Source organism: Maribacter cobaltidurans (assembly GCF_002269385.1).
GTDB classification, from domain to species: Bacteria; Bacteroidota; Bacteroidia; order Flavobacteriales; family Flavobacteriaceae; genus Maribacter; species Maribacter cobaltidurans.
In genome coordinates this window covers 879,991-937,661 of record NZ_CP022957.1, presented here as the reverse complement: position 1 = coordinate 937,661, position 57,671 = coordinate 879,991, and the positions used below count along the sequence as shown (strand labels likewise).

Genomic DNA, 57,671 nt, shown 5'->3' with positions numbered 1-57,671 from the left:
GAAAACGGGGCTATCCAATTTGAGATAAAGGGAACATTGCAAAAACAGGATTCCGTATTTATCCGTGCTGGCCTAAGTGCAAATGCCTCAATAATTTTAGCTCGTGCAGATAGTGTTCTTGCTGTTAAGGAAGCATTGGTTCAGTTTGATGGCAAGACCAAAAAACCATTTGTGGAAGTGGAGACAGGTAATCAACAATTTGAACGCAAGGATATTGAATTGGGTATAAGTGACGGTATTAACGTAGAAGTCAAATCCGGTATTTCCAAAGGCGATAAAATTAAGGTTTGGAACGCGATTAAAGCAGATGAATTCGCCCAGAATTAAAATAGAAAGGAATTTTCTGTTTTTTCTTGTAACAAAATTAAAGAACATAAGTCTAACCAGTAGACTTGAATATATGTACAGTCTAAAACAATAACCAACATGATCGAAATAAAAAATCTTCATAAGTCCTATAAAATGGGCAAAAACTCCTTACATGTACTTAAGGGTATAAATTTTTCCGTAGAGGAAGGCGAGTTGGTGGCCATTATGGGATCTTCTGGATCTGGGAAGTCCACTTTATTGAATATTCTGGGTATGTTGGATGAGCTTGATGAAGGAAGTTACACCTTGGATGGGGTGCCCATTAAGAACTTGAACGAGACCAAAGCGGCCCAATACCGAAATAAGTTTTTGGGATTTATATTTCAATCCTTCAATTTGATCAATTATAAGAGTGCCGCGGAGAATGTGGCTTTGCCTTTATACTATCAAAAAGTAGGAAGAAAGGAGCGTCAGGAAAAGGCACTAAAATATTTGGAACAGGTGGGGCTTAAACAATGGTCATCTCATTTGCCCAGTGAACTTTCGGGTGGACAGAAACAGAGGGTGGCAATCGCCCGTGCTATGGCCGCTGAACCTAAAGTTTTATTGGCGGATGAGCCTACGGGGGCTTTGGATAGTAAAACTTCCTATGAAGTTATGGATTTGATTCAGAAAATCAATGATCAAGGAAATACCATATTGGTGGTAACACATGAAGAAGATATTGCCCATATGTGCAAACGTATAGTGCATTTAAAGGACGGGGTCATTGTGGAGGATAAAAAAGTAGAACAAGTTAGAGCTGCACAATATGTTTAATAGGGACAACTGGAAAGAAATATTCGAAACCATACAGAAAAACAAGTTAAGGACTTTCCTTTCCGGTTTTACTGTAGCTTTGGGTATTTTAATATTTGTTGTTCTATACGGTTTTGGTAATGGACTCATTAATACGTTCAACGAGTTTTTTGAGGATGACGCTACCAACACCTTCTATATTTTTCCGGGAAGGACTTCCAAACCTTATAAGGGTTATAAATCCAATCGTCAAATAGAATTCGATAATTCAGACATAGCCGATATTGAAGAATCCTTTCCCCTTTTCGTGGAATATATTTCTCCAAGAGTGGATCGCAGTGGGTTGGTCAAGTATAAGAATGAATCCAATAACTATACCACACGTGGTGTTAGCGAATCCTATCAATTTGCGGAAAAGACCATGATCATGAAGGGTAGGTATTTAAACAAGGAGGATGTCAAGGACAAGACGAAGTATGCCGTAATCGGTAGATTGGTGGAAAAGGATCTCTTTAAAAATGAGAACGCCTTGGGCAAGTATATAGATATTACAGGAAGCGCCTTTAAAGTGATAGGTGTATTTCAGGATGATGCCGGGGATGATGAGGAACGTAGGATTTATATACCATATACTACACGGCAATTGATTGAAAAGAATACGGATAAGATTGATCAGATAGCTATAGGCTTTAAGCCCGAGATTGGCTATACAGGTGCCATGACCTTTGAAAGAAAGTTGGGGGATTTTATTCGAGAGAAAAAATTCATTGATCCGAACGATCAACGCGGATTTTTTATTCGAAATGTTGCCGATCAACTAAAGCAAAACCAACAGTTTGCTGGAGTTTTGCAAATAATCGTAGGATTCGTAGCCTTTGGAACCATAATCGCAGGCATCATTGGTATTAGTAATATTATGGTTTTTGTTGTAAAGGAGCGAACCAAGGAGATAGGAATACGCAAAGCTTTGGGAGCAACCCCAAAATCTGTGATAAGTACCATTCTTTTGGAATCTGTTTTCATAACCACTATTTCCGGAATTATAGGAATGGTTTTAGGGGTGGCCATGTTAAGTTCATTAGGAGATACTTTAAAGGATTATTTTATAACTAATCCATTCATCAATATGGGCACTGCGGTGTTCGCGACTGTCGTATTGATATTTTTTGGAGGACTTGCGGGGTATATACCTGCTAGAAGAGCGGCCAGAATTAAACCAATTGTAGCATTAAGGGACGAATGATATGAAATTTATTTTCGATAGAAATACTTGGCAAGAAATATTCGGTTCTATTAGTAAAAATAAGACAAGAACCATTATCACAATTGTGGGTGTGCTCTGGGGCATTTTTATCTATATAGCCTTATCCGGTGCGGCCAAAGGGATGGATAACGGTTTTGAAAAGGTATTCGAAAGTGTATCCATGAACAGCATGTTTGTTTGGGGGCAGAGTACAAGTATGCCTTACGAAGGTTTCAAAACTGGTCGCCCCATGCAACTAAAATTGGGTGATGTCGCAAAGATGGAAAATAGGATACCGGAAATCAATAATATTGCCCCACGGATTACATTGGGGAATTTTGGTTCAGATCCGGTTTTTACAGTGAGAGGCCAAAAATCTGGAAATTACCCGGTAAATGGGGATTATCCTGTCTACACCAAAATAGCTACAAAACAAATTTTTGATGGAGGAAGGTTTATCAATGATGAGGATATTTTACAGGCAAGAAAAGTCTGTGTCATTGGAGAGCGAAATTTACAGGAACTATTTGAAAAGGATGAAGACCCTATAGGCCAATTTATAAGGATTGGAGATGTCTATTTTCAAGTAGTAGGGGTACACAAACTATCGCAAGGCGTTAGTTTTGATAATGACAATGCCATCTTTATTCCCTTTACCACATTCCAAAAATTATACAATACAGGGGATAATGTGGACTATTTCTGTATTGCGGCCTATGATAATGTAGATGTTGTACAGGTAGAAAAGGATGTTAAAGCACTTTTGAGAAATATACACCGTGTTAATCCTGAAGATGAAAGGGCTTTTGGTTCTTTCAATTTGGGAGAAATGTTTACTAGAGTTTCCGGGTTTGCCAAGGGAATGACTTTTCTAAGCCTTGTTGTAGGTATAGCCACAATATTGGCAGGTGTCATCGGCATTGGAAACATTTTGCTAATATCCGTCAAGGAGCGTACCAAGGAATTGGGTGTTAGACGGGCCTTGGGTGCTACGCCTTCCGAAGTTAGAAACCAAATTATATTGGAATCGGTTTTCTTGACCATGGTTGCAGGGGTTATCGGGATTATTTTAGGTGCAGGAGTCTTATCCATTATTAATAACCTCACCAAGGATTTGGATTTTCCATACACTAATCCAACGGTGCCCATACCCTATGTTCTTGGAGCCTTATTGATTATGGTAATCCTTGGAACGTTAATAGGATTGATTCCCGCACAACGCGCAGTAAGTATAAAACCAATAGATGCATTAAGAGAAGAATAACAACCATTTAAATAAACACTTAAAATGAACAAAATCGTAAAATATATCTTAATAGGAGTTTTAGTGCTTGGAGCACTTTGGGCCGCTGTTTTCTTTATAAAATCCAACAGCAAATCTGCTATTACGTATGATACCAGCCAACCTTTTATTTCGAGCATCGAAAAGAAAACGGTGGCAACCGGGAAGGTGGTTCCAGAAGATGAAATTGAGATTAAGCCTCAAATTTCAGGAATTATTGAAAAGATATACCTAGAGGAAGGAGCTAAGGTAAAGGCAGGAGATTTGATTGCCGTGATTAAAGTTGTACCCAACGAGCAATCTTTAAACCAGGCAAGTGGAAGGGTTAGGAATGCTGAATTGGCCCTAAACAATGCTAAAATAGAATACGACAGGAACAAATCCCTTTTTGATAAAGGCGTAATTTCCAGTCAAGACTTCAACAATTTGCAACTTACGTATAACCAGGCTCAACAGGAGTTGGAAAATGCCCGGGCGGACTATCAAATTATCCGTAGGGGGTCTGCCGGTGGGTCTTCAAGTGCCAATACCAATATTAGGGCCACTGTTGATGGTACTATTTTGGAGATTCCTGTGGAGGAGGGTGATCAGGTTATCCAAAGTAACAACTTCAATGATGGTACTACCATTGCCTCAATTGCGGATTTGGGTCAAATGATTTTTGAAGGAAAAGTGGATGAAGGAGAAGTGGGTAAGCTTAAAGTGGGAACACCCTTAAAGATAAGCCTTGGTGCCGTTGAGGATGTGGAGTTGGATGCTAAACTAAAGTTTATTGCACCAAAGGGTATAGAGGAAACGGGAGCTGTACAATTTAAGATAGAAGGTGATGTGGAGGAGAAGGATGATGTTTTCATTCGTGCTGGGTACAGTGCCAATGCTTCCATTGTTTTGGAAAAGAAGGATAGTATTCTTGTAATCCCGGAGGCCGTATTGCAGTTTGACAAAGAAACCGATAAGCCTTACGTTGAAGTTGCCGTGGGTTCTGCGGAGGAGCAAAAATTTGAAAGAAGGGAGATTGAGACCGGTATTTCTGATGGGGTCAATGTGGAAGTGATATCAGGATTGACCAAAGAGGATAAAGTTAAACATTGGAATAAAACGGAGCCTATTAAAAAAGGTGAGGAAGAAAAAGACACTGAATAATCATCATCAATCAAAATAAAAAATCAAAAAATGAAGTATACGATAACCACAATACTACTGTTCTTGGTAGTGGGGACTACATGGGCCCAAAATAAAAAATGGACCTTGGAGGAATGCGTTACCTATGCCGTGGAAAATAACCTTTCGGTTGAGCAGTTTGAACTGGATCTAGAGAATGCCAAGATTGATAAATCCGACGCGCTTGGTAGATTATTACCAAGTCTAAACAGTAATCTCAGTGTTGCAGGAAATACGGGACTTTCTTTTGATCCTACGACCAATCAGCCCGTAACCACAACTATATTAACAGCAAATGGCGGATTGACTTCTTCGTTGACCTTGTTCGATGGTCTCCGTAATATCAATAGACTTAATAGGGCTAAACTGAATGCTATTGCAAATGATTATAGGTTAGAAAATTTGAAGGATGATATACGGTTAAATGTAGCACAGGCCTACTTACAAATATTATCAAACAAGGAAGCTCTTGAGGTTTCAAAAGCACAGTATGCCGTAACTCAGCAGGACTTGGAACGGACCAAGGAGTTAGTTAGTTCAGGAGTGGTTCCCAGGGGAGATCTTTTGGAACTGGAGGCCACCGCTGCAAATCAGGAGCAACAAATAGTAAATAATGAGGGCTTGGTCATAATTTCAAAAATAAATTTAGCGCAACTTCTTCAAATTACCGATTACGAGAATTTTGATATTGCTGATGAATCGTTTGAAATTCCACCTTCGGACATATTGAATAATGGCCCAAAAACAATTTTTGCAAAGGCTCTGGAGTTTAGAAACGATATTAAATTTTCCGAGTCCATGATGGATCTTGCAGAAAAAGATGTTGAACTAGCCAAAGGGGCATATTACCCTACTTTATCTGCATTTTTCAATTATAACACTCGATATTCAGATCAAGGCGGTTTCGATCCCGCAACGGGCAATCTTGTGCCTGCGGAGAGTTTTACTAACCAATTATGGATTAATGATGGTATTTCCTATGGGGCGCAAATGAACATTCCCATATTCAACGGATGGAGTACTAGAAATAACGTAAAACGGTCCGAAATAGGTTTGGAAAAGGCCAAGGTGCAATTGGAGCAGGATAAATTGGCTTTGGAATCTACCGTGAATCAAGCCTACGTAGATGTTACTACTTTTCGTAAATCTTATGAGGCTGCAGAAAAAACATTGGAAGCTCGAACTTTGGCCTATGAATATGCCAAGGAGCGTTTCGATGTGGGTTTAATGAATTCCTTTGACTTTGGCCAAGCCCAGGCTCGGGTGGACGATGCTGCTGCCAACGTAATACGTGCTAAATATGAATACATTTTTAGATTAAAATTTCTCGAATTCTTTTTTGGAATTCCAATAACATTAGATTGATTACAAGAATAAACACAAAAAAACCTGCAATGTATAGTTGCAGGTTTTTTTGTGTTTATGCTCTACCTTTGAAAAATGGGACTTATTCTTAATTTGGAAACAGCAACAACAAATTGCTCAGTGTGCTTGGCCAAGGATGGCAATTTGATTGCTATAAGGGAAAATAATACCCCGAATTACTCACATGCGGAACAACTTCATGTATTTATCCAGGAATGTCTGCACGAAGCGAAGTGTTCGCCAAATGATTTGGATGCCATTGCCGTTAGTAAAGGTCCAGGTTCTTATACTGGTTTAAGAATAGGGGTATCGGCCGCCAAGGGTTTGTGCTTTGCCTTGGATGTTCCATTAATTTCAATCGCCACCTTAGAAAGCATGGCTAGTCAGTTGAATTTAAAGGAAAGGGGTTATATTATACCCGTTTTGGACGCAAGACGTATGGAGGTGTACTCGGCAGTATTTGATTCCCATTTGAATGAGATAAGGGAAACACAGGCCGAAATAATAGAGGAATATTCTTTTCATGAATATTTAAAAAATAATAAGGTACATTTTCTTGGATCGGGTGCAGATAAAATAAGGTCTACCCTTGGCCACGTAAATGCAGATTTTGATATACAATGCGTACCCTCTTCAAGAGAAATGGCAAGACTTTCCCACGGAAAATTTAAAAGCAGGGATTTTGAAGACGTGGCTTATTTTGAGCCTTATTATCTAAAGGATTTTATGGTTACCAAAAAGAAGTAAAATGGCCTTCATTTTAATGAAGGCCATTTTTTGACTTTTAACGTTTTTGAGTTTACTCTCCTTTATGAATAACCCTTTGTGGGAATGGTATTTCAATGCCTTCTGCATCAAATCGGCTTTTAATTTCTTCCATCACAAAAAAGTGAGCTGCCCAAAAATCAGGGTTGTTCGCCCAAAATCGTAAGGTTAGATTCACAGAACTGTCGGCCAATTCCCCAACGTAAACTTCCGGTGCCGGATCTTTAAGTATTGTCTCACGGTCTTTGCATATTGACAAAAGAATCTCCTTGGCTTTTTTAATGTTGGACCCATACCCGATACCAACATCAATTTTATCCCTTCTTGTATCCTCGGCGTTATAATTAATGATATTATTGTTGGATAACTGTCCATTGGGTATAATGGCGATTTGATTTCCAAAGGTTTTCAATTTTGTAGTAAAAATGGAGATTTCTTTAACAGAGCCGTCCACGCCTTGCGCGGATATCCAATCTCCGACCTTAAATGGTTTAAAGAGTAAAATTAAAACACCACCTGCAAAATTTGCCAAGGATCCTTGTAGGGCCAAGCCAATGGCCAATCCTGCGGCACCGATAATGGCCACCAGCGAAGAGGATTGTACGCCCAATTGGGTTATTACAAGTACAAAAAGAAGTATTTTAAGTGCAATGGAAATCAAGCTTTGCAGAAAGGATTCCAAAGATTCATCATAGTCCTTTTTGGCAAAAAATTTGCGTATCATTTTGTTAATGAATCGAATCACATAAATACCTACAAACAGAAGTAGAATGGCCGTTACTAAATTAGGTAGTGCATCCCAGAACCATTTGATGGCATTGTCAACATGTTCTTGATAATTGGTAAATTTTTCCATAAAATTTTTTTATTAATTGATATCTCAACTTACTACAATTACCCTACGCGAATCAAGTTTATTTATTTAAACTAATGTTAACAAAAGGCTTAAACCATTAGACGAGTCAAAGCTTTTTTTGTTTGAGTCAATGGCATCTGGCAAGCACCTTGTTCACAAATGAAAATTTGTGTCTTTCCAGATAGATGTCTGTCCTTTAACAAAGGCATGTCACTATGTTGTTTGCAGCCTGCAAAGACGGCATTAGGTAGAAATTCCTTTTGTAAATCCAGTATTTTTTTCTTGAACCTATCTCCTACAACGGCGACCTCATAAAAGGGTAATTCAGTGTGTAGTATTAGGTCCAACCAATTGGCATGGCTTTGGGTATTTTTGGAAAAATTGGATTGAACATTTTTAAGCATTTTTATATAAATAGTGTCATAATTCTTTTCCGGGAAGAACTTGGAAAGTTTAAAGAGATTCTGGGCCATTATGGAATTGGAAGATGGTGTCACATTGTCTTCTACCTCCAAAGTTCTTCTTATTACAAATTCATCCTTTTTGGAAGTAAAATAAAAAAGTCCGCTTTCCATATCCAGGAAGTTTGCCAAACAATACTCCATTAATTCCTTTGCCGTCTTCAGCCAAACCTCCTCAAAGGATACTTCGTAAAGGCCTATAAAGGCATCTATTATGGAAGCATAATCCTCCAAATAGCCCTTAATATTGTTTTTCCCATTTTTATAGTTACGAAATAAGCCACCGTCCTTTTGTCTTAAGTTTTGAAGTATAAATTTGGCATTTTGTAATGCCAAATCCATATAATTGTCTTTTTGGAGATATTTAAAGGCATCTACCAGCCCTTTGAGCATGAGACCGTTCCAAGAGGTCAATATTTTATCGTCCAGTCTAGGCCTGCTTCTCTTACTTCTTGTTGTCTTTAATATCTTTAAACACTTTGCTATTTTATTTTTGAGCTCTTCCTCTGAGATTTCATATTCTTTAAGAATTTCGCCCTCATGGGTGTCTCTTATGAGGACATAATTGCCATTTTCCCAATGTCCATAGCGATTGATATTGTAATATTTTGAAAAGAGGAGAAAATCTTCACGCAATAGATTTTTGAGTTCATTTTCTTCCCAAATGTAAAAGGCACCCTCTTCCAAATCTCCGTGTTTATTTATGCTATCCGCATCCAGGGATGAGTAAAAACCTTTTTCGGGGGATAGAAGTTCTTCTTTGACAAAAGCGATGCTTTTTTCTACTGTTTCCCTATAAAGTTCATCGCCAGAGGCGGCGTAGGCCTTGGAATACAAGCTAATGAGCTGACCATTGTCATATAGCATCTTTTCAAAGTGGGGTACGTGCCATTTTGTGTCCACCGAATATCTGGAAAACCCACCCCCTACATGGTCAAAAATTCCGCCATAGGCCATTCTTTTTAATGTGGTGTGAACATATTCTAAAATGCTCTTGTCCTTTAAGGATGTGCCATAATGTAGAAGGAAGTTCAAGTTTACGGGCATTGGGAATTTGGGGGCTCTCTTATATCCTCCTAAAAAAGTATCGAAATAATTGGACCATTCAAGAACGTCTTTCCTAAGTATAGCTATGGTATAGTTGTCCTTATCTGTATTATTGGGTATGATGTTGATTTGCTTGATGCCTTTGGCCATATTTTGTGCATAATCCAATACACGTTCCGGTGTGGATTTGTATAATCGAAATAAATTACCAAGGACTTCTATCCAATCCTGCTTTTTTACATAGGTGGCTCCCCAGAATGGTCGACCGTCCGGTAGGGCCACAATATTAAGTGGCCAGCCACCACTGCCGGTCATCATTTGCAGGGCGTCCATATAAATATGGTCAATGTCAGGGCGTTCTTCACGATCTATTTTAATGTTTATAAAGTTGGCGTTCATGACCTCTGCGACCTCTTCATCCTCAAAACATTCGTGTTCCATTACATGGCACCAGTGGCAAGCAGCATATCCTATGCTGATTAACAATAATTTACCCTCATTTTGAGCCTTTTCCAAAGCGCTTTGGCTCCACGCTTCCCAGTTTACCGGATTATGGGCATGCTGTAAAAGATATGGACTTGTTTCTTTGATGAGCTCATTGGTATGTTTTGGAGCCATAGTAATTTGAGTTTAGATAAATAATCAAACTTGCTAGGAATGAAAAAATGAAAAAAGCGCCACTAGGGCGCTCTTTATTTCTATAATTGAAGTAAAATTATTGCACCTCAAAAGTAATCTTTACGTTGACACGATAGTTTACCATTTTTCCATCTTCTACGGTAGCACTTTGTTCGTTAATATAAACAGAACGAATATTTTTTACCGATTTAGAGGCCTGGGCTACTGCATTTTTTGCGGCATCTTCCCAACTTTTGTCAGAATTGGCCAATACTTCTATAACTTTTAATACTGCCATAATTAGTGTTTTTATGATTTGCTTGAAGTTAACAAATCTTTTGCGGAATTTGCGCCAAATCAATTGTTTTTTTAGCCGTTTAAAGCCACTACTTCGTTTACCCTATCTCCCATCATATTCTTCAACATCGTCTCTATACCATTTTTTAAGGTAAAGGTAGATGAAGGACAACCACTACAGGCACCTTGCAGGATGACGTTTACTGTACGGCTTTCGGGCTCATAGGATTTAAATAGGATATTACCACCGTCACTGGCAACCGCAGGTTTTACATATTCCTCTAAAATATCAATGATTTCCAAAGAGGTGTCATCCAAATCTTCTTGAGGTTGGGATTGGTTATTGTCCCCTGTTTCAGTTGTTTTTATTGGTTCGGCATTGGAGGTCACAATATCATTGCCCTCTGCAATAAAATTTCTGATAAGTTCTCTCAGCTCTATCGTAATGTCTTCCCATTCGGCCACTTCATACTTGGAAACCGATACGTAGTTGTCGTCAATAAATACTTGCTTAACAAATGGAAATTGAAATAATTGTGTGGCAAGTGGTGAGTCTTTTGCCTCGTCTATATTTTTAAACTCGTACATGGAACCCACAATCTTTTTGCTTGCCACGAATTTCATGGTGGCTGGATTGGGAGTTACCTCGGCATAAACGGTTACCGCTATGGGTTTGTCCGTATCTTCTTCTATGACTACCGGTTCCCCGGCATTTAAATATTCCACTAATTGCTGGGCCACTTCATCCTTTACATCGTCCCATTCCACGATATCATATCGTTCCATCCCAACAAAGTTTCCTGATATGTATACCGTCTTTATGAAAGGAAGATAAAAAAGTTGTTGTGCTAGAGGTGAGTTTTTGGCTTCGTCTATATTTTTAAATTCGTAGTTCTTCCGCTTTACCAACATATGATTGGATTCAAACTTTAGTATAGCGGGATTATTAGTTTTTACAACAGTTATATTGTACTCTTTCATTGGATTCAATTTTTATCAAAAATACAAAGGAATTCTAAGTTTCTCCATACATAATAATGTACTGTTTGAACCGTTATCCTTTATATTTGGTGTTATTTACACTTTTACCCCAAATTCTTGACATGAGATGTAAGTTGGTTCTATTGCTGTCCTTCCTATTGTTTGGTTTAAAAGCCAGTGCACAAGAGGGTATTCCTGTATATTTTGATTATTTGGCCGATAACTACTATTTGATATTTCCTTCCATGGCGGGTATCAGTGAATGTGGAAAAATTAGGGCAACGGCCAGAAAACAGTGGTTTGATGTGGAAGATGCACCAAACCTACAAACAATAAACGGACATTTTAGATTAGGAGATTCCCCAAGCGGTGTAGGGGCTATTATTTTCAATGATGCCAATGGCTATCATTCCCAAACAGGTTTTAAAGGTACCTATGCACATCATTTACGGATGGGTAGCGAGGATGTTCGAGTTTTGAACCAACTTTCCTTTGGATTAAGTGCAACCGTCCTTCAAAGTAGTTTGGATGAAACAGAGTTTCGTTCCGTTGATTTCGATCCGGCGGTTTCAGGAATTAAGCTAAATGAAACCTATTATAATGTGGATTTTGGAATGTCTTATAGCTATCAGGAGTTTTTTACACATTTTGCCGTTTTGAATGCCTTGTCCTCAAAAAGGAATCTTTACAGGGTAAATAGAAATGATGATCCGGACAATTTGACAATACCTAGAGTAGATAATTTAAGAAGGTATATCATTTCTGCAGGCTATGTTTTTGGTAGAAGCGAATGGCAATTTGAACCTTCCGTACTTTTTCAAATGACGGATTTTACCAAGGAAAAGACCGTAGACATTAATGCGAAACTCTATAAGGACGTGAATTTTGGGCGTATTTGGGGAGGCGTTTCCTATAGAAGAAGTTTTGATGGTGCACAGTTTCAAACGGCAACTAGTTTTGGGGAACAACGCCTTCAATTGATAACACCTATAGTAGGAGCTAATTTCAATAAATTCATGATTTCCTATAATTACTCCTATCAAATGGGTGATATTCGATTTGACAATGGAGGATTTCACCAGATAACCCTAGGCTTCGATTTTTGTAAACCGGAAAAAAGATACGATTGTTACTGTCCCGCAGCTAATTAAAAAGGGCCTCCTACATTTGTAAAAGGCCCTGAAATGATTTAATATTTCATTACTAATCCCACGTGTAATTTTTTTGAGCCGCTTGTTTTTTTATTGCGCTCAGCATTACACTTTCTAGTTCGCCCTGAGTGTTTTCTTTTTGATTTTCGGCAATGTAAATTTCCCGTTTTTTATTTATTTCAGCGATTTCGGCCTGAATACGTTCCCTTTCCTCACGTTTGCCATTAATGTATTTTTCTATTTCTTGGTTTGATTTTCCTTTTAGTTCTTCCGGCAGACTTTCTTTCTCCACTTTTTCCAAACTAAAATCATCATCGGCCGAAGCATCGACCAAATCCCAAGATTTATTATTGTAAAGTCGGGAACTTTTGCTTACAGCCCGTTTTATAGCAACGCCATACCCAATACTCATGGCATTTTCATCCTGTGAAGCTTGTTTTTCTTCATATTCGCTTGCCATAGCGCCATATGAAATATATGTTTTGTTCAGTTTTGAATTCAATTGAATGATGATATCGTCATAGGGGGTATTGATATGGACTACTTCCCTATTATGGTCTATGGCCATATATTCGCCCCCTGTAAGTTGGGCACCTCTTTTCCACTCCGTTTCAATACCTTGTTCATAGTTACCACAAAATATGGTGTTCACAACGACATCGTTTTCCTTGGCATTGGTGACGGCATCTTTATAATTTAATCGACCTTGCGTAAAAGGTTCGTTTCCCGCAATAAAGATTATTCTCAAATTATCCGGGTTTTTGCCCCATTCCAATTGCTTCAAGGAAGTTTGGATAACTTCACCACAGTATTCTTCACCTCCATTGGTAGTCAGTGAAAATAATTTTTTGGAAATTTCGTCCAGGTCACTACTAAAATTCAAGACCTGTTGTATATAGCCTTCCCTATAGGAAAGGTCATCGTTTCCATATTGGTACAATGCGATTTGAAGATCGGGTCTGGTTTCATTTCCACATTTGGCCCTGGTGAATTCATTGACGATGTCCCATAATTGGGATTTCGCCTGATTGATCAATCCGTCCATACTGTTACTGGTATCCAATAACAATGCGATTTTAACCGTCCTCTTGTTCGGTTTTTTGTTAGGTTCAACCCTCTGTACCAATAGGATTTGTTTTTCATTTTTTGGTTCATTTTTACATCCATAGCCTAAATTTATACTCATTGCCATGAATCCTATAGCCAGTGCTTTTTGAATTTTTATCATCGTTTTATTGATTTGATTACGACGTAAACCTAGGATGAAACTTTTTGGAAATAAAGTGGCTTTGAGGGAAGGTGCCTTTTGGGCTAGTTAACGATATCTTTCTTTTAGCAAAGCTGATAAAACGGCCCGAAATTCCCATATTTAGCTGTAAATGGCATTTTTTAGTATGGGGTAAATCAGCTAAGTTTACGGTAGTTTAAAAAGATGAAAAAGAATCATTTTCTATGGAACTTTGGAGGAAAGCCGTTTACTTGAATACTCCTATCTGTTTGTTTTTATCTTGAATGACGTTAATAAAAATTGATGCGTAGTTCGATTTTATATATTATACTACTATTACTTCTGGCAGGCAGCAAGGTATTCGGACAGAATAGTACAAACTCCAAGTTTGTTCTAAAGGGGCTGGTAGAATCCCAAAGTACCCATACGCCAGTTTCAGGTGTTTCCGTTTCTACAAGTTCTGGGCAATTCACATTGACGAATGGTTTAGGCGAATTTAAGATATCCGTATCCATTGGGGAGGATTTAGTTTTGGAACACACTAGTTTCGAAACCGTTAGGCATAAAGTAACCAGCAAGGATGAAATTAAACTTCAAGTCGTAGATGAAACCAAGAATAACAGGCAATTAAGTAATTCCTCTATCAGTAGAAATAAAATGTTTAACTACCAATCTTTGCTGGATTCCGCAGAATACTACAGAAAGGACAATATCGCAAGAAGTATTGATTTCGTGGCTCAGAGCATGGAAGTATTGGGACCTAATGGCAATAAGGACCAGTTGGCAAAATCCCTGACCAAACTGGGTGAAATCTATTTGTATCATAAACAATATGATTTGGCCATAGATAATTTTGAGGATGCCCTGCAAGCCAATAAAACCATTGCCACCTCTTTGCTATTGGCAAGAACCTATGAGATAACGGGTCAATTAAAAAAAGCCGAGGAAGTACTGGTGCCCCTTCAGAAACTACAAAATATGGTGCCTTTTCAACGGGTGGAGCTATATGAAATTCTAGGGGACATTAAAAAAGAAATGAATGAGATTAAACTGGCAGTTGACTATTATAACGAGGGGTTAAAAGTGGCCACAAAGAACCAGATTGCCCCAAAGATGACCGATTTGAACTCAAAAATTGCCGATGCCTATGCCCAGGACAACCAACTAAGGGAGGCCGAGGTGTATTATGGAAACTCCGTAGAGCTTGCCGGAAAATTGGAGCCCAAACGGGTCTTACAGGAACGGGAAAAGGTGGCTGATTTTTACAATAAAAGAAACGAGTATACCGAGGAAATTGCCATCAGGAAAAATAGCTTGAAAGAATTGGACAAGCTGAACATACCAAACGAGGATAAAGCCTCAGGTTTAGGGGATACCATAACCACCCAAAGAATCAATTATAAAATTGCGAACGCCTATATAGCCCAAGATAAGTATGAAGAGGCAATTCCCTATCTACAACGAAGCATAATCCAAGCGGATTCCAATAACGATTTGGTGGTGCAAAAGGATGCGACTAGAAAATTATCTGAAGTCTATGAATATAAAGGGGATTACAATAGGGCCTTGGAAACCTATCAGGATTATGTCTCCCTAGTGGATACCTTGTACATACGGAAAGAACAGGAAATTTCCAGGGCGGCACGTTTTAATAGGGAAATCGCTGCTACACAGAGTAGGATAACCGGTTTGGAACAGGAGCGGGAATTATCACAGAGCAAATACGAGTTGGCACTAACGGAACAAGAATTGGCGGAGGAAAGTTACAAACGCCAACGCTGGATCATATACTCCTTGATTTTTGGATTATTGCTAACGGGATTGGCGGCGTTCTTTTTCTATAGGAGCAACCAGCAACAAAAGTTGGCGAATAATCTACTGGCCTTAAAATCACTAAGGTCACAGATGAATCCCCATTTTATTTTCAATGCGCTAAATTCCGTAAACAATTATATTTCAAAGAGCGATGAGCGAAGTGCCAATAGATATTTGAGTGATTTTTCCAAGTTGATGCGGTCCGTGCTTGAAAATTCGGAGGAAGATTTTATCCCTTTGTCCAAGGAGTTGGAGCTTCTTGAGCTTTATATTAAACTGGAGCACTCACGCTTTCCGGATAAATTCGATTACCGCATGCAGGTCGATGAAAATTTGGATGTCTCCACCTTTCAGATTCCTCCTATGTTATTGCAACCCTATATAGAAAACGCCATATGGCACGGACTCAGATATAAGGAAGAAAAAGGCTTTTTGGAAGTAAGGGTTCGTGCTAAGAATGAAAATGAGTTGGAAATACTGGTTGTTGATGACGGTATAGGCAGAAAGAAATCAGCTGAATTAAAAACGGTGAACCAAAGGAAACAAAAGTCCAAGGGGATGGGAAATATAAAACAGAGGATAGCTATTTTAAATGATATGTATGGTGACAAAGTATCCGTTTCCATTTCTAATTTAAAATCCAATGGGGAGGGCACCCAAGTATTGTTTACCTTAAAAAAAGACAAATGAACTTAAGAGCGATTTTAGTTGAGGACGAAGCCAATAGTAGGGAAATCCTCAGTAACTACATAAATAAGTACTGTCCGGATGTTGAACTTGTCGGTATGGCTTCTTCCATAAAGGAAGGTCTTGGGTTAATAGAAAAAAACGAGCTTGATTTGGTCTTTTTGGATGTGGAAATGCCTTTCGGCAATGCCTTTGATCTTTTGGACCAAATACCAGACAGAAGCTTTGAAACGGTTTTCGTTACGGCTTACGATCATTATGCCAAGGATGCCCTAAATCATCATGCAGCTTACTACCTCACCAAACCTATAAATATTGATGAACTGGTAAAAGCAGTAGAATATGTAAAGGAGGTAAGGACCAAGGAAAACCATTTACAGGAAAAGGTCTTGAACACCAATACCAAAAGTATACAGGGAAAATTGACACTGCCACAACAAGACGGGTTTCAAGTACTCAATGTGGAAGAAATCCTATATTGTCAGGCCGATGATAATTATACTGAAATCTATTTGGAGAACAAAAAGATCTTGGTAAGCAAAACACTTAAATATTTTGAGGACGCTTTGTTGGAATTTTATTTTGCCCGTATTCACAAATCGTATTTGGTCAATGTGAATGAAATAGTCAAATATCGAAAGGGTAAGGGCGGTAGCGTGGTATTGTCCAACGGAAAGGAATTATTGGTTTCGGCATCCAAAAAGAAAGACTTGTTGTCGTATTTTGATTAATATAAAAAAGAGTTTATGATTAAAGAGGTGAATGGAAAACATCCAAAAATAGGTAAGAATTGTTTTTTGGCCGAAAACGCTAGTATTGTGGGTGAGGTCACGATGGGAGACCAGTGCAGTGTTTGGTTCAATGCCGTGATTAGGGGCGATGTTCATTACATCAATATTGGAAACAAGGTAAATATCCAGGATGGTGCGGTTATCCATTGTACCTATCAAAAATCGCCTACCAATATCGGTAATAATGTCTCCATAGGCCATAATGCCATTGTTCACGGGTGTACCATTAAGGACAATGTGCTTATTGGCATGGGAAGTATAGTCATGGACGATTGTGTTGTTGAAAGCAACAGCATTATAGCAGCGGGTGCCGTGGTGACCAAAGGTACACATGTACCTTCGGGGAGTGTTTTTGCCGGTATGCCGGCAAAAAAGATAAAGGATATAAGTCCAGAATTAAGTGCGGGTGAGATTAATAGAATCGCCGAAGCATACATCATGTACTCTGGTTGGTTTAAAGAAAATGATTGACTTGATAAACTAAATAAAAGGTCGTTACGGCGATAATCCTTACTTTTGCCGAACCTAAATTTAAAACGATGAACGCATATATTTTCCCCGGACAAGGGGCACAGTTTGTGGGTATGGGATTGGATTTATACGAGAAATATCCGGTAGCCAAGACAATGTTCGATCAAGCCAATGAGATTCTGGGTTTTTCCATCACGGAGACTATGTTCCATGGAACTGCGGAAGGACTTAAGGAAACTAAAATTACCCAACCCGCCATTTTTTTACATTCCGTCATTTTGAGCAAGGTAATGGGCGATAGTTTTAAGCCCGATATGGTAGCGGGGCATTCCCTTGGGGAGTTTAGTGCCTTGGTAGCCAATGGTACGTTAAATTTTGAGGACGGGCTTCAATTGGTGTCCAAGAGGGCTTTGGCCATGCAAAAGGCATGTGAAATGCAACAAAGTACAATGGCTGCGGTATTAGGCCTGGACGATATCATAGTAGAAAAAATATGTGCCGAAACCCCGGGAATCGTGGTTGCTGCAAATTATAATTGTCCCGGACAATTGGTGATTTCGGGTGAAGTAGAGGCCGTAAATTTGGCCTGTGAAAAATTAAAGGAGGCCGGAGCAAGAAGAGCCCTTGTTTTGCCCGTGGGTGGGGCTTTTCATTCGCCTTTGATGGAACCTGCCAGGGAAGAATTGGCCAGTGCCATAGAAGGTACGAATTTTGCCGCCCCAAGTTGTCCGATTTATCAGAACGTAACGACCACTGCGGTAACCGATGCTGAAGAAATCAAGAAAAACCTCATTTCCCAGTTAACGGCACCCGTAAAGTGGACGCAAAGCGTACAACAGATGATTGCCGATGGTGCAACGGTCTTTACGGAAATTGGTCCTGGAAAAGTACTTCAGGGTTTGGTCAAGAAAATTGATGGTTCGGTTGAAACCCAAAGTCCAGAATTGGAGTAGCCGTATATTTCTTATAAAAGGGTAGTTTATCAAGAAAATGGCTGTTTAATCTGTTAATTAACGGTTTAGGCTCATTTTTTTGGTAATATTGGCTTCTGTTTTTATGATGTGCTGGGCATTTTGGAACGCTGCCCAGTGTTTAAAAGAAACGCTATGAAATTGAATAATAACTTCCGCATATTAAATAGAGTCCAACGTCTTACGTTTCAGAAGTCGGTCTTTCTTTTAGTACTTTTTTTAGCTTTCGGTCTTTTTGGTGGGGATGTATACGGGCAAACCGTTTCCATAACTGCTTCAATAGATACGGCAAATGAAGCGGGGACAATTGATGGGGAGTTTACCATTAGTGTAACTGGAGCCCCAATAGTTATAGGTAGTGTTGACGTTGAAGTTTTTCTTTCTGTCGATCCTGGTAGTACGGCAACTCCCAATGTTGATTATGATGCCTTGCCACCATCAGTAACGGTATCTACATTCTTGGGCTCAGGACAGGCTACGGTGGACTTGAATATTGATGATGATAATTTGGTGGAGGGTGATGAGCTGGTGAGATGGGTCATTCAGCCCGGCGCATATACCATTGACTTAGGTGCAAGTTCAGCGGACATTACCTTATTGGATGATGATATAGGAACCTTTACGGTCATACCGGTCATTCCAGAGGGTTCGGAAGAGGGGAGTGCTATTGCCCGGTTTCGAATTTTACTGAGCAATCCCAATGACACAGGTTTGCCTTTTACCGTGCCCTATACACTTACAGGTACTGCTACGGAAACAGTTGATTATGCCTTCACCGGGAATTTTACATTTCCAAGCGATGGCACAACCATCTCCAGGAACATTACCATCAATCCAGTGGACGATACTTTGGCGGAGGGCACTGAAAATGTTATTCTAACCTTAACTGGTACAGGTAATCCACTTTTTGTAATTGGTACGCCCACCCAAGCTTCGGTGGATATTTTGGACAATGATTATGAAGCCACGATATCTTCCCCAGATGATACAGCTGCAGAAAATACCCCGGCGAACAATACCGCTACTTTTACGGTAGACCTTGGCAGCCCAAATACAACAGGCAGTCCTATAGAGGTTGAATATATTATAGATGGAACGGCAACAAGTGGTACGGATTATACGAATATACCGGGGGTAGTTTCCATAGCAAATGGGCAGCAAACGGCCAACATCGTGATTACGCCCATAGATGATGATATAGTCGAACCTACTGAAACCGTCATCCTTACTTTGGTCGCTGGTACAGGTTATTCGCTTGGGCCAATTCCCACAAGAACTGAAACCATTGATATTCAGGACAACGATAGCGCCGGGGTAGTAGTTTCAGCTATAAGTGGAAATACAACCGAGGCAGGAGGAACCGCAACATTCACTATTTCCCTTACTAGCCAGCCTACTTCGGCAGTAAGCGTTGCTTTGTCAAGTAGTGATACGGGAGAAGGAACGGTGTCCTCTCCCGTGAGTATCCCCCCTGGTAGTTGGAATACGGGGGTCCCTGTTACTGTAACCGGAGTGGATGATGCCGTTGTAGATGGGAATCAAAACTATACCATAGTAACAGGAAATGTGGTTTCTACAGATTCAAATTACAATAGTTTGGGAGGTGGAGCTGTTGCAGATATTGCTGTTATCAACGTAGATAATGATACCGCTTCCCTAACCATTGCCGATGTTGCAATAAATGAGAATATTCCATCAGGAAACCTAGTTTTCACGGTGACGCTTGATTTGGCAGTTACAGGTGGATTTACGGTTCCATATACTTTTACGAATGGGACCGCCACGGGAGGGGGAACGGATTTTACCGCCACGCCTGGTACACTAAGTTTTGCAGGTACTGCCGGTGAGACAGAAGAAATCACAGTGGCCATCAATAACGATCAAATTCTTGAAGATAGTGAAACGTTCACGGTACAATTGGGAACTCCTAATAATCCCGGAGTACAAACGAGCGGAGGAGGTACGGCTACCGGAACCATAAACGATGACGACAATTGTGTGTCGGATACACCTATACTGGATACCAGTTTGGAAACCACGTTTTGTGGTGTGGAAGCGGAGACGGGCCCTACCCCCATTTTTCAGAATACCACGATTACCAGTTTAAATGATTATACCAGTACAACGCCACCAGCCGGCCGGGTAGGTTCCACTAGATTGGTTTGGAGTACTAGCAGCAATCCGTTGAACGAGAATGCCTATTTATTGCCAGCTGAGGTAGACAATCCTACCTTGGAGGGTTCTTACTTTGGTTTCTTCTTGGATGACAACGGTACACCTGAAATTTTTACTGACGATTGTGCCAGTGGAACGATTGAAGTGGAACTTTTCTTGAATATTATTCCTGTGATTGTTGACGTGACGGACGGGGAGGCCTGTGGACCTTCCAATGTGCAACTCTCTGTGGAGGCAACTGGTGGAGCTCTATTTAATTGGTATGATGCCATAGATGCAGATACGCCTTTAGGAGCTGGGGATAACTTTATTACTCCTACTATTTCCGAAACTACAAGCTTTTATGTGGAAGCCGTTTCCAATGGTTGCGCTTCCGAACGGATTGAGGTTATTGCGACCATAGGTAATGAACCTATAACGGGCACGGTTACGAATGGGGGCGCCTGTAGTATCGCTGCCTTTGGTAATTCGATCATTGACTTGGACAGTCGATTGGTTGGAGCAAGCTCGGGAACCTGGTCGACCAATGGAAATACCCTGACCATAAATGCAGATAATGAAGTGGATTTTGAAGGGGTTCCCAATGGCCAATATACATTTACTTACACGACCAATGTGGCAACGGCCCCATGTACCGATATTTCTGTGGATGTTGTAATCACGGTAAGCGAATGTAATGTAGATGACGATAATGACGGTTTGCTTACAGGAGAGGAAGTAGCCTTGGATTTGGATCCCAACGACCCGGATACCGATGGTGATGGAATCTTGGACGGGGAGGAAGTCGGTCCCGATGTTCAAAACCCTTTGGACGAGGATGGGGATGGAATCATAGACGCTTTGGATTCCAATACGGAAGATACAGATGCCGATGGGGTAAACGACCAACAAGATCCGGCGAATGAAAATGCCTGTATCCCAGATAATTCTAGCCCGGACTGTCCAGTTGATCTGGAAATTACTAAAGAGGCGGATCGTGAAAATGTAGCTCCGGGAGATGAAATTACGTTTACCATAACGGTAAGGAACCTAACGGATAAACAAGTGGATGAGGTTATCATAGTTGATGATTTGACCGGTACGGGATTTGACTATGTGTCCCATACAACGTCTTTAGGAGAATATAGCCCACTTGACGAATCATGGACATGGACTATGGTCAATTTACCGGCATTGGAATCAGCCACTTTGGATATTACAGCGGTAGTGCTGGAGGATGGAAGCTACACGAATACAGCGGAATTAATTAGTTCAACGCCCTTAGACGATAATCCTGATAATGATAAGGCAACTCTCCCAATTGAAACGCAAGTATACGAAGGGATAGATTTGGCCATAGAAAAGTCAGTGAATAATGAAACCCCTTTGGTGGGCGAACAGATAACGTTTACCATCACAGTGACCAATCTTACCAATGCATCTGATTTTGCAGAAGCCATCAATAATGTAATAATTAGTGATGTTATAGAGGAAGGTAAAGAGGCTCTTTTTGAATATGAATCGTATATCGCTGATATTGGGCTGTATAATAATGCCACAGGGATTTGGGAAATACCTTCCATACTGGCTGGGGAGGAAAACTCGGTAGAACTTCAAATTACAGGAAGGGTAACCGCTGTGGGTAGTTTTAGCAATACAGCAATATTGAATCGATCTTCGCCAAGGGACAGTAAAGATGCCGCCAACAATCAAAGTACCCAGCGAGTAACCATCAACGAAAGAACCCCTGCGGATCCAGGATTTCTTTTTAACCAATTCTCACCCAATGGTGATGGAACGAACGATGTTTTAAGGTTAAATCTTGAAGACCCTATAACCAATATCGGTATGGGTATAGAATATTCCATATCCATTGTGGACAGGTATGGAAATACCATTTTTGAGGGGTCGGATACGGTACCTAACGGAACCCAATCCGTTGCAGATGTATGGGACGGTACTTTTAAGGGTAAAGAAGTGCCCAAAGGTACATACTTCTATGTGCTTCAATATACTTTGGTTAATGATTTTGGCCCTATGGAAAGCCAGACGGACAAAGGCTGGATCCAATTAATTAGATAGACAATAATGGAATACCTAACGAACAGAGCAAAATTCAATATATTCCTGGGAATAATCGTTTGTACATTTTTTGGTACAACCCATGTTTTTGGTCAAAAGGAGCCTCAATATACCCAGTACATGTACAATATTGGAAGTTTCAACCCTGCCTATGTAGGAACCGTTGAAACGCCTGAAATAGCGGCATTGTACAGGGCGCAATGGATAGATATTCCGGGTGCACCCAGAACAATAAGAATTGGAACCAATATACCTTTTAAGAATGAGACCATGGGATTGGGCTTCAACGTGGTCAATGATCAATTGGGGCCAGTTACCCAAACCTATGCAGATATATCCTATTCCTATCAGGTGAATATTTCGGAGGAGACCAAATTATCCTTTGGTATGGATGCCGGTGGGTCTTTTTTGAACGTGGATTTTTCTAAAGGAACTTTTGAAAACCCGGGCGAGCCTTTAAGTCAAGAGCAGGTAACTAGATTTTATCCAACCATAGGAGCGGGGTTGTTCATGTATTCTGATCAATGGTATTTGGGAGCATCGGCGCCCAATTTTTTAACGGAAGGAATCTATAACGATGATGTTGCCTCCATTGTAGAGGATAAGCTGCAATTCAATTTTATTGGTGGGTATGTTTTTGATCTATCGGATAATTTAAAGTTCAAGCCAGCTTTTCTTATTAACACCTTGAAAGGTGCACCAGTGAATATTAATATTTCCACAAACTTTTTAATAAACGATGTATTCACCTTGGGTGCCTCTTACCGTGTGGAAAATGCATTCAGTGGCTTGGCAGGGTTCCAGATTTCCAATGGTACCTTTATTGGATATTCGTACGATTACAATACTAATCCGTTGGGTGAATTTAATAGCGGGTCCCACGAGGTCATACTTAAGTTTTATCTTGGAAAAGGTTCTGGAGGTTCTAGTGAAAAGAATAATAAAGGTTCTAAAGGTAAACCGAAACAAATTGATTCTCCAAGATTTTTCTAAATTGAAGAATATGAAGGTTAAAGAGTATATTTTCTTATTGTTGATTTTTTTGCCAGGCCTTATGGTTTCACAGGGTAAAAATTCCAAAGGGGATAACTATTTCTATGGATATCAATATGGAAAGGCCATAGCAGAGTATCAAAAAGAAAGACAAAAAGGCCCCTTGAGCAATTCGCAATTATTGAATTTGGCGGATTCTTACTTCAAAGTGGGGAATTATAAAAACGCTTCGGAATTATATCAAGAAGTCAATAAGAACGATACGATCATGACTGTGCATCAATTCAACCAATTGTTGCAGAGCTTGTCCAAAACATCCAGTAAGGATAGGGTGCAAACTTTTCTAAGGTCTAAATCCCCTTTGCTTTCCAATGAATTGATGGATAATGCCGAATTCAATTTTGAAATATTGGGAAAAGGAGCCTTGGACGCCAATAAAGTAACGCTTGTCAATCTTTCTTTAAATACAGCTCAAACCGATTTCTCCCCCGCCTTTTACAAGAATAAACTTTTGTTCAGTAGTAGTAGACCTTTAAAGTCGAAAGGGTTATATGAGCCCTCCGGAGAGTCTTATTTGGATATTTACGAGGTTTCCATAAGCGACAATGGGAAAACAGGAACGGTCAATCTGTTCGACATGATACCCGATTCCAAATTTCATAAATCGACGCCCTACTATTCTGAAGAAAACAATAGGATATTCTATATTTTGTCCAATTCTGAAGAAGGAGAGATGACCTACGATGAGAACGGAAAGAATTCCCTCGCTTTGGGAATGTTATATAATTCCGGTCAATTTAGATTTCTATTGAAGAATTTGAGTACCTCTTTCTATTATCCATTTTATGATGATAGTACGGACAGACTTTACTTTGCGGCAAATTTTGACGACAGTTATGGTGGTACGGATCTTTATTATGTAGCGACCAATAATGGGCAGGTGATGTCTGCGCCCGTTAATTTGGGTCCTCGAATTAATTCACCTGGAAATGAGATTGCTCCTTATATTTTTGATGGCAGTCTATATTTTTCCTCAGATGTTTTTTATGGGCTAGGAGGTATGGACGTTTATAAGTCCAGGATACAGGGCCGTGATATTTATGGAGTTCCCGTAAACCTTGGAGAGGGCATCAATTCTAAGGAGGATGATTTTGGTTTTATTATAAGGAAAGGTAATGACGGCTACACGGGTTATTTGGCCTCCAATAGACCAGGCGGAAAAGGCGGTGACGATATTTATTCGTTTAGGATGGAAAGTATCCCAGGTCTTAAGACTTTTGCCCTACGGGGAAATGTGGTGGATGCCTCCACAAATCTTAGTATTCCTAAGGCACAAATTCGTATTCTGGATAAACAGGGAAATCTGTTGAAGGAACTTTATAGCGATGAAAATGGTGACTTTAGTTTTGAAATTCCCTGGCAGGAAGAAATTGTTCTCCAGTCGGGCAAAGGAGAGTTTTCAGCCTTTTCAAGAACCTATTCTGGAAGTGAATTGGACGAAATCCAAAAAAATCCGTACACCATTGACTTATTACAGTTGGAGGATTTGGTTGAGGAAACTGAAGGCAAGAGGGTTGTTAAACTTAGAAAGTTTTACTTTCCCAAGGGGAAAAGTAATTTGACATCAGAAATTACCATGGAATTGGATAAAGTTGTGGAAGCGGTACAAAACTTTCCGGATGTAAGGTTGCGTATAGAGACCCATACAGATAGTAGGGGCAGTAGTGCAAGCAATCAAAAATTATCACAACAACGATCCGATGTCATTCGCGATTATTTGGTAAGCAAAGGTGTGCCAGCAGAAACTATACTAGAGTCCGTAGGGTATGGAGAAGAAAACATTAAAAATAATTGTACCAATGGTGTATATTGTTTGGATTTTCTTCACAAACAAAATGAGCGGACTTTAATAGAAGTGGTGAATAATTGATTGAAATCCTAATTGGCCAATACACAGTCTTCACATCCCTTGATTTTCCCATAATACGTACCCCGATACTTGTGCATCGTTTTAAAGGGAATTCCCAAAAGGGATTTTTTAATATAGGTCACATCGGTGTATAGTACACCCATCTTTTGCGTGTACCTTCTTTCCGTTCTAGTTCTTCTTTTAATGGAGATTAGCTTCATGGTTTCTTTTGCATTATTCAGGTGCAAAGGTCTAAAAATCAACGACCAATCCCAAATGTGTCCGTTAGGCCCCGCTTATAAAGGTTTTAAGTAGGGTCAAAATATGATAATCCAGAAATAGTACACGGAAAATAGTGAAAGGAAAAGTATGCCTAGGTAGGTTAGTATTTGCAAGGATTTATTGGGCCTAAATTCAGGACTTACATCACTGCTCATGACATTTTTTAAATTCATGTAACCAATTAGTGGAGCGACCACAAAAGACACAAATGTCGCCAATGCTACCAAATTACCCATATTGGCGGCAAAAGCTGCAATGACTACATAATTTATTATCGCAAGTAAGATCACTGTAATTGCAAAACTCAGTTTGGTTTGTAGGGTACCCTTTTTTGGAAATAACAAATCCAATATATCCAAACTAACCCTACTTACCGCATCATGGGCTGTCATACATGTACTGAACATGGTGGCAAAGGCAGATATTGCTATGAAAATATAGGCCCATGGGCCTATATGCGTTGTAAATAACTGAACCACTTGATCCGCAAAACTAACGGCATTGTCACTTAGTATTGTATTGGTACCATATAAGGTAAACCAGCCTATCAACATAAAAAATATGGCGAGCAATCCTGTTAAGAAGTATCCAATATTAAAATCTTGTAACGATTCCTTTAACGTGGGTTTTTCCTGGGTCTTCCATTTTTCAATACTCCAAAGGCTGATCCAACTTGAAGCTTCTACCGTGGTGGGCATCCAACCCATTAGACCAATTAGGAATAATATACCAACTTCGTTAAAAATGGGTGTAGGCTCAAAATTTTCCACTGGAATTGTCTGTCCATTGAACAAAACTAACCCTGTAGTTACTATTAGGGCTATGAATAAAATACTAACAACAAATTTTAGACTAATTTCTAAAAATTTGTATTTGCCAACAATGAGCAATACGCTAATAAATACAAATAACCCCAAAGCAACCATGCTTAAGGATACCCCAGTGATTTTAAATAGATTTATAAACAGGCCGGCCGTGACAGTATAAAGTGCCGCTAAAATGGTAAAGGTCGAAAAAAGTGTTATAAAGGCATAAAACCATAAATAACCTTTTCCCCTGTTAAGATATCCTTCTATAAGGGTTTTGTTGGTCACGCTGGTATAGCGAACTCCAAATTCAAAAAATGGATATTTAAAAATATTGGCCAGAATTATTGGAATAATCATTATCCAACCGTATTGGGCACCCGCCTTAGTCGACAAAACTAAATGGGAAGTACCAATGGCCATACTGGCAAAAAGTAATCCGGGCCCCAAGTTTTTAATCAGAATTCTAAGTTTGTCCATAATTAAATCGACCAACAAGTCTCATCAGACCTAAATGTAATCATTCAATTTTAATTTCGTCACCAGAAAATTTGGGACGTGTTTTCAATGCCAAATCTATAAATACTTTCACCCGGGCAAAGTATTCCCGAAGTTGTACTTTTAAACCGGACTCCAGATCAATATCCTGTGCATTAAACCCAATGGCCCTTAATCCGAATTTATGGGCTAGATAGATAGCACGCTCGTTATGGAATTTTTGTGAAACTACGGTAACTTGCTCCAGTCCAAAAATCTCTTTGGCCCTTACCATGGAATCCAAAGTCCTGAACCCTGCATAGTCCAAGAATATTTTTTCGGCAGGTATACCTTCCTTTACAAGGTCGTTTTTAATCGTAGTAGGTTCATTGTAGTAAATACTGCCGTTATCACCGCTCACTAAAATGAATTCGATTTTTTTTGCCTCATACAGGGAAACTATGGCAGCTATTCTATTGTCATAATATGGATTTGGACCTCCACCCTTGATTTTTTTTGCCGTTCCCAATATCATGCCTACCTTATTTTTTGGAACATGGGATAGGGAATCAAAAGTTTTGCCAACAGCAAAGGAATTGATGATGGTGTTACTTGCAACTAGTGCTATTAAAGTGATACATGTTATAGCAATCAATAATCTAATAGCATTTTTGCGCACCATCCGTAATTTTTTAAAGAACATCAACGTTCTTCTGAATCACTCAAAAATAGGCATTCTTTCATTGTGGTATCCTTGTCGGAGATAATCTTTCGATTTCGCTCCCTGCTAATTTTTCTTCGCGATGGTTTTGCTGATAGTTGAACTGCTTTTAACGGGTAATCAGATGCTTGGGTAAGTCCTCGACCCTTTCGCAACAAAGTTGGTCCATCACCTGTTGAAATTGGGTTTTGAGCATTCCAATGGTATGGTCCCCTCCTTTGGCCCCGAGGGCACCCACACCGTACATAAAAGAACGTCCCATAAAGGTAAATTGCGCGCCGCTTGCCATAACCCGAGCAATGTCCGGTCCGGAACGTAGCCCGCTATCCAGCATAATTTCGATTTGGTCACCGTATTTTCCAGCAAGGTCCTGTAAAGTGCCGATAGTGGATTGGGCGGCATCCAATTGTCTGCCTCCATGGTTGGAAAGTATGATGCCATCGAACCCCATTTTTATGGCATCCTTGGTATCCTGCTCGGAGGCCACGCCCTTTAATACCAGTTTGCCTTTCCATTTGTCCCGGATCGGTTTTATTCTCTCTGCATTAAGTTTCCCCGAAAATGTCCTGTCCATAAAGGCTCCCAATTGCTTTAAGTTAAGTCCTTCTGGGGTATACCGTTTTAAGTTTTCAAAAGTGGGTTGGCCATATTTCAAGGTGTTGTATGCCCACGTGGGTTTTCCTAGAATTTGAAGGATGTTGGTGATTGACATTTTTGGCGGCAGGGCCAATCCGTTTTTAAAATCCCGCGGTCTGAACCCGAACGTAGGAACATCACAAAGTAAGACTAAAACGGGACATCCCGCCGCTTGTGCCCTGTTAATGACATCGTCCCTAATACCATCATCAACTGGATTGTACAATTGAAACCAGGCATTCCCTTCGGTCAGTTCACTCGCCCTTTCAATGTTCATGGTGGTTACCGTGCTTAAAATGAAGGGGATATTATGTTTAAATGCGGCTTTGGCAAGTATGGCGGGGGAGTTGGGCCACATTAACCCCTGTAATCCAACAGGGGCGATACCAAAAGGCGCATCAAACTCCATACCCAGCACTTTTGTTTTGGTGGAACTTGTACCATAGTTTTGAAGGTACCTGGGTTCTAGCTGAACCTTTCTGATATCGCTTGTATTCCGAGCCAAACTTACATCCTCGTTACAGCCCCCGTCCAAATACTCAAAGGCAAATCTTGGAATTCTTGATTTCGCTTTATTTCTTAGATCGTCAACAGAAGGGTAATTGGAGTCAAAATTTGCTGCCATGCTTTATTATTTGGAGATAAAAGATACATGTTTTTTTAGTGAATAATTTTTTTAAGGAATTTGGAATTTAATTCAACCCCGAAAGGGCCATGGCCGCACCTAGTGAAGACCCCGAGCATCATTCCATTGTTCTTCACTTGCAGCTCTACCAACGCTATAATTAAATGAAGAGAAACTTCTTGAAATGTTTTATAAAGGATTTTGATTTTCGGGGACATTTATGTTCTGCATTCAAATAATATTTGTTAGAAAGACTTTTCTGTCGAATTTTGCCGTATTATGATATCCTTTTGTATTAATAAAGTCTTAACCTGTTAAAGTTATATAGCCCAAAAAAAGCCCAATCCTTTAAGGAATGGGCTTTTTTAATAGTAATGAGTCAGTTTCTATTTGAATAATTTAGGAGCAAAATCGGTTAGATATATTCGCCAGTTACGCCAAATATGTCCACCGTCCGTTTCAACATATTCATAAGGCATTCCTATTTCGTCCAACTGCTTTTTTAGGTCTTGATTGGCTTTGTACAGGAAGTCTGTTTTTCCAATGGCGATATAGTATAATTCCAGGCCATTTTTGTACTGTTGTTCAAGCGTTTCGTTTATGTTATTGTATACTTCTCCTGTGGCATCCTCCCTAGGCATGATGGCTGCGGAAAATAGTCCTACATAATCAAATGTGTTGGGATAGTATCTCGAAATATGAAAGGAGTGAAATCCGCCCATGGACAACCCGGCAATGGCTCTATTTTCTTTATTCGCCTTCACGCGATAGTTGTTTTCAACAAACTTGATAATGTCCATAAAATTTGCCTCGTACGTACCGTCCATAGTTTTTGGGGCCATGAAAACAGGTTTGTAAAATCCATCACTGCCCATTCCGGGTGCGGCATCCTGGGTAACATTGCCATTGGGCATTGCTATGATCATTGGCTGTGCCTTTCCTTCTGCAATAAGATTGTCAATAATTTGTGAGGTACGTCCCAAGTCCATCCAAGCCTCTTCATCGCCTCCGGCTCCATGAAGAAGGTAGAGTACAGGATATTCTTCTTTGGAATCCTCATATCCAGGTGGGGTGTAGATTGTTATTCTGCGATCCATGCCAAGTCCGGGTGAATCATACCACCTCTTGGCAACGGTACCATGGGGTACATCATTTACTTTATAGTTGTCTGCTTTTCCTCCCCCGATAATAAAAATATTGGTTAATGAAGACACATCCCTAATGACAAAGGGGTTGTTTGGATCCCTTACCGTCATTCCATCTACAATAAAACTATAGTTGTATAATTCAGAGGCCAAAGGTTCGGTGGTGTAAGTCCAAAGACCCTCACCATTTTTGGATAACAACTTTTTTCCCGGGGCGTCCATTTCACCCATGGGAGTCTTCATTTTCGTAGTAGGTAGAAAATCACCAGTTATGAATACGGAATCGGCCGCTGGCGCTAATAATCGAAATGTTACGCTTTTATCTTTATTTATCTCCGGAGATACAATTTCCTGTCCACCAAATAAGGCTTCTTGTCCGTTTGATTTTAGTCCTGCCAAAAGCACTACAAGGGCAATCATTATTCTTGTTTTTGTCATTTTAAAAAGTTTAAATCGAAATTATTTTAAGTGTTGGATTTTAATATATATTCACTTTTAGAATGAGATATTTATAATATGAAAACAAACAAATGTATATAAAAAAAGCGCTGCCCAAAGTTAATTGCTTAATTATTGTCTCATTTTGTTACAATAATACTTTGTTTTCTTCTTGTTTTGTTCGTTATTTGATACTTTGGGATTATTAGAGCGTGAAAATTGAAGACTATGGAGAAAAAGCAGGACTTTATTCAAAATTTGTCATATGATTCTGTAATATTTGGCTTTAATGGGACTCAGTTGAAAATCCTTATTTTGGAATACCACAATACAGGATTGTTCGCCCTTCCTGGAGGATTTGTACGCATGGATGAAGACTTGGAGGATGCGGTAAAAAATGGGATTAGGCAACGAACCGGTATACAGGATATTTATTTGGAGCAATTCTACACCTTTGGTAGTTTAGAGCGGTCCGATCCGGCAGCGATGGATAAAATTTTAACCCAAAATGATTTGGATAGGGAAAAATACAGTTGGATGATGGGACGATTTGTTTCCATTGGTTACTATGCCCCGATCAACTATGAAGAGGTTGAACCTAAGCCAGATGAACTTTCAGATAGTATCAATTGGTATCCCATTGACGAACTTCCATCCTTGATGATGGATCATGGGGAAATGGTAAAAAAGGCATTGGAAGTCCTTCGGCAAAATTTGGAGCGAAAACTGGTGGGGATGAATCTCTTGCCCGTTAAATTTACTATGAAGCAGTTACAGCAAGTCTATGAAGCGGTATTGGGAGAAAAACTGCGCCGAACAACCTTTCAAAGAAAAATGCTTTCCCAGGATATTTTGGTAAGACATGAGAAATTATTTCAAGGAAAGGCACATAAAGCTCCATATCTATATAGCTTTAAATAGAAATTGAATCAATAATTAACAAAAACAATAATGAACATGAAGAAAGTAATTTTTAATGCGTTTATACTGGTTGCATTTGGCCTTGTTTTTTCTTGTAAGGAAAAAGCGGAGAAAACAAATGAAACGGCAGATACACCGGAAACTCCAGTGGAAGAAGTTCAGGACTTTGGTGGTCTTGCATTATACACCGTACGAGATGATATGGGAACGGATGCCAAGTCAACCTTAAAGGCCGTTGCGGATGCGGGTTATGAAAACATAGAGGCCGCAGGTTATGCTGATGGTAAATTCTACAACATGACCCCTGCTGATTTTAAGGCTTACTTATCTGAAGTTGGACTTACCCCTATAAGCACACATCAATCTAGCGTTACACTGGATAATGCAGATGAGATGATGGCAGATGTTGCGGCTGCGGGATTTGAATATTTCGTGGTACCGGTACCTCCTATGGGGATGTTTAAATTCAACATGGAAGATAGAACAATGGGTATGGAGGGTACACCTCAAGAATTGGCCGATATTTTGGATACCCTAGGTGAAAAAGCAAGTAAAGCGGGTCTTAAATTATTGTACCATAATCACGATTTTGAATTTAAAAAAGGAACTGATGATGTGGTCATGATCGATTATTTGCTGGAAAACTGTAATCCTGATAATGTTAACTTCCAAATGGACCTGTATTGGGTTACCAAAGCGGGTGCCGATCCGGTGGCTTATTTTGAAAAGTATCCGGGTCGTTTTAAACTTTGGCATGTAAAGGATATGGATGATCAGGGAAGATTTGCTCCTGTTGGTACAGGAAACATTGATTTTGGTAGAATTTTAGAGAAGAAAGAACTTTCAGGTATGGAATATTATATGGTGGAGCAGGATATGACGTTCGATGGCTTAAAACCTTTGGAGGCTATAAAGATTAGCCATGAAGGGTTGAAGGAAATCGGATTTGAATAATCCTTAAGGATGAAACGGAAAACTTTTATTAAAACTACGGCTGCATTCGCAGCTGCTACGACCATAAATCCTTTGGCCTCCTGTAAATTGGATAAAAAGAAAATGTCGGAAGATTTGCCTCTGGAACCTGTTCGAAAAAACTGGGCCGGGAATTATACGTATAAGGCAAAGAACCTATATGAACCAAAAACGGCCGAGGAAGTCCAAGAGTTGATCAAGGAACTGAAAGCTCAAAAAGCTCTGGGGTCTAAACACTGTTTTAACAACATTGCAGATAGCCCAATAAACCAAATCTCCACCAAACACTTAAATGGTGTCATTGATTTGGATGAGGAAAATATGACCGTTACGGTGGGTGCAGGTGCTAAATACGGTGATTTTGCCCCCGAATTACATGAACGGGGATATGCTTTGCACAACTTGGCCTCTCTGCCACATATTTCGGTTGCTGGAGCATGTGCAACGGCAACCCATGGTTCTGGTGTTAACAATGGAAATTTGGCAACCGGTGTAGCTGCCATTGAATTGGTAAACGGCAATGGAGAAATTATAGTGCTAAAAAGGGGAGACGAAGCCTTTAATGGTGCTGTGGTAAATCTCGGAGCTTTGGGTATTATCACCAAAATGACCTTGGATATTCAAAGGACATTTGATGTTCGGCAGGATGTCTTTCAGGAACTTCCTTTGGAATCCCTGAAGGAAAATTTTAATGACATTTTATCGGGTGGTTACAGCGTAAGTCTTTTTACGGACTGGCAGAATCAAAAAATCAGTCAGGTGTGGGTCAAGCGAAGAACCGATGAAAAAGTAAAGGATTTAGGCGACGAGTATTTTGGTGCCAAGGCGGCGACAAGAAACCTACATCCTATTACCGAACTATCCGCTGTAAATTGTACGGACCAAATGGGTGTTCCTGGTCCTTGGTATGATAGACTTCCACACTTTAAAATGGGTTTCACGCCCAGTAGTGGAGAGGAATTACAATCGGAATTTTTTGTACCTAAAGATCAAGCACTTGATGCCATATTGGCCCTGGAAAAAAAGAGGGATCTAATTTCTCCTCAATTAATGATTACCGAAATACGTACAATTGCAGCCGATGATTATTGGATGAGCCCGTGCTATCAGCAGGATTGTGTTGCGATCCATTTCACATGGAAACAAAACCCTGAGGAAGTTGGAGCTTTAGTAACTATGATTGAAGAAGAGCTGGAACCTTTTCAGTTCAGGCCTCATTGGGGTAAAATCTTTAACGTTGATCCTAAGGTGTTGTCCTCAAGATATAGCAAGTTTTCGGATTTTCTAGCTTTGGCTAAAAAGCACGATCCCGATGGAAAATTCAAAAATGATTATTTGAACAAGAATTTATATCAAGCATAAAAAATATTGAAACAATGAAAAAACTAACTTTTAAAATTTGCTTGCTTCTATTATCGGTTTCCATTTCCATGGTGGCCCAAGAAGTGAAGACCGGAATGGATGTGGCGGTTACGAAAACCAATAATGGAAAGGTCCGTGGCTATATTCAAAACGATATTTTCACGTATAAGGGAATTCCTTACGGTAAGGCCGAAAGATTTGAGACCGCTGTAAAACCGGAACCATGGGAGGGTGTTCGTAGTTCTACAATGTACGGACCAGTAGCTCCTTTGCTAACGCCAACAACTACGGTCAATGATGAGGTGGAATTTGTTTTTGACCATGATTGGGGATATACCAATGAGGACTGTTTAAGTTTGAACGTATGGACACCAAGTATATCGGACAACAAAAAAAGACCCGTGATGTTTTGGATTCATGGGGGAGGTTTCACTTCGGGATCAAGTCATGAGTTACCGTCTTATGATGGTGAAAATTTGAGTAAAAAAGGCGATGTGGTCGTTGTGTCCATTAATCATCGGCTAAACGTTTTAGGGTTCTTGGACCTATCTGCCTATGGTGATAAATACAGTCATTCTGCCAACAACGGCATGTTGGATATCGTTTTGGCCTTGGAATGGGTCAGGGACAACATTGCCAATTTTGGGGGGGACCCAAATAACGTGACCATTTTTGGCCAATCGGGTGGCGGGGCCAAGGTAAATACCTTAATGGCCATGCCCAAGGCCGAGGGTTTGTTCCATAAAGCCATCAATCAGAGCGGATCGTTTAGAAGTGCCATTTTGGAAAAAGAGGATACTCAGGCTATAGCGTCCGAAACATTATCCATTTTAGGGTTGGATGAAGCTTCTGTGGATAGCATTCAGAATATTCCTTTTGAAGTATTGTCCGAAGCAAGTAGCAAGGCCTTAAGAATTACAGCTGAAAAAATGCAGACTGCAGGCAAACCTGCTATAGGATTTGGTCTTAGTTGGGGCCCTAGCCTGGACGGAACGGATTTGCCCTATCAGGTAAATTCCAACGAGGTCTTAAAAATGTCCAAAGATATACCGTTATTGATTGGAACGGTAAAGAATGAATTTGCACCTTTCACCACGATGCAATTGGTAAATGCTTCTGAAGAAGATATTTTGAAACAGATTAAGGAACGGTATAAGGAAAATGCCGATGCCTATATAAAGGCCGTGAAAAAAGCATACCCCAATGATACAGATCCCAAAGATCTTTTGGACGTAGATACCATGTTCAGACCGGGAGCGGTGGTGCAGGCGAATGAAAAATCTGCTTTAAAGGACGGAGCGGATGTCTACATGTATCTGTTTACTTGGCAGTCCCCAGTTTTCAATGGAAAATATAAGGCGTTGCATTGTATGGAATTACCCTTTGTATTTGATACGGTGGATTTGGCAAACCAAATGACCGGAGGAGGCGAGGAGGCCCACCAATTGGCTGATAAAATGAGTAGTGCTTGGATCAATTTTGCCAAGACGGGCAATCCCAATGCAGCTAGTTTGCCGGAATGGCCTACTTACAATGAAAAGAATACGGCTACGATGCATTTTAACGTAACCTGTGAGGTAAAACCTCAAATGGACAAGGAATTGTTTGAAATTGTAGGAGCCAATTAAGAGAAAGGCAAAATAAGTTAAACAAAAGCCCGGACATTGGTCCGGGCTTTTGTTTTATATAAAAAGAAGCAGATTTATACTATTAGAAGAACTACCGTCAATAAAAAACCCGCGACGGCAAAATAGATGCCTTTTTTGTAAATGGGCGCTTTAGGGTTGATCATAAAAAATGCCGATACGGAAAAGAAAAGTAAACCTATTCCAAAAAGAACGGCAAGCCAAAACAAGGGATTGCCCTGATGCATTTTGTGTAGCTTGTTCATCTTTTCTATAACTAAGGGTTGGTGTTTTTCCGTGTAGGATACTTCACCCGTAGCCTTATTGTAGGAACCTGAACCAAAATAGATCATATCGCCCTCTGTTTTGTCCACCTTAAAAAAGCGCATACGAAGTTCCTGCCCCAGTTTTTCTTCATTCAACCCGGCTGGGAGTGTTTTGGTGATGGTCACCTCCTTTTTTAGGAAATCTGTGTTACGAAATGTCAGTACGATACCGCTAATGGCATAAACGGCCATGATTCCTGCTAGGAAAAAGCCTAGATATCGATGAAATTCCCTAAAGGTGTTCTCTGATTTTCTGCTCATGATGATATAGATTGTTTAGTATTGTTCAATTTTAGAGGCCTAAAATAACAAAAGGTTTAATGGGGAAGATGAATTTATGACCGAATTTATAGTGTTCTTGTTTAATGAATTCTTGGTTGTAGGTAATAGAAGGGTCAATATAGCTCAATTGATTCGAATAAGTTCTTTATTCCTAGTCAGGCCAATATTCAACTGACCCAAAAAATAGTAAAGGCAGGGAAGTTGTTGAACATCCACCTTACCTTCTAAAAGGGATGCATTATTGTCTTCAAAATTAAGTTCAGTCGACCCTATTGAAGAGCTGTATAATACTCATATGAAAGAAAAATCAATGATTCTCAAGTGATTGACATTGCCAAAGACTTTTATGAAAGTGGTAAACCATTGTGTTAAACTCTTTCAGCCTTTAATAATATAAATAAAGCCGTTACCAAAAAAGGCTTCAATAATTATCTTGGAACATTTAAGTTCGGGAGACCGGGAATGCCCATTCGCCATCCATTAACTATAAAACATTAACTAATAAAGGGTCAGATTCTAGAAAGGTCCAACCCGTATACTTTAAATTACACACTTATTTGAGATAGTGTCTTTTATTGCCCTTAAATTATACCTCTTTCATTATTGGTATAGTAATGGCTCTGAGTTCTTCCTTGAAAAATAGTAAATCCTTTTGTAGGTTGAGGTTTTCAGACGATATTTCCGTTTGAAACAAATCCTGATAATAAGCAATTCCATTAAATAAATTACTTTTAAAAGCCTCCCATTTCTTGATTTGTTTGGTCGTAACTTCTTCTGAATTAGTTTCTATTTCATTTTTTAAATAATCCACATATATTTTCAATTCTTTGACAAACATGTTTGGGCGATGCGGGGAGTGGAGCACAGACCCGTTTCCATAAATATGTTGTATCATTTTGGAAAGTGATACTTCCTTGTCGAAATACGCCATATTAGGTCCTGGACAAATAACCACACCTTGTTTCTGTCCTTTTATTTCAATATCGTTTTCCAAAAAAGACGCATTGGCCAAACCTACACAAAGGCAGGCCTTTTCAGTTATTTTAACTTTGGCATTTTCATAGGTATTTTGGGGGATTTCAAATCGGTTGGCTTCTAATTCTTGAAGTTTCATATCTTGATACTTTTTTGAAGCCGTACAAACACCCTTTGGATCCAATTCTTTGCTCAACGCCAAATATTTTTTTGGACAGGAACTCCCAGCTTTATTGTTATCAATACGTTTTTGTCTATGGTACTCATTTGTACTCCCTTTAATAGTGTTAAAAGGAATTCCCAAGGGTGAAATATTACTTAAATACAAATCTTTTTCTTTGGCATCAGCTAATAACGTTCTGGTTTTATAATCTACTGATGTGGCTTCCGGAACCAATAAAAATGGGCTTCCCCAACCAACAGAATCAACTTGGTAATTTTCAAGTAAAAATTCGTGTTCTTCAGCCGTGCCTACACCTCCCTGCACGGTGATCTTCAAATCTAAAGGCTGTACAGGAACTTCCATTCCCTTCTGAAGCAGGCCTTTTGTAAGAACCTTGTGCGTGTCTTCAATTAATTCTGCTTTTTTATTTTTGAACTCTTCTAAAATGGGACCCAACAAAAAGCCTTCTGTTGCAAAAGAATGTCCGCCACAATTTAAACCGGATTCAATCCTATATTCTGAAACCCAAAGACCCTTTTTTGCCAAAAATTTACCTTGAATGGTTGCTGAACGATAATCACTGACCTTAAGAATAATCTTCTTTTTTAATCGGTTATTTCTATCAGGAAAGAAATCTTTGAAATTTTCAAAGTAACTGTATAATCTTGGGTTCATTCCTGCAGAGAGCACAACTGAAGAGTTTAGTCTACTATGGGCAAAACCCCTGAGCGAGGCATGGGCGTCGTTAAATTCAATAGGCAATTGCTTATTGTTAATAAAGTTGTCCTTATCAACTTTGGTCATGATATTCACATCAATGTCACCCGCTTTTAAATGTACTTCTAAAAAGTTTTCTATGTCATCCTTAAGTGCAGAACCTTCATTCATTAGATTGGAAAGTCCTTCCTTTATACTGGATTTATTGGGCAGAGTAGCTATAAAATCTTCCAATGCCAATTTACTTTCAGCTAGTTCTTTTTTAAATTTTGAGAATTTTTCCTTAACAATGGTATCCACTAAATTTAAATAGGTGGTAATACGCTTGGCACGATAATCCTGTGCTTTTTTTGAAATTTCTTCATATGGAAAATTGAATTTTTTGCTATAGAACGAATTCATTTTCTCTATGAGCTCATCGTCAATGATAGATATTACGGAGGAAATTCCATAGTGGGCCACACGTATTGGACTGTCTATGGTATACGCTAATCCCATTACTGGAATATGAAAGGTGTGTATTGATTTAGTCAAAACCGCTTTTTAGATTAAATAAGACACAAATGTGACCTTTATTCTTTAACTAAAAACTGACATATGTCATAATTGATATTTTTTTGACTGTATCAATACTGTGGAAATAGACTTAAGAAAACTTAACACGGGAAAGGATATGATTCATAACAAAGTCGGGAGTGAAGAAAGTTACATCACAAAATCAACAAAGCTTAATATTGAATGGTAAGGCCCATTTGGGAAAAGGAGTTAAAAAAATGGAGCAGTTTAATTTGCTAATGCTACCACAACCAAACCTAAAAATGGATTGCTCACTTTTAAAGAAATTACAGAAGGAATAGAAGTAGGTAGAGAATATTTTATGAATAACATTAAGAATGTGATTTGATCAAGTCTTCAAAACAAAAAAGTCGCGACGACGGTCACGACTTTTCTAATTGTAAGTACTCGAGGCGGGACTTGAACCCGCACGGGCAAATGCCCACAGGATTTTAAGTCCGGCGTGTCTACCAATTCCACCACTCGAGCGTTTGGATATTGGAATAAAAAAACGCTGACAAGCAGCGTTTCTTTGAGCGAAAAACGGGATTCGAACCCGCGACCTCCACCTTGGCAAGGTGGCGCTCTACCAACTGAGCTATTTTCGCATGTATAGGAACATTGCATCTCCTTAAAGAGATGCGGATGCAAATTTAATACAATTCTATAAATGTCAAAGTAAAAAAAGCAAAAGAATAGTTTTTGTTAAGAGGTGGCTTTCTTCTTTTTTGATAACAAGCGTTTTATCTCGTTTAATTTCATTAAGGCCTCCACTGGGGTCAAGGTATCTATGTCCAAATGCAGGATTTCTTCCTTGATTTCCTCTAATAAGGGGTCATCCAAGTTGAAGAAGCTCAATTGCATTTCATCGGGAGTGGAAGCCATTTTTTCTGTTAGCTCTTCACTGGAATGCGATTTTTCTAGTTTCTTAAGAATCTTATTGGCTTTTGAAATAACTTGCTGGGGCATTCCCGCCATTTTGGCCACATGGATACCAAAACTGTGCTCACTGCCTCCGGGAGTCAATTTTCTGAGAAATAGTACGTTGTCCTTGAGTTCCTTAACGGAAACATTGTAATTTTTTATACGTTCAAATGTAGTCGCCATTTCATTGAGTTCATGGTAATGGGTGGCGAACAATGTTTTAGCCCGTGCAGGATGTTCATGCAGGTATTCCGAAATGGCCCAGGCGATGGAAATACCGTCATAGGTACTGGTTCCCCTTCCAATTTCGTCCAATAGCACCAAGCTCCTTTCTGAAAGGTTGTTGAGAATGGAGGCAGTTTCGTTCATTTCTACCATGAAAGTTGATTCCCCCATGGAAATATTGTCACTGGCACCAACCCGGGTGAAAATTTTGTCCACATAGCCAATTTGGGCAGCTTCCGCAGGTACAAAACTACCCATTTGTGCCAAAAGCACGATGAGTGCCGTTTGCCTTAAGATTGCGGATTTGCCACTCATGTTGGGGCCGGTGATCATGATGATTTGTTGATTGCTGCGGTCCAGCAAAACATCATTGGCGATATAGGCCTCACCCAAGGGAAGTTGTTTTTCAATGACTGGATGTCTTCCGTTCTTAATGGAAATGTCTGTAGAATCATTGAGTTCTGGGGCCACATAGTTATTTTCCTTGGCCAGTTGGGTAAACCCGCAGAGACAATCGAGCTGGGCAATGAGCTGGGCGTTATTTTGTACGGGTTGTATGTATTCCTGCATCCAAACAATAAGTTGGGAGAATAATTGCTGTTCCAAGGAGGTGATACGTTCTTCCGCTCCTAAGATTTTGGCTTCATATTCCTTAAGCTCCTCCGTAATATAACGTTCTGCACTGACCAAAGTCTGTTTTCGAATCCAGGTATCTGGAACTTTATCTTTATGGGTATTCCTAACTTCTATATAATATCCAAATACGTTGTTTGATGCTATTTTTAGAGAGGGTATACTGGTCGCCTGAGTTTCACGTTCCAGCATTTGGTCCAAATAGTCCTTTCCTTTGGTCGCAAGGCCCCGTAATTCATCCAATTCATCGGAAAAACCTTCTGCAATTACATTGCCTTTCAAAATATTAACGGGAGCCTCTTCATTCAGCATTTCCTTAATTTTTGAGCGCAGCAAATCACAGGATTGTAACTTGTCCCCAATTAGGGCCAGGGCATCGTTTTTTGAGCTTGAAGCGATTTGCTTAACAGGAACAATGGCCTCCAAAGAGTTTTTTAGTTGTACCACCTCTTTGGGGTTTACCTTTCCGGTTGAGATTTTGGAGATAAGACGCTCCAAGTCGCCCATTTTTTTGATGTTGTCCTGTAGCTTAAACAAGATTGTATCATTCTGGCCCAAATGGGTAACTACTTGATGCCTGCTTTTTATTTTCTGTACATTTTTTAGGGGAAGGGCCAACCAACGTTTTATCATTCGGCCGCCCATAGGGGAAATCGTCTTGTCAATAACATCCAAGAGGGTTACCGCATTTTCATTGTGGGAATGGTACAGCTCCAGGTTTTTGATGGTAAAACGATCCATCCATATATACTCGTCTTCTGCAATACGTTGTAAGGTATTGATGTGCTGAAGCTGTCTGTGCTGTGTTTCGGACAGATAATGCAATATAACGCCAGAAGCAATGATGCCATGCGTTAAATGGTCAACACCAAAACCTTTTAAGGATTTGGTCTTGAAATGGTTTGTTAAGTTTTCTAGGGCATAATCTTCTTGATACACCCAATCCTCCATAAAAAAGGTATGGAACCGGTTTCCAAAAATCTCTGAAAAGTCTTTTCTATGGGACTTGGAAATCAAGATTTCGTTTGGAGAGAAATTTTGTAATAATTTATCCACTTGTTCCTCGCTGCCTTCAGAGGTCAAAAACTCACCCGTGGAGATATCGGCAAAGGCAATCCCAATTTTATTTCTGCCAAAATGAACGGCGCATAGAAAATTGTTGCTTTTGGCCTGAAGAATATCGTCGTTAAGGGCCACACCCGGTGTAACCAATTCCGTTACCCCTCTTTTTACTATGGTTTTGGTCTGTTTTGGGTCTTCTAGCTGGTCGCAAATAGCAACGCGCTGACCGGCCTTCACCAATTTTGGCAAGTAGGTATTGAGGGAATGGTGCGGAAAACCGGCAAGTTCCGTTCTATCCCCGCCATTGTTTCTATGTGTTAAGATAATACCAAGGATTTTGGAGGCCTTTACCGCATCTTCGCCAAAAGTCTCGTAAAAGTCACCTACGCGAAAAAGCAACAAGGCATCAGGATATTTGGTCTTGATGGTATTGTACTGTTTCATCAATGGAGTCACCTTTTTCGTATTTCCTTTCGCCGCCACTTGTTCTATACCTATTTTTGTTGTTTCATCACGAATATATGGCATTACAAATGCTATTTGAATTTTTGTTGATATTTACCCTTGATAGTTGAAAAGTATCCCCATGAGAAAATTAAAGAACGAGGAGCTGGACCGATTGGATGTGGAAGGATTTAAAAAATCCGAAAAGATTCCAGTAAGTATCGTGCTGGACAACATACGGAGTTTGAACAATATCGGGTCGGTTTTTAGAACCTCCGATGCGTTCTTGGTAAAGAAGATTTATCTATGTGGAATCACTGCAAAACCTCCCCATAAGGACATTCATAAAACGGCCCTTGGTGCTACGGAAAGTGTTGACTGGGAATATGTAGAGGACGTTGTTGGTTTGTTGACAAGACTTAAATCCGAAGGATACGTGAATTTGGCAATCGAACAGGCGGATAATGCTCAAATGCTTCACGAATTTATTCCAGGAAAAACGGAGAAGTATGCCTTAATTTTCGGGAACGAAGTAAAAGGGGTTCAACAAAAAGTGGTAGATATATGCGATTCCGTTTTGGAGATTCCCCAGTTTGGAACCAAGCATTCCTTGAATATTTCCGTGAGCGTAGGCGTGGTGATTTGGGATTTTTGGACCAAGCTTAAAAAATAAAAGCCCGGCAAAACCGGGCTTTAAGTATAGTTTGAGTTAGTTAGTTTCTCTTAAGAGGCCTCCAAGAAAGTAAATTCATTTCTATTGTGCAAGAAAATTGCCAAAATTATGTTAACTCCGCTGTAAAAGGGCAAAGTCCGTAATGCCGCCTAATAGGGTCTTGTAATCGCTCTCAATGTTCACGAAATCCAAATTGGATACATCGATGATCAATTGATTTTGTTGGGGATAAGTCTTTAAAAAATCCAAATAGCCACGATTAATATTATCCAGATAAGCGGTGTCTATATTCTGCTCGTAGTCCCTTCCCCGTTTTTTGATCTGTTCCAAAAGACGCTCCGTTGTCTGATACAGATAAACGTAGATTTTGGGCTTTTTTACCTCTTTGTACATGAAATTGAAAATCTTTCGGTATAGGTCAAACTCCTCCTTTTGAAGGGTTACCTTGGCAAAAATCAAGGATTTAAAAATATCATAGTCACTGACCATAAAATTCTTGAACAAGTCAAATTGATTGGTGTCGTCCGTGTATTGCTGATAGCGGTCGGCCAAAAAGGACATTTCCAAAGGAAACGCGTACCTTGTTTGGTCTTTATAGAAATTGGGTAAAAATGGGTTTTCGGCAAACCGCTCCAAAATCAATTTAGCGTTGAAGTCCTCGGATATTTTTGTTGCCAAGCTGGTTTTGCCGGCCCCAATATTTCCTTCAATGGCGAGGAATTGCACATCCGAGAACAAATCGACCCTATCTTTAAATAGCTTGATAGGAAGTTTGGCAATTACACTTTTGTCCCTGGTTTCCTGTAATAAATTACGTGTATCTTTATTGACTATCGGGTGATAGAACTGTGGGGCGATATCGGCCAAAGGCTTCAGTACAAATCTACGCTCTGCCATTTTTGGATGGGGTAGGGTCAAGGTTTCGGTAAGTGCCACCTCATGGTCATAATAAATGATATCCAGGTCAATATTCCTGCTTTGATAACCCGTTTCTTGGCTTCTCTTCCTCCCCAATAGTTCTTCAATGTCCAATAATTTATCGAGAACATCCTGCGGAGTAAATTTCGTCTTGACTTCAAGACACGCATTAAAGAAATCGTCCGACTCAAAACCCCATGCCGGTGTGTTGTAAACATCTGAAACAGCCATAACTTCCCCGATACGTTCACCAATTAGGAAAACCGCTTTCTGTAGGTTGTTTCGCTTTTGGCCAAGATTGCTGCCAATGGATATATAGACGGTATGCGTTTCTATCATAATATGAGGGCAAAATAACTAAAACAATTTCACATTGGTTATCTTTGCAGGCTAATAAAAATTGCCTTTGCATGAAGTTTTTAAGAAACCTTTTGGCCGCTATTCTGGGTACACTGATAGCTTTTGGGATAGTCTTTGTAATGTTTTTTGTTTTCATTTCCCTTTTGGGAAGCGGTGAGGATACTATAAATGTTAAGCAAAATTCTGTTTTGGAGATTCAATTGCAGCGACCCATAGCGGATTATACAGGTACTAGTGAAATTAACCCGTTTTCCGGACTGTTCGAAGAATCCCAAGGACTGGATGAAATTCTTCACGCTATTACAGTGGCAAAGGACGATGATAGGATCAAGGGCATTAGCATCAATAATAATTTTCTGTTGGCAGGTCTGGCCCAGACCCAAACTTTGAGGAAAGTGTTGGCGGACTTTAAGGAATCGGGCAAATTTATTTACGCCTATGGGGATTTTTATTCCCAAAAAGACTATTATTTGGCCAGTGTGGCAGATTCCGTTTTCTTAAACCCGGTTGGAGTCCTCGATTTCAGGGGGCTTTCATCGGAAGTGCTTTATTATAAGGATTTACAAGAAAAAACCGGGGTAAAGATGGAGGTAATCCGTCATGGAAAATATAAGAGTGCCGTAGAGCCCTATCTGGAAAATGAAATGAGCGAGGCCAATAGGACCCAAATTAAGGAGTTGATACAATCCTTATGGAATTCCATGGTCGATGATATATCGCTCGATAGGGATATCACAGCCATAAACCTTAATGTCATAGCCGATACCTTGGGGGGAAGATTGCCCAAATACGCCAAACAAAATCAGTTGATTGACGATATTTTATTCTATGATGAATACGAAAACAAGATTGCCAATGCACTCGCCGAAGGGGAAACCGAGGATATCAATTATATCGCCCTGGACGACTACACTAGGTATTCCACAACAAAGGAACTGAGGTCTGGAAAGGATAAAATAGCGATCATCTTTGCCCAAGGGGAAATTTTCTATGGTGAAGGAGGGCCGGATATCATTGGCCAGGGTATTATCAACGAAGCTTTGATCAAGGCCCGTGAGGATGAGAAGGTAAAAGCCATTGTACTACGGGTGAATTCTCCTGGTGGCAGTGCCCTGACTTCCGATATTATTTGGCGGGAAGTGGAATTGGCAAAGGCGGTTAAACCCGTGGTGGTCTCCATGGGAAATGTGGCGGCATCGGGCGGTTACTATATTGCCGCTGGAGCAGATAAGATTTTTGCCGAACCTACGACAATTACTGGTTCCATAGGAGTTTTTGGAACGATTCCCAATATTCATGGTTTGGCCAAAGATATCGGAATCAATGCAGAACAGGTTGGAACGAATAAGAATTCAGTTGAATATTCCCTTTTTGAGCCGATGGGAGAAGCTTTTAGAAACCAGGTCCAAGAAAGCATCGAGGATACCTACGAAACGTTTTTGAGAAGGGTTTCCAATGGCAGGAACATTTCCATGGCTCAGGCAGATAGTATTGCGCAAGGTAGGGTGTGGAGTGGTGTGGATGCCAAGCGATTGGGGTTGGTGGACGAGTTGGGAACGCTGGAAGATGCCATAGATGAAGCCGCAAGATTGGCCGAGGTCGAAAGTTTTGGGCTACGTAAATATCCAAAATATAAGTCGGGCTTTGAGCGTTTTATGGAAGACATCTCGGGTGCCGGTGCCAAAGTAAAGGAGAATATGGTCAAGCAAGAGATAGGGGAGGAGACGTATCAGGTGCTAAAGGATATCAAGACCTTTATGAACCAAAAAGGAATTCAAGCAAGGATGCCCTTTACCTTGAATATCGATTAACATGGTGCATAAGGATAAGTTACTGGCAAGAAGAATATATCTATATTTAGGAGCACTTTTTATTACCTCGCTGGTTGTATCCAATCTTATATTTCAAAAATTTTTCTTTTGGAAGCCCTTTGGCGATGTTACTATTTTTGGAGCTCCTTTGTTTGAGATTTCCGTGGGAATTTTACCGTATCCGGTAACCTTTTTAATTACCGATTTGATTTCTGAAATTTTTGGTAAAAAGAAGGCGAATCAAATCGTGGTAGCGGGTATTTTTGCCTCATTTTTCTCTTTGTTGATTGTTTATACGGCCAATGCGGTACCGGCCACAAAATGGTCTCCGGTAGGGGATGGCCTGTTCACTTCGGTTTTTGGAAATACCATCATCGCCGTTTTTGCCTCCATGATGGCCTATCTTCTGGCCCAATTTGTGGACATTCAGATTTACCATTTTTGGAAAAACCTTACCAAGGGCAAGTATTTGTGGCTTAGGAACAACTTTTCTACTTTTTCATCACAGCTCATCGATACCTTCACCGTAGTACTACTTTTATGTTCCTTTGGTGAGATACCCTGGGAGCGTTTTACGGGTCTCATTATCAGCGGGTTTATTTTTAAGATAATTATAGCACTTTTGGACACTCCTTTCCTCTATTTATCCGTATATATAATAAGGAAACGATTTAAGCTTGGCGTCAATGAAGAAATTGATCTTGATGCATAATATTTAATCCAGATTCCTGTTTTATTGAAAATAGTATTTACCTATTGCAAATGCCTTATTTCTTGGGGTTTGTGGTTAATAGGGATAAAAGGATTGAAATGTCTTGGTTGATTGAGGTCCAAGCATAATGCCATAAAGTAATATAAAGTTACAGATGAAGAAGAAAATAGTAAAAATAGTTGGTGTCATTATTGTATTGATCATTGGCATATTGATTGCCATACCCTTTTTTCTGGAAGCAAAAATTGGTGATATTATCAGGAACAATGTCAATAGCTCCGTAAACGCCACTTTGAATTTCTCTGATGCCAACCTAAGTTTGATCCGTAGTTTTCCCAATGCAGTGGTGAGTCTAAAGGATGTAAGCCTGGTGAACAAGGCACCTTTTGAGGGGGATACCCTTTTCGCTTCTAGTGAAGTTTCCCTGTCCATGGGCGTCATGCAGTTATTAAAATCCAACGGGGAGCCAATCTCCATTTCAAAGTTAAATGTGGACAATGCCCTATTGCATATCAAATTGGATGAGAACGAAAATGCCAATTATGATATAGCAAAGGAATCGGAATCAGAGAATGTTTCAAGTTCCCAGACTACAGAGGGTTTCACCTTTAATATGGAATCCTATGAAATAAACAATTCGAGAATTTTGTACGATGATTTTGCCACTGGCATTCATTTGGAAATAGACAAAATGAACCATACGGGAACGGGCGACCTATCATTGGCCAACTCAGAATTGGATACCCATACGGAGGCCTTGGTTTCCTTTGAAATGGACAGCACCAACTATTTGAACAAAAACAAGGTCCAATTGGATGCGCTTATCGGTATTGATTTGAACGAAAACAAGTATTCCTTTTTAAAGAACGAAGCTTTGGTAAATCAGTTGCCTTTGGTTTTTGAGGGATTCGTAAAGCTGAACGAGGAAAACCAAGAAGTGGATATCAGTTTTAAGACACCATCATCTGATTTCAAAAATTTTCTGGCGGTCATTCCAGAAACCTATTCCAAAAATATTTCCAATGTCACCACTACAGGGGACTTTATTGTAGAAGGAAATTTTAATGGTATAGTAGATGAAGAGCATATTCCAAAATTCAACATCAAAATAAATTCGGATAATGCATCCTTTAAATATCCAGATTTACCAAAAGCAGTAAAAAATATATTTATCGATGTTCTGGTAAACAATACTACGGGGGTTGCAGAGGATACCTATGTGGATATCAATAAGGCATCCTTCATGATCGACGGGGACAGGTTTAACATGACTTCCAAAATATCTGAGTTAATGGGCAATACCAAGGTCAATGCCCATTTGGATGGAAAAATGAACTTGGCCAACCTTGAAAAAGCATATCCCGTTCCGGCAGGACTTAGTTTGAAAGGTTTATTGAATGCAGATATAAGTACTGCCTTTGATATGGCAACTATTGAAAGAAAACAATACGAAAACACAAAAACAGAGGGCGAGATGACCCTAACGGACTTTGAATATAGGTCTGATGAAATTCCCAATCCCGTAGTCTTAAATGCCACCTCCGTAAGCTTCAACCCCAAATCGGTTACCTTAAGGGAAATGAAGGGGTCAACCGGAAAAACGGATTTTCAAATAACGGGTACTATAAACAATTTCTTGGGGTATTTGTTCAATAACGAGAATGTAGAAGGCAACTTTAATTTGGCTTCGGATACTTTTGCCTTGAACGATTTTATGGTTGATGAGGTCGAGGAAACATCGGATAGCGGCACTTCACAAGCTCAAGAGCCGAGCGAAAAAATCAAGATACCTTCTTTCTTGGATGCTAATTTTAATGCCACGGCCAATACCGTGATCTACGATAATATTACCCTTAGAAACGTTAGTGGAAACCTTAGGATCAAGGATGAAAAGGCCACCTTGAGCAATATGACTTCCTCTTTGTTCGATGGAAAGGTCGCATTCAATGGTGAGGTGTCCACAAAGGAAAAAACTCCCACTTTTGCTATGAAGTTGGCATTGGACCAATTGGAGCTCAAAGAGAGTTTTGATGCTTTGGAACTGTTTCAAGCCTTGGCACCTGTCGCAAGGATACTTAAGGGTAAATTCAGTTCAGATATTGCACTTTCAGGTAATTTGACTGACGATTTTACACCTGACCTTCTTTCATTGACGGGTGATATCCTGGCGGATGTAATAACAAGGGAAATCAGTACGGATAAAGCTCCCGTGTTATCGGCTTTGGATACCAAACTGGATTTTATCGATTTGGAAAAACTGAGTCTAAGGGAATTAAAGACCAAACTCTCATTTAAGGATGGTCTGGTATCCGTTAAGCCCTTCAGTATTAAATATCAGGATATAGAAATAAATGTGGACGGTAATCACACCTTTGACCAGAAAATGAACTACAAGGCAACGTTACAGGTTCCCGCCAAATATTTGGGTAGTGACATCAATAATTTAATTGCCAGAATTGATGATAAAGCTTTGGATAGTCTTACCATTCCCATTACCGCTAATATTGGTGGGGTCTATAATAGTCCTCAGGTAACGACGGATTTGACCTCTGGGGTGAAAACACTGACCAATCAATTAATTGAATTGGAAAAACAAAAATTGATGAACAAGGGCAAGGACAAAGCAAAGGACCTTCTCGGAGGTATTTTGTCTGGTTCCACGAAACAGGACTCCACCGGTACTTCGGATAAAAATGCCGGCGCGAAGGAAGTACTGGGAGGAATACTAGGAGGTTCTAAAAAAGCCGATTCCACAAAAGTCAAGACAGATACGGTAACTACACCCCCTAAAAAAGAGGAGGCCGTAAAGGAGGCTGCCAAGGATGTTTTGAAAGGACTTTTCGGTAAGAAAAAGGCAGAAACGGAAACAAAGAAAGATTCCGTTAATTGATAGTAAGGCCAATGTAGTAACCTTCACTGCCCCTAATATTGAACACAGTGTTGTCCTCAAAAATGAGATACTGACCCTTTATTCCTTTTAGGGTTCCTTGGTAGGTGGGTGTTTTGTCCAGGCTCAAGCTTTTTACTTTCTGTGGAAATTGAAGTACGGGGAACTCCAAATGGGTCTCCGTATTATCCTCAATAAAATAGGGTAGGGCTTCTTGGGGTATATACGCTTTAAGTTTATTACGCCAATCCACTAAATCCTGCTCTTCTATCTCATTGGTCAACATTTTACGCCAATTGGTTTTATCGGATACATGGTCTTTTAGGGCAACCTCCGTAATTCCTGCCAAATACCTATTGGGAACTTCTACAATTTCGATTGCCTCATGCGCACCTTGGTCGATCCATCTTGTTGGGATTTGCGCCTTTCTTGTCACCCCCACCTTAATATTGCTAGAGTTTGCCAAATAGACGATATGTGGCTGCAACTGTACTTTTTTTTCATATTCCAGGTCACGGTCTTCCTTGTCCAAATGGGCCGTACTTAATTCCGGTCGCATAATCCATTCCCCCGCAGAGGGAATGTCAAAAAAACAGGATTTGCAGAATCCTTGGCGATAAATGGGTCGGTCATTTCCGCAGTTTAAACATTGATGTTTTATAAATTCAATCCGTAACTGGTTGTCCAATACTTGGTTCATATTTAGAAAGTCGGTTTCAAAAACCAAATAATACTGGATGGGACTTCCAATTTCAGTTTGCATTTTTTTGAGAACACCTTCGTACTGCATAATGAATTTCTATTAAAATTTCAATTTGATAATGAGAGGGATATACCCTATTTTTAGCCGATAAAGATACCCAAAAATGTCCATTCCACTGTTCAATTCCATTGCCTCTTGGCTGCTAAAAAAGCGCTATCACCAGATAGAACTTTTTTTAAAATATCCTGAGGAGGTACAAGAGGAGGTGTTGTTCAACCTTCTTGAGTTTGCCGAGGATACGGAAATTGGGCGACATTATGATTTTGAATCCATACACAGTTACGAGACTTATAAGGAACGTGTGCCGGTTGTGTCATACGAAGAATTTGAGCCTGTTATAGAAAGGACCCGTAGAGGCGAGCAAAACCTTTTTTGGCCTACTACGGTAAAACTATTTGCAAAGAGCAGCGGAACTACCAACGCCAAAAGTAAGTTCATTCCCGTAAGTTCTGAGGCTCTGGAGGATTGTCATTACAAATCAGGAAAAGACTTGCTTTGCCTGTATCTTAACAATAATGAAAACTCTCAATTGTTTACTGGGAAAAGTCTGCGCTTGGGCGGGAGTAAGGAATTGTACGAGGATAATGGTTCTTTTTTTGGGGATCTCTCTGCCATTCTAATCGATAATATGCCTTTGTGGGCAGAGTTTAGTAGTACACCAAGCAATAAAGTTTCCTTAATGAGTGAATGGGAGGCAAAGCTTGGAGCCATTATCAAGGAAAGTGTTCAGGAAAATGTGACCAGTTTGGCCGGTGTACCTTCCTGGATGTTGGTTTTATTAAACAATGTATTGCAGGAAACCGGTAAGGAACATTTATTTGAAGTTTGGGAAAATCTTGAGGTATATTTTCATGGAGGTGTAAGTTTCAGCCCCTACCGGGACCAGTATAAAAGCCTTTTGCCCAGAAAGAATTTCAGGTATTATGAAATCTACAATGCATCGGAAGGGTTTTTCGCAATACAGGACAGGAACAATGCAGAGGACCTTTTATTGATGTTGGACTATGGTATATTCTATGAGTTTATTCCAATGGATACATATGGTACGGAAGACCAAAGTTGTGTTCCACTTTGGGAGGTTGAGATTGGTAAGAATTATGCCATTGTGATTACCACTAATTCAGGTTTGTGGCGATATAAAATTGGGGATACGGTGCGTTTTACTTCTAAAAATCCCTATCGCATCAGAGTAACCGGTAGAACCAAACACCATATCAATGTTTTTGGGGAGGAATTGATTATTGAGAATGCCGAGGAAGCCCTTAAATTGGTTTGCCTAAAGACCAATACGGAAATTAAGGACTATACCGCGGGTCCTATTTTTATGAATGGTAAAAAGAAAGGTTCCCATGAGTGGATAATCGAGTTTAGAAAATCTCCAAAAGATCTTAATTACTTCACGGAATTATTGGATAATGCCTTGAAATCCATGAATTCCGACTATGAAGCGAAGCGTTACAACAACACAACGCTGGAGATGCCAAGGGTGCACATTGCACGTGAAAATCTTTTTTATGATTGGTTGAAAATCAACGACAAACTGGGGGGGCAGCACAAAATCCCTAGGCTTTCCAACAGAAGGGACTACATTGAAAGGTTACTATGTATGAATGTCTCTTCCAACAAGCTACACCAAAAAGAACTTACTGGGGACGGTCAAGATAGTTAGGCTGTTTTTCTCTGGTATTAGTCTTACATCGAAGATTTGGCACGAATTACCAAATAAATTATACAATCATCCGTTATTTAATGAATTTGGAGGACATGTTCCCAAATTGTTAATTTACAAACTATAATTATGGCTGAAAAACTCGTTATTGTCTCGGATATGTGGGGCACAAAAAAGGGCCTCTGGATTACTTCCTATTTAGGTTATTTGCAACAATATTTTGATATCACCTTTTACGATAGCCAACAACTTGCAAATCTTGATTTGCCTGTACAGACAGAAGAAAACATCCATGATGCCTTTGTAAATGGAGGTATTGATACGGCGGTCGCCCACCTTCTTAAAAAGGAGAAATCGCCCTGTTATTATTTGGCATTCAGTACTGGTGGAACCATTGTCTGGAATGCGGCAAAAAAAGGCTTACCGGTCAAGTCTCTCTTTTCTGTTTCAGCGACAAGAATTAGGTTACAGGATGTAAAGCCTTCTATTTCCCTTAATCTTATATATGGGGAAAACGATGCTAATAGACCGGATGATATTTGGGCCAATAAACTGGACGTAGAATTGGATGTTATTCCAAATTATGGACATACCTTATATACCGATGAAAAAATAATAAGAAAGGTTTGCTTGGCCTTATTGAACGAAGTCACAGCAATAAATATTCCCGAAAAGATTGAAAAGAAAAAGGCGGTTTAAGAAACCGCCTTTAATTTTTTAACTGTTTCATAGGACAGTTTCTGTTCCGCATAAGGTTTAGTAACCTTAAATTCCGTCTCTTCCGTACTTGGCATTTCGAACATGGCATCCGTAAAGATAGCTTCACATAGAGATCTAAGTCCCCTTGCACCAAGTTTGTACTCAATCGCTTTGGATACTATATAATCCAATGCTTGATCTGTAATGGTAAATGTAATGTTGTCCATGGCAAACAGTTTTTCGTACTGTTTTATTATGGCATTTTTAGGTTCCGTTAGTATGGCCCTAAGCGTTTTGTCATCCAGCGGATTCATGTGGGTAAGCACGGGAAGCCTTCCTATGATTTCAGGAATTAACCCAAATTCCTTTAGGTCCTTTGGAATTATATATTGTAGAATGTTGGTTTCATCAAGATTCTCTTCCGCTTTGGATGCACTATATCCAACAGCCTGTAAATTGAGCCTTTTGGTGATAGCCCGCTCGATTCCATCGAATGCACCGCCCGCGATGAACAATATATTTTCGGTATTGACTTCGATGAATTTCTGATCAGGATGCTTTCTTCCTCCTTTTGGAGGTACATTGACTGTAGTTCCTTCCAGCAACTTTAAAAGTCCCTGTTGAACTCCTTCACCAGAAACATCCCTAGTAATGGATGGATTGTCACTTTTTCTGGCAATCTTATCTATTTCATCAATAAAAACAATACCCCGCTCCGCTTTTTCTAGATTGTAGTCGGCAGCTTGCAATAACCTTGTTAGTATACTCTCTACATCTTCGCCAACATAGCCGGCCTCGGTCAATACGGTAGCATCAACTATGGCTAAGGGTACATTGAGCATTTTTGCTATAGTTTTTGCCATTAGGGTCTTTCCGGTACCTGTTTGGCCAACCATGATAATATTGCTCTTTTGTATCTCTATATCGTCCTCTTTGGAAGAGGGCTGAAGCAGTCTTTTATAATGGTTATAGACGGCCACGGACATTACCTTTTTCGTACGTTCCTGTCCAATGATAAAAGTGTCCAAAAAATCCTTGATTTCTTGGGGCTTTTTAAGGGTCAGTTCAGAAGATAGGTCATTGGTTTTGGTCTGCCTACTTTCTTCTGCAACTATACCATGGGCTTGCTCAATACATCTATCGCAAATATGGGCATCCAAACCAGCAATCAACAAATTGGTTTCTGGCTTTTTCCTTCCACAAAACGAACATTCTAAATTTTCCTTTGCCATACTAAAAATAATCTGACCAAAAACTTAACGATTAAAATCGGTTTTTGGTTTCGTAAAAAAATAAAATTCTGGGTAATTTGTCGAAATTATTCTTTGTCCCTTACCAAAATCTCGTCGATCATACCATATTCAAGGGCAATATCGGCTTTCATCCAATAATCTCGATCACTATCCTCCTGGACCTTTTCTATAGGTTGTCCTGAGTGTTTTGATATTATTTGATAGAGCTCGTCCTTTAATTTGAGAATTTCGCGTGCCGTAATTTCAATATCACTTGCCTGCCCTTGGGCCCCACCCATGGGCTGGTGAATCATAACCCTTGAATGTGTTAGACCACTTCGTTTACCCTTTTCACCTGCACAAAGAAGAACGGCTCCCATGGAAGCTGCCATTCCGGTACATATAGTGGCAACATCTGGTTTTATGAATTGCATAGTGTCATAAATACCCAAACCTGCGTAAACGCTTCCGCCTGGAGAATTAATATATATCTGAATATCCTTGGTTGCATCCGCACTTTCCAAGAACAGTAACTGGGCTTGTACAATATTGGCCACTTGGTCGTTGATACCTGTACCCAAAAAGATAATTCTATCCATCATCAATCTGGAGAAAACATCCATGGCAATGGCATTAAGTTGTCTTTCCTCTATGATATTGGGGGTCATGTTTACAGGGTACATGCTACTCATTATTTTATCGTAGTACGTACTGCTGATACCCTGATCTTTTATGGCGTATTTTTTGAACTCTTTTCCGTAATCCATAAACTCTTAATCGATTTTTAGTAGTAAAAAAAGGTGCCGAAAAATAAATTTCCGGCACCGTAAAGATACTTAATTTATTGTTTGGATATTATCCGTAAACTTCTTTCACAAAGTTTTCATAGGTTACCTCTTTGGTCTTAAGGTTTGCTTTTTCCTTGTAGAGGTTCAATAGTTTTTGGCTCATCAACTGCTCGGATAAACGCTTTACCTCGTCTTGGTTTCCTAAAACCCTTGCGGCTATATTGTCCAATTCCTCCTCTTTTGGGTCCAGCTGTCCAAATTGGGCCATTTGTGATTTAATGAAACCTTTGGCAAATTCCTTCAATTCGTCGAATTGAACCTGTAGATCGTTATCCTTGATTATTTTTCCTTCTATCAATTGGTACCTCAATCCTTTTTCGGATTTTTCATACTCTTCACTGGCCTCTTCAGGGGTCAATTCCTTGTCTCCGGTCATTTGAATCCATTTGGTCAAAAACCCGGATGGTAGATCAAACTTGGTATTTTCAATGAAATATTCCGTTACATCGTTCAGCAATTTCTGGTCTGCTTGTTGCTCGAACTGCTTTTCGGAATCTTCTGCAATACGCTCCTTCAATTCCTTTTCTGACTTAACGGCATCTTCACCAAAAAGCTTATCGAATAGTTCTTGGTTCAATTCCGCAGGTTCTCTTTCGTTAATTTCGGTTATGGTAAAATCAACCTCAATATCCAGATTATCCGCTTTATCCCTGGCGATTCCCAAAATGCTGGAAAGTAAATGGTCATCCTTTAAAAGGCCTTTGGTCTTTAAAGTGACAACTTCCCCAACTTTTTTACCCAACAATGCATCAATTGCTTTTTTACTTTTAAGCTTCTCGATTTCCAAAAGAGCTTTGTTGTCTATTCCTTCCTCTTCGTTCGTAAAATTTCCGGAAACCTCGTCCTTTTTGCCAACTTCATCCTTGCTTACAAGTTTGCCGTATTGCTTCTGGATACGCTCTACTTGCTCATTGATCATCTTTTTATCGGCTACGATTTTATAGTGTGTAATAGCCTTTTTTGTTTTTAAGGGTACTTCAAATTCCGGTGCAAGCCCTAATTCGAATTCAAAATCCAGTTCCTCTTGGTCCCAGTCAAAATCATCTTTTTGTTTTGGTAAGGGATTTCCAAGGACGTCCAGCTTCTCCTCGGTAAGATATTTGTTAAGGTTGTCTTGTAACAATTTGTTTACTTCGTCCACCAAAACCGCCTTTCCATACTGTTTTTTTATAAGCCCCATAGGAACTTGTCCCTTTCTAAAGCCTGGTATGTTGGCTTGTTTTTTGTAATCTTTAAGGATAGTGTCTACCTTATCCTGATAGTCTTCCTTGGTGATAGCGACCTTTACAACCGCGTTTAAGTCATCTATCTGCTCTTTTGTAATGTTCATTCCTTCAGTATCTTCTTAATTACTTTAATAAAACGGGAGGCAAAATTACTTTATTTTCTGATGTTGACCAAGTTTTTAAAGGTCTGAATTTCAAATAATAACTGCTATTTGTCTTCTTTAAGCAAGGAATATAATATGGACTGTAAAAATGAGAGCAAAAGGCTGAACAAGAGCGCCCACCAAAGTCCGTCGACGTTAAATCCGTCTATCAAATTATCGGCCAATAGAATAATCAGTGCATTGATAATCAATAAGAAGAGGCCAAAGGTCAAAATGGTGACAGGTAAGGTGAGTATAACCAAAATAGGTTTCACCAAAAAGTTCAAAAGGCTCAGTACTATGGCCACGATTATGGCGGTCATATAGGAATCTACAGATACATGTGGAAGAAAGTTGGCCAATAGAACAACGGCCAGAGCACTTAGTAAAATGCGAAGAATAAGTTTCATATAGTGTTGGTTTAGTTTCTTTTAAAGGTACTAAAATATTGTCATTGCGGTTTAAAGGTTTTTTGTTTAATACGGCATTTTCATTTTAAAAATTGAAACGACTTCTCAAAAAATTGCTCGGGATTTTCAGCATGGAGCCAGTGACCCGCATTATCAATAACCTCTATTTTGGCATTGGGGAAATGTCTTTTAATTTGAACACTGTCAGCATCCGAAACATATTCAGATTTGCTGCCTTTCAAGAAAAGTGTGGGACCATCATAGTGCTCAGAACTTGAAATATTTTCCCCAACTTCCTCCATTTTTTCGGTGAGGACGGCCAAGTTAATTCTTAATCCAAACTTACTATCCTTTGTCCTGTAGAGATTTTTCAGTAAAAACTGGCGCACACCAAAATTTTTTAAATATTTTTTTAATTGATCATCCGCATCCCCCCTTGTTTCTATTTTTTCCAGTTCCAAATGGTTAAGTGCGCTAATGATTTCATGATGATGGGGCGGATAGTATCTTGGGGCAATGTCCGCCACCAGTAATTTCTCGGTTAGCTGGGAATAGGTACAGGCAAATTGCATAACCGTTTTACCTCCCATGGAATGCCCGATAAGGGCTGTTTTCTGTATATTCTTGTCATTAAGATAATCAAAGAGATCTTTGGCCAAAAGGTCATAGTTAAATTCATCGGACCAAAAACTTCTGCCATGGTTTCTTTGGTCGATCAAGTGAACCTCAAAACCATTTTCAGCATATTGATTTCCCAGTGTTTTCCAATTATCGGACATGCCGAGGAATCCGTGTAAAATACATAATGGTTTGCCGCTTCCTATAATGTTGGAGTATAAAATTGGATTCATTTTAGTTTGTTTAAATACATGTTCACCACATTGTCCAAACCTAAATAAATAGATTCGCAAATCAAGGCATGGCCAATGGATACCTCCAAAAGCCCCGGAATATTTTGACTAAAATAATGGATGTTATCAAGGCTGAGATCATGACCGGCGTTAATGCCAATATTAAGCTCGTTTGCCTTTTTGGCAGCATCGATAAAAGGTTTAATTGCCGATTTTTTATCGGAAGGATAGCCCGTGGCGTAACTTTCGGTGTAGAGTTCAATTCTATCTGTACCAGTGGCCTTGGCACCTTCAACCATTTTAGTGTCTGGGTCCACAAAGATAGAGGTACGTATGCCGGCATCCTTAAACTTGCGGATTACCTCCGTTAAAAAATCTTTGTGTTTTATGGTGTCCCACCCGGCGTTGGAGGTAATGGCATCTTCTGCATCCGGCACTAAAGTCACCTGGTCCGGCAGGACTTCCAGCACAAGATCAATGAACTTTGGGTTAGGGTTCCCTTCAATATTGAATTCGGTCGTGACAATTTTCTTTAAGTCACGGGTATCTTGATATCGAATGTGTCGTTCGTCCGGTCTTGGATGAACGGTTATTCCCTGACCCCCAAACCTTTCAATATCGGCCGCCACTTTCAAAAGATCGGGTACGTTTCCACCTCTTGCATTCCTAAGCGTGGCAATTTTGTTCACATTAACACTAAGTTTCGTCATATTGTCGA

The 57,671-nt window shown here is 39.8% G+C and carries 46 protein-coding genes and 2 tRNA genes (1 of these 48 running past the window's edge); 25 read left to right on the top strand and 23 right to left on the bottom strand.

Translation table 11 applies throughout. The features are described from left to right. The 7 genes from CJ263_RS04120 to tsaB all read left to right on the top strand — a co-directional run. Window positions 1-327: the final stretch of an efflux RND transporter periplasmic adaptor subunit gene (locus CJ263_RS04120; protein ID WP_094996101.1), read on the top strand. The gene continues 789 nt to the left of window position 1, outside the view; 327 of the gene's 1,116 nt are visible here — the last part of the coding sequence; its start codon lies beyond the left edge, outside the window; the stop codon is at window positions 325-327. A 99-nt stretch (window positions 328-426) separates the two neighbouring features. Continuing rightward, a complete protein-coding gene (locus CJ263_RS04115) occupies window positions 427-1,128 on the top strand; it encodes an ABC transporter ATP-binding protein (RefSeq protein WP_094996100.1) in 702 nt (233 codons plus the stop codon). Beyond that, window positions 1,121-2,350: an ABC transporter permease gene (locus CJ263_RS04110; RefSeq protein ID WP_094996099.1), complete on the top strand. Its 1,230-nt coding sequence runs from the start codon at window positions 1,121-1,123 to the stop codon at window positions 2,348-2,350. Before CJ263_RS04115 ends, CJ263_RS04110 begins: the two co-directional genes overlap by 8 nt. A gap of 1 nt (window position 2,351) precedes the next feature. Further along, on the top strand, window positions 2,352-3,614 hold the full coding sequence (locus tag CJ263_RS04105; RefSeq protein WP_094996098.1) for an ABC transporter permease: 1,263 nt from the start codon (window positions 2,352-2,354) through the stop codon (window positions 3,612-3,614). A 24-nt stretch (window positions 3,615-3,638) separates the two neighbouring features. Then, window positions 3,639-4,775 carry an efflux RND transporter periplasmic adaptor subunit gene (locus tag CJ263_RS04100; RefSeq protein ID WP_094996097.1) on the top strand — a complete coding sequence of 379 codons (1,137 nt, stop codon included), beginning with the start codon at window positions 3,639-3,641 and terminating at the stop codon, window positions 4,773-4,775. A gap of 30 nt (window positions 4,776-4,805) precedes the next feature. Then, entirely contained in the window at window positions 4,806-6,158 is a 1,353-nt protein-coding gene (locus CJ263_RS04095) for a TolC family protein (RefSeq protein WP_094996096.1), read from the top strand. Between the two features lie 75 nt (window positions 6,159-6,233). Beyond that, entirely contained in the window at window positions 6,234-6,905 is a 672-nt protein-coding gene (gene tsaB / locus CJ263_RS04090; protein ID WP_094996095.1) for a tRNA (adenosine(37)-N6)-threonylcarbamoyltransferase complex dimerization subunit type 1 TsaB, read from the top strand. A 52-nt stretch (window positions 6,906-6,957) separates the two neighbouring features. On the opposite strand, the gene CJ263_RS04085 is transcribed toward tsaB, so the two are convergent. The 4 genes from CJ263_RS04085 to CJ263_RS04070 all read right to left on the bottom strand — a co-directional run bounded on the left by CJ263_RS04085 (window position 6,958) and on the right by CJ263_RS04070 (window position 11,183). Beyond that, complete coding sequence (locus tag CJ263_RS04085; protein WP_094996094.1) at window positions 6,958-7,779, bottom strand: mechanosensitive ion channel family protein; 822 nt, start codon at window positions 7,777-7,779, stop codon at window positions 6,958-6,960. A gap of 89 nt (window positions 7,780-7,868) precedes the next feature. Then, complete coding sequence (locus tag CJ263_RS04080) at window positions 7,869-9,905, bottom strand: thioredoxin domain-containing protein (protein WP_094996093.1); 2,037 nt, start codon at window positions 9,903-9,905, stop codon at window positions 7,869-7,871. A gap of 97 nt (window positions 9,906-10,002) precedes the next feature. Then, window positions 10,003-10,203: a dodecin family protein gene (locus CJ263_RS04075; RefSeq protein WP_094996092.1), complete on the bottom strand. Its 201-nt coding sequence runs from the start codon at window positions 10,201-10,203 to the stop codon at window positions 10,003-10,005. Between the two features lie 71 nt (window positions 10,204-10,274). Next, window positions 10,275-11,183 carry a NifU family protein gene (locus tag CJ263_RS04070; RefSeq protein WP_094996091.1) on the bottom strand — a complete coding sequence of 303 codons (909 nt, stop codon included), beginning with the start codon at window positions 11,181-11,183 and terminating at the stop codon, window positions 10,275-10,277. 122 nt (window positions 11,184-11,305) lie between these two features. On the opposite strand from CJ263_RS04070, the gene CJ263_RS04065 reads away from it, so the two are divergent. Continuing rightward, window positions 11,306-12,334: a PorP/SprF family type IX secretion system membrane protein gene (locus tag CJ263_RS04065; protein ID WP_094996090.1), complete on the top strand. Its 1,029-nt coding sequence runs from the start codon at window positions 11,306-11,308 to the stop codon at window positions 12,332-12,334. A 52-nt stretch (window positions 12,335-12,386) separates the two neighbouring features. On the opposite strand, the gene CJ263_RS04060 is transcribed toward CJ263_RS04065, so the two are convergent. Next, entirely contained in the window at window positions 12,387-13,562 is a 1,176-nt protein-coding gene (locus tag CJ263_RS04060) for a vWA domain-containing protein (RefSeq protein WP_094996089.1), read from the bottom strand. 303 nt (window positions 13,563-13,865) lie between these two features. On the opposite strand from CJ263_RS04060, the gene CJ263_RS04055 reads away from it, so the two are divergent. The 7 genes from CJ263_RS04055 to CJ263_RS04025 all read left to right on the top strand — a co-directional run bounded on the left by CJ263_RS04055 (window position 13,866) and on the right by CJ263_RS04025 (window position 25,456). Next, window positions 13,866-16,067: a histidine kinase gene (locus tag CJ263_RS04055; RefSeq protein ID WP_094996088.1), complete on the top strand. Its 2,202-nt coding sequence runs from the start codon at window positions 13,866-13,868 to the stop codon at window positions 16,065-16,067. After that, window positions 16,064-16,795, top strand: a complete 732-nt coding sequence (locus CJ263_RS04050; protein WP_094996087.1) for a LytR/AlgR family response regulator transcription factor — start codon at window positions 16,064-16,066, stop codon at window positions 16,793-16,795. Before CJ263_RS04055 ends, CJ263_RS04050 begins: the two co-directional genes overlap by 4 nt. A 15-nt stretch (window positions 16,796-16,810) precedes the next feature. Further along, on the top strand, window positions 16,811-17,326 hold the full coding sequence (locus CJ263_RS04045) for a gamma carbonic anhydrase family protein (RefSeq protein ID WP_094996086.1): 516 nt from the start codon (window positions 16,811-16,813) through the stop codon (window positions 17,324-17,326). A 68-nt stretch (window positions 17,327-17,394) separates the two neighbouring features. Continuing rightward, window positions 17,395-18,279, top strand: a complete 885-nt coding sequence (fabD, locus tag CJ263_RS04040) for an ACP S-malonyltransferase (protein WP_094996085.1) — start codon at window positions 17,395-17,397, stop codon at window positions 18,277-18,279. 153 nt (window positions 18,280-18,432) lie between these two features. Then, complete coding sequence (locus CJ263_RS04035; RefSeq protein ID WP_094996084.1) at window positions 18,433-22,533, top strand: Calx-beta domain-containing protein; 4,101 nt, start codon at window positions 18,433-18,435, stop codon at window positions 22,531-22,533. Between the two features lie 6 nt (window positions 22,534-22,539). Next, window positions 22,540-23,526, top strand: a complete 987-nt coding sequence (locus CJ263_RS04030) for a PorP/SprF family type IX secretion system membrane protein (RefSeq protein ID WP_094996083.1) — start codon at window positions 22,540-22,542, stop codon at window positions 23,524-23,526. A 10-nt stretch (window positions 23,527-23,536) separates the two neighbouring features. Then, on the top strand, window positions 23,537-25,456 hold the full coding sequence (locus tag CJ263_RS04025; protein ID WP_094999097.1) for an OmpA family protein: 1,920 nt from the start codon (window positions 23,537-23,539) through the stop codon (window positions 25,454-25,456). Window positions 25,457-25,464: 8 nt separating this feature from the next. On the opposite strand, the gene CJ263_RS04020 is transcribed toward CJ263_RS04025, so the two are convergent. The 5 genes from CJ263_RS04020 to CJ263_RS03995 form a co-directional block, all read right to left on the bottom strand. Next, a complete protein-coding gene (locus CJ263_RS04020; protein WP_094999096.1) occupies window positions 25,465-25,656 on the bottom strand; it encodes a hypothetical protein in 192 nt (63 codons plus the stop codon). A 96-nt stretch (window positions 25,657-25,752) separates the two neighbouring features. Next, window positions 25,753-27,003, bottom strand: coding sequence for an NRAMP family divalent metal transporter (locus tag CJ263_RS04015; protein ID WP_094996082.1), 1,251 nt, complete (start codon window positions 27,001-27,003; stop codon window positions 25,753-25,755). A gap of 40 nt (window positions 27,004-27,043) precedes the next feature. Continuing rightward, the gene (locus CJ263_RS04010; protein ID WP_094999095.1) at window positions 27,044-27,682 is read right to left on the bottom strand and encodes a SanA/YdcF family protein; all 639 of its coding nucleotides are present in this window, start codon (window positions 27,680-27,682) and stop codon (window positions 27,044-27,046) included. Between the two features lie 148 nt (window positions 27,683-27,830). Then, a complete protein-coding gene (locus tag CJ263_RS04005) occupies window positions 27,831-28,982 on the bottom strand; it encodes an alpha-hydroxy acid oxidase (protein WP_094996081.1) in 1,152 nt (383 codons plus the stop codon). Window positions 28,983-29,368: 386 nt separating this feature from the next. Further along, window positions 29,369-30,565: an esterase gene (locus CJ263_RS03995; RefSeq protein WP_094996079.1), complete on the bottom strand. Its 1,197-nt coding sequence runs from the start codon at window positions 30,563-30,565 to the stop codon at window positions 29,369-29,371. Window positions 30,566-30,793: 228 nt separating this feature from the next. Here CJ263_RS03995 and CJ263_RS03990 point away from each other — a divergent pair, with 228 nt between their 5' ends. From CJ263_RS03990 to CJ263_RS03975, 4 genes are read left to right on the top strand one after another with little or no spacing between them, the layout of a single operon-like run. After that, complete coding sequence (locus CJ263_RS03990) at window positions 30,794-31,486, top strand: NUDIX hydrolase (RefSeq protein WP_094996078.1); 693 nt, start codon at window positions 30,794-30,796, stop codon at window positions 31,484-31,486. 36 nt (window positions 31,487-31,522) lie between these two features. After that, on the top strand, window positions 31,523-32,440 hold the full coding sequence (locus CJ263_RS03985) for a sugar phosphate isomerase/epimerase family protein (protein WP_094999094.1): 918 nt from the start codon (window positions 31,523-31,525) through the stop codon (window positions 32,438-32,440). A 9-nt stretch (window positions 32,441-32,449) separates the two neighbouring features. After that, window positions 32,450-33,820: an FAD-binding protein gene (locus CJ263_RS03980; RefSeq protein ID WP_094996077.1), complete on the top strand. Its 1,371-nt coding sequence runs from the start codon at window positions 32,450-32,452 to the stop codon at window positions 33,818-33,820. Window positions 33,821-33,834: 14 nt separating this feature from the next. Continuing rightward, window positions 33,835-35,448: a carboxylesterase/lipase family protein gene (locus tag CJ263_RS03975; RefSeq protein ID WP_094996076.1), complete on the top strand. Its 1,614-nt coding sequence runs from the start codon at window positions 33,835-33,837 to the stop codon at window positions 35,446-35,448. A gap of 74 nt (window positions 35,449-35,522) precedes the next feature. Here CJ263_RS03975 and CJ263_RS03970 read toward each other — a convergent pair whose 3' ends face one another. The 5 genes from CJ263_RS03970 to mutS all read right to left on the bottom strand — a co-directional run bounded on the left by CJ263_RS03970 (window position 35,523) and on the right by mutS (window position 41,751). Further along, window positions 35,523-36,032, bottom strand: coding sequence for a PepSY-associated TM helix domain-containing protein (locus tag CJ263_RS03970; protein ID WP_094996075.1), 510 nt, complete (start codon window positions 36,030-36,032; stop codon window positions 35,523-35,525). Between the two features lie 607 nt (window positions 36,033-36,639). Then, window positions 36,640-38,406 (bottom strand): hypothetical protein, encoded by a 1,767-nt coding sequence (locus tag CJ263_RS03965; protein ID WP_094996074.1) that lies wholly within the window; start codon window positions 38,404-38,406, stop codon window positions 36,640-36,642. Window positions 38,407-38,868: 462 nt separating this feature from the next. Continuing rightward, a tRNA-Leu gene (locus CJ263_RS03960) sits at window positions 38,869-38,952 on the bottom strand. Between the two features lie 46 nt (window positions 38,953-38,998). Beyond that, window positions 38,999-39,071, bottom strand: a tRNA-Gly gene (locus CJ263_RS03955). A gap of 97 nt (window positions 39,072-39,168) precedes the next feature. Then, entirely contained in the window at window positions 39,169-41,751 is a 2,583-nt protein-coding gene (gene mutS, locus CJ263_RS03950) for a DNA mismatch repair protein MutS (protein ID WP_094999093.1), read from the bottom strand. Window positions 41,752-41,893: 142 nt separating this feature from the next. On the opposite strand from mutS, the gene CJ263_RS03945 reads away from it, so the two are divergent. Beyond that, the gene (locus tag CJ263_RS03945) at window positions 41,894-42,424 is read left to right on the top strand and encodes an RNA methyltransferase (RefSeq protein WP_094996073.1); all 531 of its coding nucleotides are present in this window, start codon (window positions 41,894-41,896) and stop codon (window positions 42,422-42,424) included. Window positions 42,425-42,535: 111 nt separating this feature from the next. Here CJ263_RS03945 and folK read toward each other — a convergent pair whose 3' ends face one another. Continuing rightward, complete coding sequence (gene folK, locus CJ263_RS03940; protein ID WP_094996072.1) at window positions 42,536-43,681, bottom strand: 2-amino-4-hydroxy-6-hydroxymethyldihydropteridine diphosphokinase; 1,146 nt, start codon at window positions 43,679-43,681, stop codon at window positions 42,536-42,538. A 71-nt stretch (window positions 43,682-43,752) separates the two neighbouring features. Here folK and sppA point away from each other — a divergent pair, with 71 nt between their 5' ends. From sppA to CJ263_RS03925, 3 genes are all read left to right on the top strand, one after another. Further along, window positions 43,753-45,513 carry a signal peptide peptidase SppA gene (gene sppA, locus CJ263_RS03935; protein ID WP_094996071.1) on the top strand — a complete coding sequence of 587 codons (1,761 nt, stop codon included), beginning with the start codon at window positions 43,753-43,755 and terminating at the stop codon, window positions 45,511-45,513. A gap of 1 nt (window position 45,514) precedes the next feature. Beyond that, window positions 45,515-46,225: a queuosine precursor transporter gene (locus CJ263_RS03930; protein ID WP_094996070.1), complete on the top strand. Its 711-nt coding sequence runs from the start codon at window positions 45,515-45,517 to the stop codon at window positions 46,223-46,225. Window positions 46,226-46,379: 154 nt separating this feature from the next. Beyond that, window positions 46,380-49,115: an AsmA-like C-terminal region-containing protein gene (locus tag CJ263_RS03925; RefSeq protein ID WP_094996069.1), complete on the top strand. Its 2,736-nt coding sequence runs from the start codon at window positions 46,380-46,382 to the stop codon at window positions 49,113-49,115. On the opposite strand, the gene CJ263_RS03920 is transcribed toward CJ263_RS03925, so the two are convergent. After that, window positions 49,108-49,902, bottom strand: a complete 795-nt coding sequence (locus tag CJ263_RS03920; protein ID WP_094996068.1) for a DUF2797 domain-containing protein — start codon at window positions 49,900-49,902, stop codon at window positions 49,108-49,110. The genes CJ263_RS03925 and CJ263_RS03920 overlap by 8 nt on opposite strands. A 76-nt stretch (window positions 49,903-49,978) precedes the next feature. Here CJ263_RS03920 and CJ263_RS03915 point away from each other — a divergent pair, with 76 nt between their 5' ends. Beyond that, window positions 49,979-51,544: a GH3 auxin-responsive promoter family protein gene (locus tag CJ263_RS03915; RefSeq protein ID WP_094996067.1), complete on the top strand. Its 1,566-nt coding sequence runs from the start codon at window positions 49,979-49,981 to the stop codon at window positions 51,542-51,544. Between the two features lie 129 nt (window positions 51,545-51,673). Then, window positions 51,674-52,243: an alpha/beta fold hydrolase gene (locus CJ263_RS03910; protein WP_094996066.1), complete on the top strand. Its 570-nt coding sequence runs from the start codon at window positions 51,674-51,676 to the stop codon at window positions 52,241-52,243. Here CJ263_RS03910 and clpX read toward each other — a convergent pair. The 6 genes from clpX to CJ263_RS03880 all read right to left on the bottom strand — a co-directional run bounded on the left by clpX (window position 52,240) and on the right by CJ263_RS03880 (window position 57,663). Next, window positions 52,240-53,475, bottom strand: coding sequence for an ATP-dependent Clp protease ATP-binding subunit ClpX (clpX, locus tag CJ263_RS03905; RefSeq protein ID WP_094996065.1), 1,236 nt, complete (start codon window positions 53,473-53,475; stop codon window positions 52,240-52,242). The genes CJ263_RS03910 and clpX overlap by 4 nt on opposite strands. A gap of 86 nt (window positions 53,476-53,561) precedes the next feature. Next, a complete protein-coding gene (gene clpP / locus CJ263_RS03900) occupies window positions 53,562-54,242 on the bottom strand; it encodes an ATP-dependent Clp endopeptidase proteolytic subunit ClpP (protein WP_094996064.1) in 681 nt (226 codons plus the stop codon). An 88-nt stretch (window positions 54,243-54,330) separates the two neighbouring features. Further along, on the bottom strand, window positions 54,331-55,653 hold the full coding sequence (gene tig / locus CJ263_RS03895; protein ID WP_094996063.1) for a trigger factor: 1,323 nt from the start codon (window positions 55,651-55,653) through the stop codon (window positions 54,331-54,333). 104 nt (window positions 55,654-55,757) lie between these two features. After that, window positions 55,758-56,102 (bottom strand): phage holin family protein, encoded by a 345-nt coding sequence (locus CJ263_RS03890; RefSeq protein WP_094996062.1) that lies wholly within the window; start codon window positions 56,100-56,102, stop codon window positions 55,758-55,760. A gap of 80 nt (window positions 56,103-56,182) precedes the next feature. After that, complete coding sequence (locus tag CJ263_RS03885) at window positions 56,183-56,953, bottom strand: alpha/beta fold hydrolase (protein WP_094996061.1); 771 nt, start codon at window positions 56,951-56,953, stop codon at window positions 56,183-56,185. Then, window positions 56,950-57,663: a pyridoxine 5'-phosphate synthase gene (locus CJ263_RS03880; RefSeq protein WP_094996060.1), complete on the bottom strand. Its 714-nt coding sequence runs from the start codon at window positions 57,661-57,663 to the stop codon at window positions 56,950-56,952. The genes CJ263_RS03885 and CJ263_RS03880 overlap by 4 nt, the downstream gene beginning before the upstream one ends. Window positions 57,664-57,671: the final 8 nt, after the last annotated feature.

What these genes read in the sequence shown, in the direction of transcription:
- CJ263_RS03990 (WP_094996078.1), top strand. Translation starts at nt 30,794, where the DNA reads ATGGAGAAAAAGCAGGACTTTATTCAAAATTTGTCATATGATTCTGTA.
- CJ263_RS04005 (WP_094996081.1), bottom strand. Translation starts at nt 28,982, where the DNA reads ATGGCAGCAAATTTTGACTCCAATTACCCTTCTGTTGACGATCTAAGA.
- CJ263_RS04070 (WP_094996091.1), bottom strand. Translation starts at nt 11,183, where the DNA reads ATGAAAGAGTACAATATAACTGTTGTAAAAACTAATAATCCCGCTATA.
- CJ263_RS03920 (WP_094996068.1), bottom strand. Translation starts at nt 49,902, where the DNA reads ATGCAGTACGAAGGTGTTCTCAAAAAAATGCAAACTGAAATTGGAAGT.
- tsaB (WP_094996095.1), top strand. Translation starts at nt 6,234, where the DNA reads ATGGGACTTATTCTTAATTTGGAAACAGCAACAACAAATTGCTCAGTG.
- folK (WP_094996072.1), bottom strand. Translation starts at nt 43,681, where the DNA reads ATGATAGAAACGCATACCGTCTATATATCCATTGGCAGCAATCTTGGC.
- CJ263_RS03965 (WP_094996074.1), bottom strand. Translation starts at nt 38,406, where the DNA reads ATGGGATTAGCGTATACCATAGACAGTCCAATACGTGTGGCCCACTAT.
- CJ263_RS03885 (WP_094996061.1), bottom strand. Translation starts at nt 56,953, where the DNA reads ATGAATCCAATTTTATACTCCAACATTATAGGAAGCGGCAAACCATTA.
- CJ263_RS03880 (WP_094996060.1), bottom strand. Translation starts at nt 57,663, where the DNA reads ATGACGAAACTTAGTGTTAATGTGAACAAAATTGCCACGCTTAGGAAT.
- CJ263_RS04015 (WP_094996082.1), bottom strand. Translation starts at nt 27,003, where the DNA reads ATGGACAAACTTAGAATTCTGATTAAAAACTTGGGGCCCGGATTACTT.
- CJ263_RS03970 (WP_094996075.1), bottom strand. Translation starts at nt 36,032, where the DNA reads ATGAGCAGAAAATCAGAGAACACCTTTAGGGAATTTCATCGATATCTA.
- CJ263_RS04115 (WP_094996100.1), top strand. Translation starts at nt 427, where the DNA reads ATGATCGAAATAAAAAATCTTCATAAGTCCTATAAAATGGGCAAAAAC.
- CJ263_RS04080 (WP_094996093.1), bottom strand. Translation starts at nt 9,905, where the DNA reads ATGGCTCCAAAACATACCAATGAGCTCATCAAAGAAACAAGTCCATAT.
- CJ263_RS03985 (WP_094999094.1), top strand. Translation starts at nt 31,523, where the DNA reads ATGAAGAAAGTAATTTTTAATGCGTTTATACTGGTTGCATTTGGCCTT.
- CJ263_RS03925 (WP_094996069.1), top strand. Translation starts at nt 46,380, where the DNA reads ATGAAGAAGAAAATAGTAAAAATAGTTGGTGTCATTATTGTATTGATC.
- fabD (WP_094996085.1), top strand. Translation starts at nt 17,395, where the DNA reads ATGAACGCATATATTTTCCCCGGACAAGGGGCACAGTTTGTGGGTATG.
- CJ263_RS04100 (WP_094996097.1), top strand. Translation starts at nt 3,639, where the DNA reads ATGAACAAAATCGTAAAATATATCTTAATAGGAGTTTTAGTGCTTGGA.
- clpX (WP_094996065.1), bottom strand. Translation starts at nt 53,475, where the DNA reads ATGGCAAAGGAAAATTTAGAATGTTCGTTTTGTGGAAGGAAAAAGCCA.
- CJ263_RS04060 (WP_094996089.1), bottom strand. Translation starts at nt 13,562, where the DNA reads ATGATAAAAATTCAAAAAGCACTGGCTATAGGATTCATGGCAATGAGT.
- clpP (WP_094996064.1), bottom strand. Translation starts at nt 54,242, where the DNA reads ATGGATTACGGAAAAGAGTTCAAAAAATACGCCATAAAAGATCAGGGT.
- CJ263_RS04045 (WP_094996086.1), top strand. Translation starts at nt 16,811, where the DNA reads ATGATTAAAGAGGTGAATGGAAAACATCCAAAAATAGGTAAGAATTGT.
- tig (WP_094996063.1), bottom strand. Translation starts at nt 55,653, where the DNA reads ATGAACATTACAAAAGAGCAGATAGATGACTTAAACGCGGTTGTAAAG.
- CJ263_RS04095 (WP_094996096.1), top strand. Translation starts at nt 4,806, where the DNA reads ATGAAGTATACGATAACCACAATACTACTGTTCTTGGTAGTGGGGACT.
- CJ263_RS04105 (WP_094996098.1), top strand. Translation starts at nt 2,352, where the DNA reads ATGAAATTTATTTTCGATAGAAATACTTGGCAAGAAATATTCGGTTCT.
- CJ263_RS04010 (WP_094999095.1), bottom strand. Translation starts at nt 27,682, where the DNA reads ATGGTGCGCAAAAATGCTATTAGATTATTGATTGCTATAACATGTATC.
- CJ263_RS04030 (WP_094996083.1), top strand. Translation starts at nt 22,540, where the DNA reads ATGGAATACCTAACGAACAGAGCAAAATTCAATATATTCCTGGGAATA.
- CJ263_RS03945 (WP_094996073.1), top strand. Translation starts at nt 41,894, where the DNA reads ATGAGAAAATTAAAGAACGAGGAGCTGGACCGATTGGATGTGGAAGGA.
- CJ263_RS03995 (WP_094996079.1), bottom strand. Translation starts at nt 30,565, where the DNA reads ATGACAAAAACAAGAATAATGATTGCCCTTGTAGTGCTTTTGGCAGGA.
- CJ263_RS03980 (WP_094996077.1), top strand. Translation starts at nt 32,450, where the DNA reads ATGAAACGGAAAACTTTTATTAAAACTACGGCTGCATTCGCAGCTGCT.
- sppA (WP_094996071.1), top strand. Translation starts at nt 43,753, where the DNA reads ATGAAGTTTTTAAGAAACCTTTTGGCCGCTATTCTGGGTACACTGATA.
- CJ263_RS04020 (WP_094999096.1), bottom strand. Translation starts at nt 25,656, where the DNA reads ATGAAGCTAATCTCCATTAAAAGAAGAACTAGAACGGAAAGAAGGTAC.
- CJ263_RS03975 (WP_094996076.1), top strand. Translation starts at nt 33,835, where the DNA reads ATGAAAAAACTAACTTTTAAAATTTGCTTGCTTCTATTATCGGTTTCC.
- mutS (WP_094999093.1), bottom strand. Translation starts at nt 41,751, where the DNA reads ATGAAACAGTACAATACCATCAAGACCAAATATCCTGATGCCTTGTTG.
- CJ263_RS04085 (WP_094996094.1), bottom strand. Translation starts at nt 7,779, where the DNA reads ATGGAAAAATTTACCAATTATCAAGAACATGTTGACAATGCCATCAAA.
- CJ263_RS03915 (WP_094996067.1), top strand. Translation starts at nt 49,979, where the DNA reads ATGTCCATTCCACTGTTCAATTCCATTGCCTCTTGGCTGCTAAAAAAG.
- CJ263_RS04055 (WP_094996088.1), top strand. Translation starts at nt 13,866, where the DNA reads ATGCGTAGTTCGATTTTATATATTATACTACTATTACTTCTGGCAGGC.
- CJ263_RS04050 (WP_094996087.1), top strand. Translation starts at nt 16,064, where the DNA reads ATGAACTTAAGAGCGATTTTAGTTGAGGACGAAGCCAATAGTAGGGAA.
- CJ263_RS03890 (WP_094996062.1), bottom strand. Translation starts at nt 56,102, where the DNA reads ATGAAACTTATTCTTCGCATTTTACTAAGTGCTCTGGCCGTTGTTCTA.
- CJ263_RS04035 (WP_094996084.1), top strand. Translation starts at nt 18,433, where the DNA reads ATGAAATTGAATAATAACTTCCGCATATTAAATAGAGTCCAACGTCTT.
- CJ263_RS04075 (WP_094996092.1), bottom strand. Translation starts at nt 10,203, where the DNA reads ATGGCAGTATTAAAAGTTATAGAAGTATTGGCCAATTCTGACAAAAGT.
- CJ263_RS04025 (WP_094999097.1), top strand. Translation starts at nt 23,537, where the DNA reads ATGAAGGTTAAAGAGTATATTTTCTTATTGTTGATTTTTTTGCCAGGC.
- CJ263_RS03930 (WP_094996070.1), top strand. Translation starts at nt 45,515, where the DNA reads ATGGTGCATAAGGATAAGTTACTGGCAAGAAGAATATATCTATATTTA.
- CJ263_RS03910 (WP_094996066.1), top strand. Translation starts at nt 51,674, where the DNA reads ATGGCTGAAAAACTCGTTATTGTCTCGGATATGTGGGGCACAAAAAAG.
- CJ263_RS04110 (WP_094996099.1), top strand. Translation starts at nt 1,121, where the DNA reads ATGTTTAATAGGGACAACTGGAAAGAAATATTCGAAACCATACAGAAA.
- CJ263_RS04065 (WP_094996090.1), top strand. Translation starts at nt 11,306, where the DNA reads ATGAGATGTAAGTTGGTTCTATTGCTGTCCTTCCTATTGTTTGGTTTA.